The sequence below is a fragment of the Bacillus sp. AFS073361 genome (genome assembly GCF_002567005.1).
Classification (GTDB): Bacteria; Bacillota; Bacilli; order Bacillales; family Cytobacillaceae; genus Neobacillus.
Genome location: NZ_NUZU01000007.1, coordinates 1 through 57671 on the forward strand (window position 1 = coordinate 1; position 57671 = coordinate 57671).

Genomic DNA, 57671 nt, shown 5'->3' on the forward strand with positions numbered 1-57671 from the left:
GATGAGGAGGAAGAATACGATACGGATGATTCCATTAGTTTGCTAAATTTAGCGAAAAGAAGGTTTTCTGAAAGGCTGCTTCAGTGGCACTATCGCTCTAAATATGAAGAGTTAATCAATTATTCCAATCATGCATTTTACAACGGGCATGTACAAATAGCACCCAATGTGATTCCATTTAAAAATCCGCCAGCGATAAAATGGAAAAAAGTCGAAGGAAGATGGGTTAACCAGTCCAATGAAGTGGAAGCGGTTGAAGTTGTCAACATTCTTAAAGAAATATTAATCAATCAGCCTGGAAAAACCGTAGGGATTATCACGTTTAACTCCAAGCAGCAATCCAAAATTCAGGATCAGATTGATCAACTAGTGAGTGAAGATGAGGAATTTAGCTCCGTTTACAATCAAATGTTAACCAGGGATCTCGATGAACGCGTCTTTGTAAAAAATATTGAAAATGTGCAAGGGGATGAAAGGGTTATTATCCTCTTCTCAATCGCTTATGCGAAAAACGAGGAAGGTAAGGTGTATAACCGGTTTGGGATGCTGAATCAAAAGGGTGGAGAAAATCGTATGAACGTTGCGGTCACACGGGCTAAAGAAGGAATCACGGTGGTTTCAAGTATTGAGCCAGAAGAATTGAATGTGGCAAGCACTTCGAAATAGGTCCGAAATTACTGAAGGCCTATCTAAAATATGTACGGGCTGTTTCTAATTCACAAGTGGAGCAGATCAATGCTGTTGTCCAAGAAGTCAATGAAAATGTAAATACCCATGTACAGGAAAAAGAATTACACTTCGACTCACCGTTTGAAGAGCAAGTGTATCATCAACTACGAAGCCTCGGGTATGAGGTTACCACCCAGGTAGGGATGTCAGGTTACCGCATTGACATGGCCATTGTTCACCCGCAGGATTCTTCCCGATATATATTGGGAATCGAGTGCAATGGAGCCATGTATCACAGCTCCGCAAATGCGAAGGAAAGAGACGTTTACCGCCAGCGGTTCCTAGAAAGCAGAGGCTGGACCATCGAACGGATTTGGAGTCGAAACTGGTGGAAGAACTCATCAGCAGAGGTTGAGAGAATTGATCAGAAAGTGAAGGAATTGTTGAAGAAGGAGATTGTTAAAGAGAAAGTTAGCAATTAAATAATATAATTTTTAGGGAGTGCCAGGTAAGTGCCATTAATGGGATTACCTAGCACTCTTTTCATGAATAAGTAGGTATATTTTTGTATTGTGAAGAATTCTATTTAACTATAGGGGCAGATTAGATAAAGATGAAGATCGCTTCGGCGGTCTCTTCTTACGATTAGTTAAGTATATTTCTAAGATTTATAGGAATATTTTTAAGGGGTTTTTGGGCATTCTAAATTTCTTCCATTTTCTTTACTTCACTAAGGAGTAAAGCTTTTTTTATGGTATAATTAGTACCAGATAATAATATCAACTAATAGGCGCTGGCCCTGTTAAACAAACTAAATACGCCTAAACTGGAGATAATACTATGTTTATAGATAACAAATTAAAGTCACAAAGTGTTTCTGCCTATTTTAAGTCACTGGGTATCAAAAACTGCTTTACCAAAGAAGAATTTTGGAGGCATGTAACCGAGGTTGACTCCTTCTTGGCTAAGGAACTCCAACCCATTATGGAGCGCAAACTAAAAGGGAATCTTTATGAAGTGAAAAACCGAACACTGGCCTTCAGTTTGGCGGTAGAATCATGGACGATGAATTTCCATCAGTCCTTGCTCAACTGGATCAGTCAGCAAACTCATTTAAAGCCGAAGCGGATTTTGGAAATTGGGTGTGATAATGGGTTGCTGTCTTGTTGGTACGCCTCGATTTTTCCAGATGCGGAGATCGTTGGCATTGAACAGTGTCGAAATGGAATTCAATGTGCACAGGAGTTGGCCATAAAGCAAGGGCTTACTAACGTGAGTTTTTACCAAATGGATTTTATGGAGGTAACTGAGCACTTTTCCCTGAATTCTTTTGATTTAATCATTTCATCACGGACCTTTCATGAGATTATGGGGCCTATCATGATTTCAAACTATTGGTCACTTCTAGAATACATGAAGGAGAATCCAACCTATGGTGACAGTCGTTATTTAGAAATAGTCTATCGTTTGTTAACGGAGGATGGATTGTTTCTCTCTTGCGAACAATTGAAAAATTCCGCAGATCTCGGAAGGTGGGCAAATGTGCTTCAGGATGCGGATTTACATATTCAGTGGGATGACAGTGGTACCATCGAATACCATGAAATAGGAGTAGATAGGCTGTCTCCTGTGATTGTGGCGACAAAAAGGGGAACCAGTCTTGAAACCTTGAAAGGTATGGAACACCTATATACGAAAGGTTACCCGCTTGTATTTGAGGAGGGTAGGTCCTATAAAGGAGGGACAGCGGAATTTGCTTATCAACAGCTGGGGGAGAAAACATTCTACACAGGGATTCAATTGAAAGTGAGGAACCATTGGCATGTGTTTCGACTTGAGCTTTGGGAGACAGATAGGTTTTTGCTTGTCTATAACTATGGAAATATGGGGTATCATGAATTGGATATTTTACCTGCCTGCGCATATGAAGAGGCACACCGGTTGATGGAGGAGGCGGTTGGGGAGTTCGGTTACCTTGGTCCGTTTGTTCGGTATCACAACCTGGATGAACGACCAGAATAGCAGCTACAATCCCCATGCTATTTTAACTATAACCCGAACAATGGACCTTTTAAAACAAGTCCATTGTTCGGGTTTTTGTATGTAATGGGTCGTCCAACAGTACAATTAAACTAAAAGATGGAAGGAAGAATTAGTCACTATTTGCATAATTTTTGTGCCTTAGGTAATTATACCAATGTTCTTATAAAAATTTGAATAACTTAAGGAGGTTTAAAGTCTGAAAGTGGAAAAATTCATCATCAAAAATCGATGTTTTATTTCATAATGTCAGGAGGGTATTTTCTTGAAGCGATTTTTAAAGTCGTTTGGTTTAGTTTTGTTAGCGAGTATGGTTATAGTTGGCTGTCAGTCGAATAATGACAAGAATAATGCAAAAAACAAAAAAGAGGAAACCAAGGAATCCAACCAGGCAAATCAGGAAGATGTGACAGGGTTCCCAAATTGGGGGTATGACCTTCAACATACCCGACATGTGCCCTATAAAGAGATTACAAAAGATAATGTGAAAAAAATGGGGATTGCATGGCAGCAGGATATCTTAGATTGGAATAAGGATGTTCCAAATTTACAAGAAGATTTCCCTGTCGTCCACGACGGGGTCATGTATGTGACTAGTTCGAAAAATCATGTGTTTGCCATCGATGCCGCAAGTGGAAAGAAGCTTTGGGCATGGACACCGCCCAAGGACATACTTGATCATATTAATGGTTTGCCATGGCAGTCCAATGTGGCAAGCAGGGGTGTCGCAGTGGCCAATGGGAATGTATTTGTCTTGATGATCGATAATCGGCTGGCCAAACTGGATGCGAAGAACGGAAAACTGTTAAAAATGGTTAACTTTTGGGATTATGAACCTACGATCAAATTAGAGAACAGATACTATGAATCTTCAGCTCCGATGTATTATGATGGCAACGTTTACGTTGGAAGCAGCGGCGGTGATAATGGTACACGAGGTTTTGTTTGGGCGTTTAAAGCAGATACCCTGGAACCGCTATGGAAAGAGCCGTTTTGGACCGTTCCTAAAAGAGGAACGGGCTGGGCGAAAGGTAAATATACTGGCGGAGGCTCCGTATGGACACCGATGTCGTTTGACCCAGAAACTGATATGATGTATTTTGCAGTAGGGAATCCAGCTCCGGACTTTTACGATGCAGATAGAAAAGGAAAAAATCCATATACCGATTCTATCACCGCTTTAGATAGTAAAACAGGGAAGTTGAAGTGGTATTCTACTCAAGTTGATCATGATATATGGGATTATGACGCTGCCGCAACACCGATGATTCTCAATGCAAAGGTCGACGGGAAAAAGCAAAAGGTTGTGGTTGAAGGCGGTAAGAATGGAAAGTGGTATGCGTGGGACGCAAAAACAGGGAAGACTATTTATGATGGGGTACCATTTGTAAAAATCCAGCATTCGGACGTACCAAGCGATGAGAGTAAAGCTGTACTTCAATGGCCAGGGACTCCAGGTGGAGAAAGCTATGCTCCACAGACATATGACCCTGACACCAACTATGTGCTTATTCCAGGTATTAATAGTCCTAATTTAATGGTAGCCGCTAAAGATGCAGAAGAGATTGCAAAAGATAATAATACCTTCCCAGGTACAAAGATCCTTCCTTTACCAAAGGATGTGGAAGTTTCTGGTACTATTACAGCAATTGATATGAATACAGGGAAAAAGGTATATCAAAATAAAACAAAGGATCCGATGTATGGCGGATTCACAAGTACGGCTGCCGGTCTTGCCTTCTACGGAGAATTGGATGGAAAGGTAAATGCTCTTGATATTAAAACAGGTAAAGTATTATGGAGCATGCAAAGTGGAGGAAAACAAATCAAAATGGCACCTTCCATATATACTGTTGACGGCAAAGAATATGTTGCAGTCATTACTGGTGGTACGAAAGTTGTTGTTTATGGTCTCGGAGGTAAGTTAAAACCTGGAGCTATAAATAAAAATGCAAAATTACAAGGGGAAGCAGACGTTGTTATCGATCCGGAAAAGGTTTACAAAAAAAGTTGTATTTCCTGTCACGGGGATAATCTTCAAGGCGCAACAGCACCAAATCTTCAACACATAGGTAAAACGATGTCTAAAGAGGACATTTTGAATAAAATTCTTAATGGTGGCGACCGCATGCCAGCAGGTATGGCCAAAGGTGCAGAGGCTGAAGCACTAGCGGAATGGCTATCCAAAAAGAAATGATTTTTACTCCTGAAACAATCCGAGTCTGATTCTCTTATTCGGACTCAGATTGTTTCTTAAAAGGATCATTATAAATTGGCGAAACATCAGATATTCACGAAAAATAAGGATGGTGTTAAAATGAGGAAATTACCGATTTATACCGTGCGATTCATTGGTGCCGCCTTATGCATTTCCTTACTCTTTGGAATTGCCTATCCAACATTGACCAATGCTCAGTCAAGTAATGGCTTAGGTTCATCCGAGTATAACGGAATCAGGTTAACTATCAATGATTATTCGATCATAAACCACGGCCAAGACATTCAGCTGCATTATACGATAACCACAAATTCAAATATTCCAGTTAGTCCGGATACTAAAAGTTTGATTGGGAACCCGTATATTTGGATTGGGAATACGTTAGTTCGTGAGGAATCAGAATCGTTTCAGAAAATAAGTGATAATGAGTATAAAGGAACGATCATAGCACAGCTGCAACATTACAGATCAGATAATTCTGAATTGTCATTTCACACACATGGAATAATGAATCAAAATGGACAATGGACAGTTAATTTTCATTTAAGGAGCAGTCAGTACTGAGATAAAACAACGAGTGTTAGATCATTTAATAAATCATTATATTAGTAAGTAGATAATCATAACGTAAACAACCTGAGTTCAATCATCATCCGGACTCAGGTTGTTTCTTTTTTTGTTCTTGTCCCTTTTTGCAATATATTGCAAAAACCAATGCCATATAAGGACAACTTCATGTCAAAATAAAGGTTATTTTGAGATATTTCTCTACATATGATTATTTTGAAAGGGAAAATCAGACACTCCCGCGCAGGTTTCAATGTGGGTGTCATGAAAGGGGGTAGCAAATATGTGGGTGAAGCCTGAGTATGAAGTGATCAATACATCTCCTGAGGTGACAATGTATGCCTATATTGACTAGCAGCACAGCCTGCTTGCGCATGCATTTAATAGTTTTATAAATCAATGGAGGTAGGGCATATGAAAATAAAGCGTTACCTAAAATCAATAATTGGCGTGATTATTGGTTGTGCAATAGCAGGAGGATGGCTGGTCGTCGATCTCCTGCTCCCAGAACCATTGGGTGACTATCTCCTGTATCCCCTCATGGCTGTAGTGAATATGGCGATTGGGTGGCAAGTTGGAAGGGCATTAGGTAAACGTAGGGATATTGGCAAAGAAGGTATTCAAGTCTCTAGTGAAAGGACTGAAGCCAAATTCGAATTAAAGTCTTAGGAGCAGCGGCTGGTGGCGGCTTTCCGCAGTGGAACTGTGCATGTCCAAATTGCCATAGTGTCCGCGAAGGAAACGATTCGCACCAGCCGTTATTACAATCATCGCTTGCTGTAAGTGCGAATGAAATGGATTGGTATCTCATAAATGCGGGACCGGATGTTCACAAACAGATTGAATCGTTTACTGCCCTGCATCCGGGTCCAGGTATAAGAGAGACTCCGCTGGCTGGTGTTATTTTAACCGATGCCGAGTTCGACCATACGATTGGGTTATTGTCATTACGGGAGGGTTCTTGTTTAACCATCTATGGAACCGAGACTGTACGAAAGAGTTTGCAGTCGTTTTTTCCGGTGTTACCCCTACTGGAAAACTATTGTTCATGGGAATGGCAGTCTCTTCACCCTGATCATCGCAAGCGAATAGGACCTACGGGTGTAGGAAAAGAAGAAACCATCGTCATCGAGACGGTCCCCGTTTCTAAAAAACCACCGCTTTATACCCGGTCAAATAAGGAGGAGAATGACACCGGAGATTGTTGGGAGGTCGGGCTAGTTCTTCATAATGAGAGTACCGGCAGATGCCTTGCTTACTTTCCTACTTTAGAAAGGATCACCCCTGCTATAGAAGCTTGCTTTCAGAAGGCGGATATCTTGATGGTTGACGGAACCTTTTGGTCAGAAACTGAATTGGTTGAGATGGGTGCAACTAAGCGCAATGCAAGAAATATGGGACATTTACCAATTAGCGGGCCATCGGGCATTGCTGAAAAGCTAGCCAAATACTCAGCCAAGCGGAAAATTTTGATTCACATTAACAACAGTAACCCGATTCTAAATAAGGACTCAATAGAAAGGCATACATTGGAACGGCTTGGTTTTGAGATTGCCTATGACGGTATGGAAGTGGAGGTGTGAACATTTTGGATCAAGGTGATTTCGTTAGCCTAGAAAAGGTGTTAAATGAAACAAAGGAAGAATTATGGACGAGGGATGAATTCACAGAGCAATTAAAAGCTGTTGGAAGTTCCTTTTATCATGACAAACATCCATTTCATGTAGCGATGCATGAAGGAAAATTAAGCAGAGAACAGATCCGCGGTTGGGTGGCTAACCGGTACTATTATCAAAAATCAGTTCCGATTAAAGATGCAGCTATTCTTTCTAGGCTGCCATCAAGGGATATGCGCCGTGAATGGATTGGGCGAATTATTGACCATGACGGAACAGAAGGGGAAGAAGGTGGAATTGAAGCATGGCTTCGGCTTGGTGAAGCTGTGGGGTTATCCCGGGAAGAAGTTGCACAGGAAGTCAGAGTCGTTCCGGGTGTTCGATTTGCCGTGGATGCTTATGTAAACTTCGCGAGGACAAAACCATGGATCGAAGCCGTCGCTTCCTCCCTAACCGAATTGTTTTCTCCATATTTAATGTCAAAGAGAATGAAGGTCATTGAGCGGCTTTATCCATGGATTGACCGTGCAGGACTGGAATATTTTCAAAATCGCCTTTCACAGGCGCCGCGTGATGCCGATACAGCCCTTAAACTTGTGTTAACCTATTGCCAAACTCCAAAAGATCAAAGGCGGGCTGTTGCCGCACTGCGTTTCAAGTGTGATGTGTTGTGGGCACAACTTGATGCCATCGAAAACGCATATCCCCTATAAGAGTGAACGATGATTTTATCACTCACCGAAGAATAAATGAAAGGTGGTGGAGTCAATTTTAGCTGACAGTATTCCAAGACTCGCAGCAAAGGCGCGATTAAAATTTGATAAGGTGAGGGAGAAGAATCTTCTTTTGTTACCGGAAAAGGTCGTGGTCTTGAACGAAACGGCTGCATCTATACTTACTTTATGTGACGGAAGACAAACCGTGAACACCATCACTGAAAAAATAAGGGCTTCCCTAAAGGCAGACACAGAAATTGCAGATACAAGTGCTCTGCCTGATTTGAAAACGATGAAAGCAGATATTTCTGAGTTTCTCCGGGAAATGGAGGATCAGGGTTGGGTGGTGATCCATAAACATGGTTCAGTCGATAACAAAGAATAATAAGGGAGCACCCCCTCCATATTCCTTGGTCGCGGAGTTAACTCATCGCTGTCCTTTGCATTGTCCATATTGTTCGAACCCTTTAGAAATGATTTCAAAGGCAATGGAAATATCGACCGGGGAGTGGTGCCGTGTTTTATCTGAGGCGGCTGATCTGGGAGTTGTAGAAGTTCATTTTTCCGGTGGAGAACCTCTTTTACGAGACGATTTGGAAGTTTTTATCCGCCATGCAAATAAATTAGAAATGTATACCAATCTCATAACCAGCGGCATGGGATTAACAACTGAAAAGGCGGCCCGGCTCTGTGATGCCGGACTGGAAAATGTGCAGGTGAGCTTTCAGGCAGGCGATGCAAAGCTTTCAGACATCATCGGCGGTTTTAAAGCTTTTGACAAGAAAAGGGAAGCGTGCAAAGCGGTAAAAGAAGCCGGATTGTATTTATCATTAAATGTCGTGTTGCACCGAATGAATATTGATCATTTGGATGAGATTATTAAACTCGCCGAGGAGGTGGGGGCTGAACGTCTGGAACTGGCGAATACACAGTATTATAACTGGGCTTTGCTCAATCGGGAGCAGCTGTTGCCAAGCCGTGTTCAGATTGAGCGTGCCCGTGAAATCTATGACGCTGCAAAAGCGCGCATTGGGAAAAAAATCGAAATCATTTGGGTTATTCCTGATTATTATGCTCAAGCACCTAAGCCTTGTATGGGGGGATGGGGGACGATTGGCTTAACGGTAGCACCAAATGGGGCAGTCCTTCCTTGCCCGACAGCCGGGATGATTGAGGGTTTTTCCTTTGAAAATGTTCTTGATTCGTCACTAAGTCATATTTGGTATGAATCAGAGTCTTTTAACCATTTCCGCGGTGAAGAATGGATGCCAGAACCCTGCCTTTCGTGTGAACTAAGACACCAAGACGGAGGTGGGTGCCGTTGCCAGGCTTTTGCTTTAACTGGGGACGCTTATGCGACGGATCCAGTCTGCCAATGGGCGCCAAAACATTATCTGATAGAAAAAGTTGTACAGGACGCTAATTGCACCCCCATTATACAGTCATCACCTATCATCTATCGGAGATTTCAGCTTGACAGACCCGTATCAAAAAAAACATAAAACTCTAATAAAAATATGTGATTGCAAATTTGGTGCTAAGGGACTGCATACATAACCTTTGCACCTTTTTTATATGACCCATTTGAAAAGAACCGTTGTGGCGAGACTGATCCAAACGAGGAGAATAACAATCGCTGCGGCCCAATTTTTCCGCAGAATTATAGGCGTTCGGGAGGCCATCACCCTGCATTCTTGCAATACTTGATTCGGTATCAGGGTGAACACTCCTAATATCCCCAAGGGAAGCAGAATAACTTCATCCAAATAACCTAATACGGGAATAAAATCTGGAATAAGGTCTATGGGGCTTAACGCATAGGCAACAATCAATAATGAAAATGCTTTAGCATACCATGGTGTTTTCGGATGACGGTATGCAAGATACACAATATAGATATTTTGTTTAATATTTTGTATGAATTCCTTCCATTTGTTTGGATGCTTAACCATGTCGCTTCCTTCCCTCTCTAATAAACTATCCTCGTTTTTCATCGATCAGCCAGATCCTTTCGGATTATTTTGCTTCGAACATCACCATTTTAAACAACTTATGCTGTATCCGCTATTTGGGTTATTGTTTTCTAAAGACATAATGCACCCATTGTGATGTTTCCTTAATAGGTAAACCGTAATGGATGTGAATAATTGACAGGAGAATTTGGAACTCTTTTAAGTAGAGTAAATCACCAATGGTTTACCGATATCCCCTCGAAAATTATTTAAAATGATGGAAGAAAAATAGAAAAGAAGTGATAAATTTGAAGTTTGTGTTTGGTAAGAACGATGAAGAAGGAGCCGGACAAATTCATCCGGCGGCCAAAAAACTTATGCTGGTCAATGCTATTCGAAGTATTGGACAAGGCATGCTAGTTGTTGATTTGTCTCTATACCTCGCTGCATTGGGTTGGAGCACAGCGGCGATTGGAAGTGTGCTTGCTGCCGGAGGTTTGCTTGGTGTAGGACTAGCCCCAGTCATAGGTATTTATAGCGATCGACTAGGGAGAAAACCCTTTATCCTTTTTTCTGAACTATTAACAGCCGGATGTGCGTTGATTGGGATATTATCTACAAATACTATTTTGTTATTTATGGCCATCACACTTTCAGGTTTTGGGAAAGCTGACGCCGGTTCTCCTAGTCCTTGTGCCCCGGCGGAGCAGGCTTGGCTGGCGGCCTTTATCCCCAAAAAAGAGCGTGGAAAGGTATATAGTCTGAATAATGCTCTTAGCTTTTTCGGAATGGCGGCAGGTGCATTGCTGGCGGGGATTACGGCCTTATGGAATCATAATCTTAATGGAGATACTTCCTATCGCCCTATATTCTTCTTTATCTTCGTTTTATCCTTTGTGACAGCGTCAATCATTTTAACCATTCAGGAAGGAAAAATTGATAAACAACCAGGATATATTAAAGAGGAGTCAGGGAATCAAGAAAAGAGAATCCTGCGCGAAGAAAATTCTGCGGTCTTTAAGCTCGCAGCCATTAACATCCTTAATGGGATTGCCATTGGGCTTACGGGACCCATGATGTCGTATTGGTTTTCGGCTAAATTCGGGGTAAGCAGTATACAGATTGGAGGCACATTGGCTGTCACTTTTTTTGCGACAGGTGTTACCTCGGTCTTACAAGCAAGATTATCCAACAAACACGGGACAATAAGGTCCATTGTGCTGGTTCGTTTCATTGCAAGCCTGCTTTTGATTTTGATGCCCTTACTATCATCCTATGCACTTGTTTCTGTCTTGTATATCATACGAACGGCTTTAAACAGAGGTACACAAGGGGCACAGCAAGCGTTGAGTGTGAGTTTGACTCGTGACATGCGCCGTGGTTTCGCTTCAAGCATCAATATCTTTTCAATCAGGCTACCCATCTCGATTGGACCGTATTTTACCGGCTATCTTTTTGGATTTGGTTCACTGGCCCTGCCTTTCTACATAGCTTCCGGTTTACAATTCAGTTTTGCTTATTTATATGGAAAAGTCTTCAGCTCCTACGAAATTCGAATGAAATCCCATGCTTCATCGGGGTAATCAGAGCGTTGAACTAATTAGTATAAACATAGAACTTATCAGTTTATATTTATAAATTAGAATTATAGAATAAGGGGAGCAGGATCAAACGAATAAATAAAAGGAAGTGCTCGCCTTGGATCAAAAGTTCGCAGGACATACTTTGTTACAATCTGTCCCATTTGGAAATGAAAGGTTAGCTAGCCGGTTAGTGATGGCCCCAATGACAAGAATGTTTTCGCCGGAAGGGATCCCGGGAGAAAATGTTGCACAATATTACCGAAAACGTGCCGAGAATGGGATAGGGCTCATCATAACGGAAGGGACAGCGATTAATCACCCAGCTGCAGTAATGAGCCCCAATATTCCCCGATTTTATGGGGAGAAGGCCTTAAATGGCTGGGCAAATGTAGTGAAGGAAGTTCACCAAGCAGGCGGCAAAATCATTCCACAATTATGGCATGTAGGTGCTGCCCGAAAAGCAGGCAGTGAACCAAATATTGACGCACCTCCAGTCAGTCCGTCTGGATTTACGTTAAAAGGCCAGAGAAATGAGAAAATAAAGGCTTTAACGAAAGAAGAAGTGGCTGAAATGATTGATGCATACGCCGAAGCGGCCGCAAATGCGAAGCGTATCGGCTTTGATGGAATTGAGTTGCATGGTGCACACGGATACTTAATTGATCAATTTTTTTGGGAACTAACAAACAAACGTACAGATGAGTATGGCGGGGATATAGGAGAGCGATCAAAATTCGCAGCAGATATCGTTCGGGCTTGTCGGAGAAAAGTCGGGCCTGATTTTCCCATTATCTTTCGTTATTCACAATGGAAAGGAACCGATTATCAAGCTAAATTAGCAAAGAACTCTAGTGAACTGGAACAATTACTTACCCCATTGGTTGAAGCTGGTGTAGATATTTTCCACTGCTCTACAAGACGTATATGGGAACCTGAATTTAAAGAGGAAGATCCATCATTAACCTTAGCCGGCTGGACGAAAAGAATAACCAATAAACCAACAATTGCGGTCGGTTCTATCGGAATTAACCGTGCCTTTCTGAGTAATCAGGATAATGATCATGTATCAATAGAAGACAATCTCAAAATTGTCGATGAAAAAATCAAAGCAGGCGAATTTGACTATGTAGCCATTGGCCGTGCCATACTAGCGGATCCAGAATGGGCAGTAAAACTCAAAAATGGCCATCTTAATCAAGTCGTGCATTATACGAAGGAATCTGAGAAATATCTGATTTAATTACATATAGTTTTGATAGAATAGTGTCCCTCATAGAAAGGGAAGTCCTGTTCCGATCTTTTTGCTTGAGGAAATGTTCCTCTATTGTAAACAGCACCATCCACACTAATTGGAATGGTGCTGTTTCTATTTAAAGAGATTACCTCACTTGATTTTGTCACGGTTCACCGTAATGCATTATATGTGGTTTTAACTAGCGCAAATTATGGGGAATATAGGAATAATCTCTCTTTTATACCATCCAAGACTTCTTCCGGCATTTCCCTGACCTTAATATCCCCACCTAGGAAAAGCAGCCAATTGGTTATTTCGGCCATTTCTTCTGTGTTATTAACATTGATAAACGTCTTTAGAACCGCCGTGGTTTGGTAAGGATCCATATAGGAAATGGAAACTTTTAAAGGATGGTATTTTTTGAACTGGGCAATCGCCCTTGGACCCAATTCAAGGACCAGATTGATTATTTTTTCCTGCTTGTTGAGTCTTTCCAAAATCCTTTTCTCACTTAGTCTTTGCTTCGTAGTGTAAAGTTCTACATTGGTGAGATTGTCGACAGGAAAAATTCGTTGCTTCTCTTCCATTAAGTCAAAGCCTTCAATTAGCCAAAAGCTTTTTTCACGGTACAGGTGTAAGAGATAAATGGGGTAAGACTTAATTATTTTCTCTTCTTCAATCGTAATTAATAAATAACGATCCACCAGCAGGAGTTGGATTAGTTTTTCTAACATCGGATGGGGAAGGTCTGATAGATCAAGCAGGTCGGGATTATGGGGGTTCGTCCCTTCAAAAAGCAAGATTTGATTTAACAGTACAAGGTCTTCTTGCTGGTTTTCTGAGATGAGGCCAAGTAATTTTTCAGCTAACGACTGTCGACTCTTTAAATAGGGGAGTTGTTGATTTCTTGTGGCCATAAAGGCGATAAATAGAGCTCTAATTTCATTATCCGTAAAGCGAACAGTGGGCAGGACAGAGTTGTTCATGACAAAATAACCCCCATCCCTTCCAACTTCAGCGACTAACGGCATCCCCATGGCTTCAATTTCTCTGATATCCCGAATAGCAGTTGAACGAGAGATGTTAAATTCCTGCATAATTTCAGTAATGGTAAAGTGGGCACGGTTGTTGATATACCGCATGATGGTATTAATCCGTTCAACTTTTTTCATCGTGGCCTCCAAAACAGTATCATTTTTTGACATGATTTATCGTTATTATAAACTCATCAAGTGAAAAGAGAAATCATTTGATTCCATTTTAAAAAAAGGAAGGTTTTGAATATGACAAATTATACTATTGAAGAAAAAGACAGCTTTACGGTGTTAGGTTTTGGAACGGAGCTTAAGAGTAATTACACGGACTATGCGGGTATAACCAAAGAAAAATCAGACTTTTGGCAGGCCGTCAAACAAGATGGCACGCTTGATACGTTAAAATCGGTTGCGACAAATGACTACGTTTTTGCTGTGAACGAAGCGGTGAATAACAAGATGATGCATTATGCGGGCGTTATGACAGAGACTTCGCTGCCAGAGGCAACTCGAATGATCCAATTTCCTAAAGGTGAATACCTAGTTGTTAAAGGGGAAGGGAACAGTGCGGAAGAGTTGAGCAATATGCTTACTGGTATGGCTTTCGGTCAAGCTTTGCCAGAAGCACAGGAATTTGCCTATGTTGGCGGGCCCAATACGTCGGTTGTGATGGGGCAGCGAAACGGTTTAGTATATGGTGAAATGTGGATTCCTGTTGTCAGGAAATAAGGAGGGATGGAAATGTCCTATCGTGTTGATTTTAAAAATGTATCTACGGTGGGTTTAGAGTCTTCACCAGTCGCAGAAGCGCTTGCTGGTTTACGTGCGAATGAAGCCCGTTACTTTATGAATAAATACAAGCATGAATTTACGGTAGAACCAGCTAGTGAAAGCCAAGAAACCCTTGATTATGTGAACCAAATTTTAAAAGAACGTGCTATTGAGTTTGCAGCCAAACCTTTGGAAACGTCGCTTTTTCAAGTGGAAAATATCAAAATGGCCTACGTTTTTTATGAGGATGGGCTTAGTGTCAATGCCATGTATACGATTGATAACCCAAAGAAGCGGGCCGTTGGTTTTAAGCTTTCTGAGGGGATGGAGGTACCAAAGGAGTTGGAGGGGAAGTTCAAGTTTGCCAGGCAGAAGTCGAAACTAGCTGGAACGATTCGGGGTTCGTTTTTTGTCATTAAAGGAGAATATTAACGTAAACAAATACTACAATTCATTCATATAGCAGCATTCTCTATCAAATAGAGGGTGGTTCAAATAGTTCCTCTGACATGGAGTTAAACATTGTATGGGGAGTAGATAGACCTGTTCGTTTCTCTTATATCATTGTTTTTGATTTATAAACTAAAAAATTATGAGTTCCAGATTCCTTATTTATGGGTTTGGAACTTATTTTTTATCGTCCACTGACGGAAGACTCCTTCATCAATTTTGTAAAGGACGTAGCAATAAGAAGGTGTGTCTAAATTCAATATATTGACAAATTTTGAAATAATTTAAGGCTATATCCATCATATAATTAAAGTAAAGAAGGAGGGCAAAGATTCAATTATTTCTCAAAACTATGAAAGAAGGTGCTGGAAATGTCACTCGCTCACTTTGATGATATCATTGAAATCTGTTGTGGAATGATGGAAGAGGAAGAAATGTTAATCAAGTCAAAGCATGTGAATGAAAGGTTAGATCTTTTGAAAAATCGTATTCCAGAGGACCATCGCTGGTGGGAAGAGGCAATTAGAGAGAATTTAAATAAAAAAGAAAGAGAGGTATTTTATGTCTAAAAAGAATATAAGATAATGATCCCTCGTTTGTTCCGAATCAAGGAAGACGGGGGATTATTTTTTTATTGTACCTAGTAAGCTGAACGGAACTGAATGGCAATCCTATTACCAAACACGTTCAATGTTACGATGAGGTTTTTACCGGTAAGGGGGCATCCTAATATTATAACTACAGATATCGGAAGAGTTGCTGCCATTCCAAGTAATTTTTGAGGAATCAGTATAAAATAAACTTTAATATCATCAAATCCGTTATACTGGGGGGAAATAAAGATGAATATCATTCAAAAAGCAATAAATTTTGCAGCAGTAGCCCATCGAAATCAGACGAGAAAAGCAACAGATATCCCATATGTCTCTCATCCTTTTGCCGTGGGGATGCTTTTACAAAAGGAGAACTGTTCGGATTCGGTTATTGCTGCAGGTATTCTTCATGATACCCTTGAAGATACCGATACAAATTATGAAACATTAGTAGAGCAATTTGGTGAGCATGTTGCGAATTTGGTCAGAGCAGCTTCGGAACCTGATAAAACCCTCCCTTGGCGTGTAAGAAAACAACATACCATTGATATGTTAAAAAATCTATCTATAGAAGAAATACAAGTCATTACTGCGGATAAATTACATAATCTACAATCCATTAAGGAAGACCGTAAAATGATTGGCGAGATGGTATGGGAGCGTTTTAACCATGGCATGAAAGATCAGCATTGGTATTATGCAAGTATTGTAAAAGAATTAGCACCTAGAAAAGAAGAATTTACACTGATACGGGAATTGGAGTTGGAAGTAATCCATTTGTTTGGGTCTCTATAGTTCCCATCAAATGATAAAAATACGCTTATTCTATTAAGTGGACAGAAGATTATTCTATATTTAACCGAAAGAAGTCTCTTTCGGTTATTTTTTTGTTTCAATATGCTGAACATTTGTAATAAAAGTTACATCCTTACCTTACTAACCCGACATCCTTATTTTTTCGGTTCTTTACTTCATCCATTTTTGAATAAAAGCTCTCTTCTAATTTAATAATATAGGCTAAGCAATCAGCAAATTCTTTACCTAAATCCTCTTTGATTGATTCTTTAGCTAAATCAAATGCCTCTTTTTCATCCCTGCCTTTTGCTATGTGACTATTGGTCAAATTAAAAGCTTTTCGAAGTTCTTCAGCAACTTCCGCCACTTCTGTTGTTAGCAGCATATAGTTATTTAAAAGAGAAGCACGAGTTCTTTCATAATTATCTTTATTAATTTCCCAATTCATTTCTTCGTGATAGACTTTTGCGAATTTCTGTAATTCTTTCACTACTCCACCTCATAAAAAGTTAATTTTCGTAAGCTTTCCTAAGTCCTAAGATATATTATTAATTCAGAGTTGGTCAAATTAGAAATCTCTCGATGACATACAGGAAGGTTATTATTTAAGAACCCGGTTAAATCCTAAATGTTGATGGAGTTATTTAGATACAAAAAGTAAACACATATAATATAATTAATGGATGTAAGATCAACTCTATAGCAGGAGAAACCCAATAAATGAAAAAATACGAAAATCAATTACCGACAACTATGACAATGGGATGGAAGTCGATGATCAGCATGCTGAGAGATTCTGTCACACCAGCTGCGAATCGGAGACCCATGGCTGTCATCGATGCGGAAACATTCCTGCCATCAGAGACCCCTTCAATCTCTGATGCTCCTCGGGTCACTTGGTTTGGCCACTCGGCTTTTTTTCTCGAAATAGAAGGCAAGAGGCTTTTATTTGATCCCATGTTCGGTCCTCGTCCTTCACCTGTTTCATGGGCAGGTACTAAGAGATACAAAAATAATCTTTCTATGCAACTGGAGGATTTTCCGACACTTGATGCAATCATTATTTCCCACGATGATTATGATCATTTAGATTACCAATCCATTCGTAAATTAAAGGATAAAGCATCGCGTTTTTTTGTACCGCTCGGTGTTCGTCAACGTTTGATTAAATGGGGCGTTCCTTCAGAAAAAATTACCGAACATGCTTGGTGGGATGAGTTAGAATTCAAAGGACTCACGCTGGCTTGTACACCGGCAAGACATTTCTCAGGAAGGGGATTATCTGACCGTGATTCTACCCTGTGGTGCTCTTGGGTCATTGCAGGCCGGGAGAGGAAGATTTACTTCAGTGGAGACAGCGGATATGGTCCTCACTTTAAAGAAATTGGCGGAAAATATGGTCCGTTTGATTTAACTTTGTTAGAATGCGGGCAATACGACGAGCGATGGTCCAGCATTCATATGATGCCGGAAGAGACAGTACAAGCTCATTTGGATCTTGGAGGACAGTTGTTAATTCCAGTTCATTGGGGTGCGTTTACACTTGCCTTTCATGCGTGGACAGACCCGGTAGAAAGAGTAACAAAAGAGGCATTAAAACACCAGGTCAATATTTCAACACCTAAAATAGGGGAAACGGTTGTGATTACTTCAAAAGATTTTCCGACCAAGCGGTGGTGGAGGAATTAAGGAGCTTACCGCGGCAATTATACTAAGACTTTATAATAATCTGAATTTAGATAGAGAAGGAAACCAATTACTTGTTCATCTGAGGGTTCCTTTCTAGATGATACGGCTGTCTTAAAGAGTCAGCTTTTTTTGTTGTGAAGAAAAATACGTTAAAATGGAAAAAGATCTAATTTAAATAAATATTCCTTTAGCCCCGATATTATATGGATGGACTTTACTTCACCAGGGGACTGACCCCTATGTCCTATTAATTGGAAATAATAAAGAAGAAAAACATAAAAAAATTTAATATTAAGAATATTGACAATAGTTTTTAATCAATGTATATTATGGATATGTACAAACTTACTATGATACATAGCAAACGTAAATAGAGGTGAAAGGATGAAGCTGCAGCTCTCCGCTAACCAACTGAAACTTGAAATTATCAAAATCTACAACACGGTGAATCAAGAGCTGTTTGGAATCGGGATCAAATCACAGCGGATTGAATTAGTGGGGGACAAGGTATTTATTTATGCACAGCATAAACGGATCCCCGCTTTAAAAGTATTGGATGAAACACAGCGCTTATTGACAAGAGTCGTCGATTCTTCGATCATCGAGGCTTACAAAGAAATCCTAGCTTCTAAGATCGAAGAAACTCTAAGTCTTCCAATTCAGGTTATCTTTAAGGACTATGATCCACGTACCGAGCAGGCGTTGACGGTTATTATCTTTAAGGAACCGATCGAATAAAACAGAACGATGAGCAGGTTTAGGGCCCATTTTTTAAGAGGCTTTCAAACCGCTTATCATGAAACGAACTAAAGCTTATTGCTTTGGTGTGTTTTCATGGTAAGCGGTTTTTATTTTTTTATAAATGTTTTAGGAGGGAAGAAAATGATAAATATGCAGAATGAGTGTACCATCCATGATGTGTTGCAAGCCTTGAATGTCATTACCAAAGGGCGAATGGTAATGGATTGGAATGAAATTGCCAAAGGAAGCAATCCATTTGTATTGATGAAGACGTCCAATATTCCAGGAAAAAGCGTTGTAGAAATCCCAGGACTTGTGTATGGCGATATGAATGCTCCAGTAAAAAAAATTGGAGTGGCCATGACCATGACGGAGTGTGGAATTGAATTAGCGTCCGGGATGGGGCTTGATTTACTTGTGGTCCATCATCCGGTTGCGGATGCGGCCAACTCTGGCGGAGTTCCCTTCGCCCAGTACTTACCCCTTTACAATCTATCCGTCATTGAACTGCATGAAGCCTTTCATGGACTGCATCCCGGATTAGCCTATCTGCATGGACATCAGAAGCTCAAAACGGATACTAGCTTTGGAGGACTTCATGGGAATGTCTTGCACAAAGGAATTGCCTTGGAAGGAATCCAAACAGCAGGAGATATCCTGAGGAGGCTGGATGGATACATCGGACGCCAGTTTGATTCCACTTTATTAAAATCCGAACAAGAAATCCGCTCCACCGATTTTCTGGAAGAGGCGACATTAGCCAATCCAGCGGGGATTCTGAATGGAAAGGAGGACACTCCTGTCAAGCATATCCTTCACTTTTTCCCACATACCGGGTTTAACGTCGAACATCTTCAGCAAGCACTTGACCTGTATCCGGAAACCGATACGATCATCGCAAGCATCAGTCGAGTACGGGAAGATCATCCGTTGGTCTTGGAAGCGAAACGCCTGGGGTTGACCTTTATAATCGGAAATCCACACTCCGTGGAAATCTTAGAAAATGGCCTACCTCTTGCATATGCCCTGGAATATTTGTTGCCTGAAATCGAGATTTATGTTCTGCGAGAGCGGGTTACTGCGATGCCACTTGCTTGTGCAGGACATCAGGAGATTCAGAATTATGGAAAGGATATGGCATTAAATTATTTGGTTTCTAAGAAATCAATCAAAATTTAAGGGGGAATTAACCGATGAACAAAAAGAAAAAAATCACAGGAGTCATGATGGCCTGTTTTACCGCACTCTCGTTGATGTTAACGGGCTGTGGGAATCCCGCACAAACCACAAGCTCAAAAGAGGGTACTGTCCCTAAACAAAATGGGGATAAACTTACACAGGTTCGTTTTTCAGAGGTCATCCGTTCCATCTTTTATGCCCCCCATTATATTGCCATGGAGAAAGGGTTTTTCCGTGACGAGGGTCTAGAAGTTGATATGACGACTTCCCAAGGCTCAGACAAAGGGGCTGCAGCCTTACTGTCCGGAACGGCAGATGTTTCGCTGGTGGGTCCTGAGTCGGCTGTGTTCATCTTTAATCAGCACGGGAAACAGTCCTTAAAAGTGTTTTATCAGCTGACGTCAACGGACGGTTCCTTCTTATTGGCACGAAACCCTAAGAGCCCGTTTCAATGGAGCGATTTAAATGGCCAAGCTGTGGTGAGCTGGAGGCCGGGAAGTTCGCCGGAAATGGTGATGTCTCAAGTACTTAAGAAGAATCAAGTCGGGAAGTCAAAACTAATCACCAATATTGCTTCCCCGGCCATGGTCGGTGCCTTCGAAAGCGGTAAAGGGGAATACATTCAAGTATTCGAGCCCCTCGCCTCCATGCTCGAGCAATCAGGCAAGGCTAAACTAGTCGCATCCATGGGGGAAGCATACGGGTCCTATCCGGAAACATCGTATGTAGCAACAAATGAATTTATGAAGAAGAATCCTGAAACTTTACAAAAGTGGTCGAATGCCGTTTACAAGGCTACCCTATGGCTGAATGAACATTCTGCTGAGGAAGCAGCTGCCGCACTTGAGCCATATTTCGAAGGAACATCCAAAGAGTTAATCCAAAAATCAGTGGAACGATATGCCAAGCAAAATTCATGGGCAAAGAACCCTGTTTTGGACCAGGCACAATTGGATAAACTCCAGGACACACTGGTTGAAAGCGGGGTACTGCCATCAGATCAACAGGTCAAGCATGGAGATATAGTTGAGACAACCTTTGCAGAGAAAGCCGTACAAGAAGGAAATTAAGGGGAAGGAGCTGAAAGTAATGACGCAAATCGAATTGCAGGATGTATCCTTGCATTACTTTACACCAAAAGAGGAGACGAAGGCTCTTCAACATATCAATCTCTCGATCCAGGAGGGAGAGTTCATCAGCATTGTTGGTCCAAGCGGCTGTGGGAAAAGCACTTTGCTTTCCCTCATCTCGGGGATGATTATACCGACAGAAGGAGAGGTCCGGCTTTTCGGTGAAAAAGTGAAGGAGCCGTCCAAGCGAATCGGGTATATGTTGCAGCATGACCACTTATTTGAATGGAGAGATATTTTGAACAATGTCCTTGTTGGGGCTGAAATCCGCGGAATGGATCGAAAAGAAGCGAAGGAACGTGCCTTGGATCTCTTGCACCGTTATGGTTTAGGAGAATTTGTCCATCACAGTCCAAAGCAGCTTTCTGGGGGAATGCGGCAACGAGTTGCCTTAATACGAACCTTAGTTGTAATGCCGGAGATCCTGTTATTGGACGAACCATTTTCTGCGTTAGACTATCAAACTCGTTTGAATTTATCGGATGAAATTTCCTCCATCCTGCGCGAGCAAGGGAAAACAGCTATCTTAGTCACCCATGATATCTCTGAGGCTATCTCGATGGCCGACCGAGTCATTGTGATGTCCAGAAGACCAAGTACCATTCAATCCGACTATCGAATTGAATTTGCCAATGAACACGGAAGGCCTTCTCCATTTCATACGAGGGAGACCCCGGAATACCATACGTACTTTAATACCATTTGGAGGGAGTTGGAAGAAAATGTCCGTACCTAATCCTAAAATAATGACTGCCTCAAGCGATGTCGCAGCGGAACCTTTCATTCAGAGGGCACCAAACGAAAAATTGCCCAGCGTTCAATATTCATCCTATTTACGCAAGCAGCGGAATCGCAACCTATCGATTCGCTTGGCACAATGGCTAGTACTCTTCGTGTTTTTAGGAGTTTGGGAATTAGCGGCAAACATGAGTTGGATTGATACTATGTTAACAAGTAAACCTTCCCAAATTTTTGCTTCGTTTAATGAATTGTTAATCAAAGGCGAAATCTTGCATCACACGTGGATTACCACGAAAGAAACCATCTTAGGTTTCATCGTATCTATGGTGATAGGTACGCTACTTGCCATCCTGCTTTGGAGTTCCCGTTTTCTTTCCGAAGTGGTCGAGCCTTATATTGTCGTGCTAAATGCTTTACCGAAAGTGGCGCTTGGTCCTATTTTCTACATCTGGCTCGGGGACCAGCTATCCATCTATGGAATGGCGATTGCTATCTCCATTATCGTTACCGTTATTATGGTCCACTCCGGTTTCCAGGAGATCTCGAAAGGCAAAACGAAGCTGATGGAGTCATTCGGTGCTACGCGCTGGCAAATGCTGAAGATGGTCGTTCTTCCAGCCAGCATCCCCAATTTTGTGGCGACGATGAAAGTGAATGTCGGGCTAACTCTTGTAGGTGTAATTATGGGTGAATTCCTTTCCTCCAAAGCGGGCTTAGGCTTCCTCATTACTTACGGAGGTCAAGTATTCCAAATGAATCTAGTGATGACCAGTATCACCATCTTGGCTATTCTTTCCGTCGTGATGTATTGGTTAGTAAATATGGCCGGCAAAAAATTGCAGAAAATCTACCATTTTGATTAAGCAAAGATAAAAAGTGGTAGATGTATACTTATCTTCAATGAGAATTTTCTGAGTAAACCTACACCTTTTACCTGTTGCTACCATAATAACGCGTTGACAATGAATAATAAGCCACCTTATAATTAGGTGGCTTACTATTATGTAGGGGTGATCGATTGAACAAGAATATCAATCCAAATCTAACAAGGAACCCTTTTAATGGGGATCGTCACTTTGAAGTATTGATTCAACTATTGGGAGTGGCAAGAGAGTTGGAATATGAGGTGACTTCCAAGTTATCGTATTTCGGATTGTCTAATGGAAAATTAAAAGTTCTACTATCAGTTCTAAACCATGAACGTCCTCTTAACCCTTCAGAGTTAGCGGATGAAATAGGAGTTACCAGGTCCACGATGACGGGTTTACTAGATGGTCTGGAAAAGGATGGTTTTATTAGAAGGGATATTCTCGATGACCGGAGAAAAACAGCCATTTATTTAACTGAAAAAGGAAGCAGTGTTTTGAACACATTATCGCCCTTATATAGTAACCATGTGACAAAGATTTTCTCAAAGACAACTGAAGAAGAACAACAACTCTTGGTGAATTTGCTAGTAAAAATTAAAGATGGTTTACATGAGGCAAAAAAACACAATATTTTCCCGACATAAGGAATCTCTTGGATACGGGCTGCATGGTAAAAAGTTTTATGGGGCCGTCTATTCTGATAGTTAGGTGCCGTAATAATTCTACGGTTCAAACTAATCTCTTTCGGTAGTTTTTTAATATAGGGTATTCTAAAGGAATGAAGGTAATAAATCCACGTTAATGAAAGGCCAACTATTTACGGGTTAATGTGAAATCATTCACTAAACTTTGCATAGGAGAATAAATAATGAAAGCATATGAGATCATGATTCAACAAGTCTATAAAGTAAAGGAAAACGATTCAGTGCGATCGGTCATCGAGAAATTCATTACGTATGGTATCAGCGGACTTCCTGTGGTCAATGACAGAAACGAAATTGTTGGGTATGTAAGTGATGGTGATATCCTGCGATATATTGGAAAGCATGAAGATCGATTTTTTGATCCTTTTTCCTATAGCTTTACGATCCAGGGGGATGATGAGGAATTCTTTGAAAGAGTAAAAAGAGTGCTAAAAAAGAATGTTCTTGAAATTGCTAAAAGAAAAGTTCTCAAAGTTTCATGGAATGAAGAAATAGAAAATATTGCAGCCCTCTTAGGAAAAAGGCAAATTAAAAAGCTGCCGGTAGAACGAAACGGGGTATTAGTTGGAATCATTAGCCGAGGGGATGTCATTCGGCATTCATTTAAAGCTATTATTTAGGATCGTTTTGGCAAAATAAAACAAAGGGTCTAAGATAAGATTGGATCCGAAAATCTATTTACTAATTTATCAGCTTTGCTAAAAGGAGACATATATAAATGGAAGAGTTGGCCCAGCAGCAAATGATTAAGTTAAGGAATATGAAAAACGAATTAATACGGTTTTCATTAATGTATAAATTTGGATTGGATGAAATGAATACAAAAATAAATATTTTAAAAGAAGAATTTATTCACATTCATGAATATAACCCAATTGAACATACAAATTCGAGGCTAAAATCACCGGAGAGTATTCTAAAGAAGATGCATGCGAAAAACCTTAGTTTTTCTTTGGAATCCATTAAAGAGAATATTAAAGACATTGCAGGGATTCGGATTGTTTGCCCCTTTATCACGGATGTCTATAAAATAAGTCAGATCATTGAAAATCAAAAGGATGTAGAGTTAGTTAAAAGGAAGGATTATATAAAGAATCCGAAACCGAACGGTTATCAAAGTCTCCATCTAATTATTAAAATCCCTGTTTTTATGTCAGACAAAGTAGAAATGGTGTTCGTGGAGCTGCAAATACGTACAATTGCCATGGATTTTTGGGCAAGTCTGGAACATAAAATATACTATAAATATGACAAGGAAATACCAGAGAGGATAAAAAATGATTTAAAAGAGGCAGCACTTTCAGCTTCTGAGTTGGATTTCAAAATGGAGAAGATAAATAATGAAGTAACTACCCTCAAAAAGAGGGGAGATGGAGAAGATGTTCCAATTTTTTTCGATGAAACACTGAATATCCCTCAAACTTTAATAAAGTCTATCTTTAAAGAGGAAGAAAACTAAGCGGGCTGCCAGATATGGCAGCCCTTTTCAAGCGAATTAGGTAATTTAAATAAATGAAACAAATTTAATAAACCTTTATGGAAAATTAATTTTAGTAGCCACCTGGAAAGTAATCAAAAAGAGACAAAACGAGACAGTTGTTTCGTTTTGTCTCTTTTTTTATACCTGAATTTTCGTTAAAGCATTGAAAATATGGCTTCCGTTTTTTGGCACGGTTCTTGCTTTAATAAAGTTGTAATGAATTTTTCCAGGGAGGCTGAAAAAATGAGAACGATGGATAGTAAAGATGTAGCTTTAACAAAGGAAAAAGCACAATGGATGTATCAAAAAATGCTAGAAATCCGAAACTTTGAGGACAGTGTGCATGAGTTATTTGCACAGGGAATCTTGCCAGGATTTGTTCATTTATACGCAGGAGAAGAAGCCGTTGCTGTGGGCGTTTGTGCCCATTTAACTGATAAAGATAGTATAACAAGTACCCATCGCGGACACGGTCATTGTATTGCCAAAGGCTGTGATTTAAATGGGATGATGGCGGAAATTTACGGGAAAGTAACTGGTTTATGCAAAGGAAAGGGCGGATCTATGCATATTGCCGACCTTGATAAAGGGATGCTGGGTGCGAATGGAATTGTCGGCGGTGGCTTTCCTCTCGCATGCGGTTCTGCTTTAACAGCTAAGTATAAGAAAACTAAGGATGTAAGCGTTTGTTTCTTTGGAGATGGCGCCCAAAACCACGGGACTTTCCATGAAGGAATTAATCTTGCTGCTATTTGGAATCTTCCAGTCGTTTTTGTTGCCGAAAATAACGGCTATGCTGAGGCTACTCCATTTACCTATGCGTCAAGCTGTAAATCCATTGTTGATCGGGCGATTGGATATAATATCCCAGGTATTAAGGTAGATGGAAAAGATGTTCTCGCAGTCTACCAAGCAGCAGAAGAAGCTGTTGCGAGGGCACGCCGCGGCGAAGGTCCAACACTAATTGAATGTGTGACATATCGAAATTATGGCCATTTCGAAGGAGATGCCCAAAAATACAAAACGGACCAAGAAAAGGTCGAGCATAAAACGGATAAAGATGCCATTCTACTTTTTAGAAATCACTTGCTAAGCCAGGAGCTGTTAGCTGAAAACGAATTAACCAAATTAGAAAACTCGGTTGAAGAAGCGGTAAATCAAGCTGTGAAGTTCAGTGAAGAGAGCCCGTACCCAAGTCCTTCTGAGTTGTTAACCGATGTTTATGTGTCTTATTAAAATGGAAAACCCAGAAATTGGTGATTCAAAATGGACGGCTTATAGGAGCAGCCCCGATTAATAAGTTTAGAATTTAGTAATTTTATTGATCGACTAATTAAAAGGAGGAATTTGATTATGGCAAGGAAATTGAGTATGTCAGCAGCGATTAATGAGGCTATGAAACTTGCAATGCGTAAGGACGAAAATGTCATTTTATTAGGTGAGGACGTGGCCGGCGGGGCTGAAGTGGATCACTTGCAGGACGAAGATGCATGGGGAGGAGTTCTAGGGGTTACGAAAGGACTTGTTCAGGAGTTTGGACGGGAAAGAATTTTGGATACCCCAATTACAGAAGCAGGTTATATGGGAGCAGCGATGGCGGCGGCCTCAACCGGTTTAAGGCCAATTGCTGAATTAATGTTTAACGACTTTATTGGAAGCTGTTTAGATGAAGTATTAAATCAAGGGGCTAAGTTTCGCTATATGTTTGGGGGCAAGGCCCAGGTTCCAGTTACCATTCGAACCATGCATGGTGCCGGATTTAGAGCGGCTGCCCAGCACTCCCAAAGTTTATATGCTCTGTTTACTGCGATTCCAGGTGTAAAAGTGGTTGTCCCTTCCACACCTTATGAAGCAAAGGGATTATTACTCGCAGCGATCGAAGATAACGATCCTGTCATCTTTTTTGAGGATAAAACACTCTATAATATGACAGGCGATGTTCCAGAAGGTTATTATACGATTCCGATTGGTAAAGCAGATATCAAGCGGGAAGGGTCAGATGTAACCATTGTAGCGGTTGGCAAAATGGTACATACTGCATTGGAAGCTGCTGAGCAACTTTCAGCGAAGGGAATTGAAGTGGAAGTCGTTGATCCACGCAGCCTGTCGCCGATGGATGAAGAAACGATTCTTTCGTCTGTAGCAAAAACCAACCGTTTAATCGTTATTGATGAAGCCAATCCAAGATGCAGTATTGCTACGGATATTGCAGCACTAGTTGCCGATAAAGGGTTCGATACACTTGATGCACCAATTAAACGAATCACGGCACCGCACACGCCTGTACCTTTCTCACCGGTGCTCGAGGATATTTATCTGCCTAAAGCAGAAACAGTAGGTAAAGTGGCAACAGAACTAGTAGGAGCACCCTTAGAAGTATAAATCAGAGAGCGGGAAGGAGAGATCAACATGGCGGTAGAAGTTGTGATGCCGAAATTGGGAATGGCGATGAAAGAAGGCACTGTATCGATATGGAATAAAGGAGTCGGAGACCCTGTCGAAAAGGGTGAACCGATAGCAAGCGTCAGTTCAGAAAAAATTGAAATTGATGTGGAATCTCCTTCGGAGGGAACAGTATTGAAAATTGCTGTTCCCGAAGGAGAAGGGGTTCCTCCTGGGACTGTGATTTGTTACATCGGAATCCCGGGTGAAGAAGTAGCTGCTGCGTTGGCAGTCGAAGAAGCCCAAAAAACTGAAGTGGAAAATGCCACATCTGTAAATGAAAAACAAGAGTCTATCACTTCAGTAAAAGCGGCGCGGAATCGCGTGAAAATTTCCCCAGTCGCAAGGAAAATCGCGGAAGCAGCCAACCTTACTATTGAAAATATCAAAGGAACGGGACCTGGAGGAAGAATAACAAAGGAAGATGTAGAGACAGCCATAAAAAATTCAGCTTCGCCTCAGGCAGAGGAGAAAAAGGAAACAGTCGAAACTCCGGTGAACCCAATAGAGGAGACCCAGCAAATCCCTCTCAGTGGAATCCGAAAAGTGATTGCTGGACGAATGTTTGACAGCCTGCAAAAAACTGCACAACTAACGATTAACATGAAGGCCTATGTGACGGATTTATTGGCTTTACAAAAGCAAATAGCCCAAACTGTTCAAAATCATTATGATCAAAAAATAACGGTGACCGACTTTATTGCTCGTGCCGTTGTGCTCTCACTGCAGAAGCACGGAGAAATGAATAGTGCGTATATGGACGATAAAATTCATTTGTTCAAGAACGTTCATCTTGGCATGGCAGTTGCGCTTGAAAAAGGGTTAGTGGTTCCAGTCATCCGCAATGCTGAAAGTTGTTCACTTATTGATTTATCTCGAAGTATTAAAACCCTGGCACAAAAAGCAAGACAAACTCAGCTTACTCACGAGGAAATGCAAGGTTCCACGTTTACGATTAGTAATCTCGGAGCCTATGGTGTTGAGCATTTCACACCAGTCTTAAATCCACCTGAAACAGGGATTCTTGGTGTCGGTGCTGTTTATGATACCCCAACCTATATTGGTGAAAATTTAGAAAGAAGAAGCATTCTTCCGCTCAGTTTGACATTTGATCACCGTGTACTTGATGGAGCTCCTGCTGCAGCATTTTTACAAACGGTCAAGCAGTATTTAGAAGAGCCGATAACTATGCTTTTATAGAAAGAAGGGAACTCTTATGACTCTGATCGCAATTATAGGTGGTGGTCCTGCTGGATACGTGGCTGCAATTACTGCAGCCCAGCAGGGTCATGAAGTGACAATAATAGACCAGGGACCACTTGGAGGTACATGTTTAAATGAAGGGTGCATGCCTACGAAAGCCCTCTTAGAAAGTGCTGGAGTGTACAATAAACTTCAACACGCGAGTGAGTTTGGGATTCGTCTGCCCACCGGCAGCATTGAAATTGATTGGAATACCGTCCAGGGTCGTAAAAACAAGATTGTTACGACGCTTGTTCAAGGAATTCAATATTTAATGAGGAAAAATAAAATAAAGGTAGTCAAGGGATCGGCGTCTTTCCAAACGAGCCAGGTTTTACGGATTGAGCATAATGGGAACCAAGAAGAGATAACTGCAGACAAAATAATTATTTCTGCTGGCTCTGAACCGATCCAGCTGCCATTTGCACCGTTTGACGGAGATTGGATCATTCATAGTGGTCAGGCGATGTCGCTACAGTCCATTCCTTCCTCGTTGCTAATTATCGGCGGAGGTGTAATCGGCTGTGAGTTTGCTAGTATTTATAGCAGATTGGGAACAAAAGTCACCATTGTGGAGATGGCGGATCAGCTGCTGCCGGGAGAAGATAAAGATGTAGCTGCGATCTTACATAAGGAGCTTGAAAACGACGGTGTTACTATCTTTGCTTCTACTAGACTAAAAGATTTAAACAAGGATCAGAAGAAGGCGTTTATAGAAAACGATAAAGGTCTCCATGAGGTTGAGCCAGATTTGGTCCTCGTTTCGATTGGCCGCAAGCCAAGGGTAAATAGCTTGGGTCTTGAGAACATCGGCATTGATTTTTCAAGACAAGGAATTGTAGTAAATGAGCAAATGCAAACAAACATTCCAAATATCTATGCCTGTGGAGACGTTATTGGCGGAATTCAATTGGCCCATGTGGCATTCCATGAAGGAACAGTTGCCGCTTTAAACGCATGCGGGATGGATACACAGGTAAATTATCGTGCTGTTCCCCGCTGCATTTATACCTCACCTGAGATTGCCAGTGTAGGTATAACGGAAAAGCTGGCCATCGACCAATATGGTGACATAAGAGTTGGGGAGTTTCCATTCTCCGCAAACGGGAAGGCGTTAATTTCTAATGAACTATCTGGAAAGGTAAAGGTGTTGGTTGAACCAGAGTACGGGGAAATTGTTGGTGTTTCGATTGTCGGACCCCACGCCACCGAACTGATTGGGCAAGGTACCGTCATGCTTCATGCTGAGTTGACAACGGATAGTTTGGAACAATTTATTGCTGCCCATCCAAGTCTTTCTGAGGCAATCCATGAGGCATTACTTAGTGCCGTTGGACATGCGGTTCATGTTTAAGAAAAGGAGAAATGTTTATGCTCTTTTGTATAACCAAAAAGATATAAGAGTAGATCCTTCGTTATAATTATTCTATAAATTATCAAGCTATGCGTTTATTGCGCGTAGCTTTTTTGAATTTTCTATATAATGCAATCGACTGATTGAAAGCGCATTCTTAGTTTTGTATAATAAGAACTGTACGTTTACCCACCACGTTTTGACTTTTTTCTTCTAATACTTCTTTTTTCTTCGCAAGATTTACAACAAGTAATCTATCACAAATTACTGTAGAAAATATTTCCTATGATTACAGGAGGGATTATGAATACTACTTTTTATTTTGATGCTTGGAAGCGATTTGTAAAAGAAGGAATTCTGGATCCGGCACGGTTAAACAAACGAATATCGGAATCCTGGCACCGTTGTAAAAAAGAAAGGGTAAACCCTTATTTAAATAAAGGTCTTGATTTATTATCAAAAGAAGAATTGAATGTCAAAAAAGAAAAGAATTCTCTGCTGATCGAAATAGCCTCCCCTTATATAAAAAAGATGGATCAGGCAATAAAAGATTCTGGAATGATGGCACTTTTGGTCGATCCGGATGGATATGTTTTATCATTAACTGGAAATGAACAAACGTTGTCGGATGCAAGAAAAATCAATTTTGTTGAAGGGGTGCGCTGGACTGAGGCTGAGGTCGGTACAAATGCAATAGGGACAGCGTTACAGACAAAAGAAGCGGTAACTATTAATGGGGCTGAGCATTATTCCGTCGCTTCCCATCAATGGAGCTGTTCCGCCACACCTATTTTTCACGATAATGGAAATCTAATGGGCGTCATTGATGTTTCATGCCCAGTTAATAATTCTCACCCCTTTATGCTTGGAATGGTCACTTCGATTTCTTATGGCATTGAAAAAGAAATCAGCAAGCGGGCCTATTTAGAAGAAATAACACTTTTCCAGCAAGCAAGCCATCTTGCAGAGAACTATCAAAACCAGTTCTTTCTGGTATGTAATCAAAAACAAATAATCATATCCGCGAGTAAACCGCTTCGCGAAAGGTTCCCTCAATCGATCGGAATGAACTTGTATGAACTATTACATAACGGATACCAAATTGATGCTGAAATGCCTTTTCATTTGAAGGAAAACAACAGGATCATCGGAAGCTGCTATTTTATTTCAGAAGTGCTTACACATCGTAAAAACGTATCAATTCAAGTACAAAGTCATTCAAAACCCTTTATCTTTAAAGGAGAGTGTGGAACGAGTGAGGTTTTTCAACATACGTTAGCCAAGGTTAAGCTTGTAGCTCCAACAGATACCGCCGTGTTTATTTCAGGTGAAACCGGTTCTGGAAAAGAGCTGATTGCTCGGGCAATTCATGACAACAGCCCCCGAAAGGATGGCCCATTTATTTCATTAAACTGCGGAGCGATTCCGAAAGAACTTATGGAAAGTGAGCTTTTTGGCTATGTCGAAGGGGCCTTTACCGGGGCAAGGAGGCAAGGATATAAAGGGAAATTTGAACAGGCTCAGAAGGGGACGATCTTTCTTGATGAGATAGGTGAAATTCCGCATTCCATGCAAGTGGTCTTATTGCGTGTACTTCAGGAAAAGATAGTTTCCCCGATTGGGAGTACGAAGGAAATCCCATTGGATGTTCGTGTTATTACAGCAACCCACCGTGATATTATGAAACTTGTAGAAGACGGAATTTTTCGGGAAGACCTCTATTATCGTTTGAACGTTTTTCCAATTGAAGTTCCTTCTCTTAGAAAAAGAAAAGAAGATATCCCGCACCTTATCAGGTATTTCTGTAAAAGAAATGGATGGAACATCCCTAATATGGATGAGCTATCTTATAGATTGAAAGACTATGAATGGGCCGGAAACATAAGAGAATTAATAAACGTTTTAGAGCGGCTGTACATTATGTCTCTTGATGAACAGTCAAGTCAGAATATTTTTGTTAATAGCTTTGATTCTTTAATAATAAGACATCCATCCAGTTCTTCGTCAAATTCTCAAGTAAATAAAGAAGATGCTGAAAAGAAGTTAAATGCCCGAGAAAAAATACAAAAGGACCTAATGGTGGATGCATTAATAAAGACAAAAGGAAATGTAACCGCAGCCGCGAAATTACTAGAAATACCAAGGAGTACTTTTTATAAAAGGCTCCAAAAGTTTGGAATGTAAGGATGACATTTGTTCAAAGAATATATGGATATTCAAGTATTAATCAATAAAATTAATTAATTGTTCTCAGACTCCACACGTGTGGAGTGCTGTTCACTACTAGTATTGAAAGAATAAAAAGTATTATGTGGCCGTGTAAAAAAACTATCTAGACCCCCGAATAGATTATCGGGGGTTCTTTTTGTGTATATCCCAATTTATTAAACAATTGAAATAAAATTTCATATTTTTATAATAAATTTTAAAAAATAATTCCAATGGCGTAATCCTTTTGACCTGTAGAAACGTCTGTTACGGGACTTATGTGGTATAGACTACTGTACACCATTACCTATATGCTTTTACTATAAATTGTAAGCGTCACCATTATCTCGGTATACATAGGGAGACCCGCCTACAATTCATTCAATTGTATAAAGGAGGACGTATGAAAAGAAAAAAATTTATGATTACAGCAGTTTGTACCATGCTACTAGGCACCTCAACAGTATTTGCCAACAATGACCTTCCTAGTGATCCAACGATTGAAAAGCAAGGGAAACACACATTCCCATCAAAGCAACCACACCCTGCCTTTACATGGAATTCGACTGTCATCCCTGTTTCGAGCGTACTTCACCCAAGCTCTGCACAAGGAGCCGGAATGGTGGAAGCTCCACTCCAGCAAATCTATCAAATTATGAACCAAGCAATTTCACAAAAATTAATGCCAGGCGCTGTCACATTTGTAGCGAGAGCTGGGAAAATTGTGAAACATGACGCTTATGGCTATTCAGCTCAATACACCGATGGTAAGTTTACCGAAATGGAAAATCCAATTCCAATGGAAAACGACACGATTTTTGACTTAGCGTCTATTAGCAAGATTTTTACTGCTACGGCCGTGATGATTCTTTTTGAAAAAGGATTATTCAATCTTGATGATCCGGTGGCAAAACATATTCCAGAATTTGCTGCAAACGGGAAAGAAAACGTAACGATTCAACAGTTGTTAACCCACACATCCGGTTTTGTCTCCTGGATTCCTCTATATTCAAAAGGGAATTCAAGAGAAGATAGGCTGAAGTTGGTATTAAACCAACCTTTGAAAAATGCACCCGGTACGACTTACGAATACAGTGATTTAAATATGATCACGTTAGGAATGTTAGTTGAGCACCTGTCCGGCCAGCGCCAGGATGAATTTGTCCGGGAGCACATCACAGAACCTTTAGGGATGAAGGATACGATGTACAATCCGCCGGCTTCTTTGAAAAATCGCATTGCTGCGACCGAATACCAGTCAACACCAAATCGTGGTCTCGTCTGGGGAGAAGTTCATGATGAGAATGCTTGGTCATTGGATGGGGTTGCCGGACATGCGGGTGTGTTCTCAACAGCAAATGATCTTGCAAAGCTTGCCCATATTTTTATTAATGAAGGCATGTATGGTGGCAAAAGAATCCTGAAGCCGGAAACGGTACAGTTGCTGCTGCAAAATCAGAACGCCGCATTCCCTGGGAATGACCATGGCCTTGGCTGGGAGCTAGGCCAGGGCTGGTATATGGATGCTTTATCAGAAGGTACCTACTCTTTTGGCCATACGGGGTATACAGGAACTTCGATTGTAGTAAGCCCGAACAATAAAACCGTAGCGATCTTACTGACCAACCGTGTCCATCCGTCAAGAAATATGGGGTCAATGAATCAAACCCGTCGCTTATTTGCTAGAAATGTAGCTGATTCGATTCCTGTCTCGATTCCTGGTAAGAGTGATGCTTGGTTTGCAGGGTACGGCGACAAGTTAAACCGAGTAATGGAAACTGATCTTCAATTATCCAAGGATACCACACTCACGTTCTCCACATGGCACATGATTGAGAATGTATGGGATATCGGATCCGTAGAGATTTATAGAGATGGCAGTTGGCACCAGCTTGCTCAGTTAACAGGCACAAGCAATGGCTGGGAAAAGAAAGAATTGGATATACCTAGTGATTCGACGAAATTACGGTTTTTATATCAAACCGATGGTTCTACAAATTCCCGCGGCTGGTATATTCAGAATCCAAAACTTGATTCAGGAGCTCCTCTTTCTTTTGCAAAAAATGAATGGGAGCTAAGGGACTATTAAAAAAAGAATAACTTGAGGAGGAGAAACATGCGAAAATTTTTAAAGACATTTATGACCTCGTTTCTAGCATTTGCACTCGTGTTGACAGGGATTCCGTTTTCAGGAGCAACAGCAGCTTCAGAAATCGCGGATTTAGTGATTGATCTCAATGTTCCACAGGTTACAAGGGAAGTAAAGAATAATAAACTTGATTTAAACGCACTTCATGTTTATGAGGATGGCCACTTTATGCTGGTCTCTGAGAACTTAAAATGGAAGTCTTCAAATAAGAATGTTGCCTCTATATCTGAAGATGGAGAAGTAACTTTATCCGGTCACAATGGTACAACGTTTATCTCTGTCAGCGATGGCAGCAATACCGACAGAATTTCAATTCAATTTAAGGGAAATCAAGACAATATCCTTGTTGAAAAAGAAAAAGGCGCACGTTATGACCTTATCGGCAATGCCATCGATCACATGACAATGGAAGAAAAAGTCGGACAAATGCTAATGCCTGACTTTAGAAATTGGAATGGCAAAAATGTCACGGTAATGAACGACGAAATTGCAAAGCTTGTAAAGGATTATCATCTTGGTGGTGTGATTTTATTCCGTGAAAATACGGTGACAGCTGAACAGACGACCAAACTAGTGGATGCTTATCAAGAAGCAGCGGAAAAGTATGGACTGTTGATTTCCATTGACCAGGAAGGTGGAATCGTTACACGTCTGCAAACTGGTACCGATATGCCAGGCAATATGGCATTGGGTGCGACTAAATCTGAAGAGCTAGCTGAAAAAGTCGGCAGGACAATAGGTGAAGAGCTAAACGCACTTGGGATTAACATGAATTTTGGACCAGTGTTGGATGTAAACAATAATCCTGATAATCCTGTTATCGGTGTGCGTTCTTTTGGTGAAGACCCTGAGTTAGTTTCAAAGTTGGGAAATGCTTATATTAAAGGACTTCATGAAACGGGCACTTCGGCCACTGCTAAGCATTTTCCAGGTCATGGAGATACTGCGGTTGATTCACATGTAGGACTTCCATCGGTACCTCATGATCTTAATCGATTAAAGAAAGTAGAATTATATCCTTTCCAGCAGGCAATGGATGCTGGTATTGATGCGATTATGTCAGCGCACGTAACGTTCCCAAAAATTGATGATACAAAAGCAATTTCTAAAAAGGACGGAACAGAAGTCTCTGTACCAGGTACGCTTTCCCACAAGATATTAACAGGTCTAATGCGCGAAGAAATGGGCTTTAAAGGTGTTATCGTAACTGATGCGATGAATATGGGTGCGATTGCCGATCATTTTGGATCCGTTGATGCAGCTATCCGTGCTGTAAAAGCAGGTGCAGATGTCCTATTAATGCCAGTGGGAATCCAAGCAGTGGCAAATGGACTTTATGATTCAGTCAACGCTGGCGATATCTCAGAAGATAGACTTGAGCAGTCAGTAGAGCGGATATTAACCCTGAAATTAAATAGAAGCATTGTTAAGGCGGAAATGGAAAGGAGTCTTGATGAAAAGGTTGCGAAGGCTATTCAAGTAGTAGGTTCACCTGAACATAAAGCAGTTGAAAAAGAAGCAGCAGAAAAATCAATTACGCTTGTAAAAAATAATGATATACTTCCACTTAATGTTTCTCCTGAAGATAAGATTGTTGTGGTTGGTGGGGCGGCTTTCTCTATGAATCTCCTTGCAGCTGAGGTCCAAAAATACCATCCTGGCGCAATTTATATCAATGCTTCAGAATCACTTGATGCTACACAATTAGCACAAGTGAAGGATGCAAAATACATCATTGCTGGAACCTACACCTCAAGTGTTGGAGGCAGAGCCAACGACGCTAGTCAAATGGTGATGATAAGACAACTCATCGAGACTGGTGTACCTGTCATTGCTGTTGGGGCTAGAAATCCATATGACGTTATGTCCTATACGAATGTAGATGCCTATCTTGTTCAATTTGGCTTTAGACCAAAGAGCTTTGAAGCAACAGCAAGTACAATTTTTGGTAAAAATAATCCGACAGGAAAGCTGCCTGTTACGATTTACAACCATGATGGCAGTGTTTTATATGGATTTGATCACGGGTTAGGATACTAAGTAGGGGAGAGATAGAGGGGAATTTAGTTGTGACTGCTTCAAATAGGGGTAGGGCTATATTCCTTAAACTTTGATAGATCAAAAGAGGAGGGGTACTTTTGAAAAAGGGGATTATAGGTTTATTGGCTCTCGTTCTACTACTTTCGACCGTTTCAGCAGCTGTTGCAAAGAACGCAAAAGAGAAGAAGAATGAAAAATTCCGTTTGGGCGTAGAGGTTTTGTTGCAGGATAAGATTGATTTGATAAAGGATAAGCGCGTCGGCTTAATCACCAATCCGACGGCGGTTGATCAAAGCGTTACTAGTATCGTAGATTTACTATACAATAACAACAATGTAAATTTAACTGCTCTTTATGGTCCTGAGCATGGTGTCCGTGGAAGTGCACAAGCTGGTCAATATGTTGAACAATATACGGATGAAAAAACAGGACTTCCAGTTTACAGCCTTTATGGGAAGACAAAAAAGCCAACACCTGAAATGCTAAGCAATGTCGATGTATTGTTATTTGATATCCAAGATGTGGGGACACGTTATTACACCTATATTTACACCATGGCACTAGCGATGGAAGCAGCAAAAGAGAACAATATTCCAATTATCGTTCTTGACCGTCCGAATCCAATCAGCGGGACAAAAGTCGAAGGACCTGTGCTCGAGGATAAGTACTCTTCGTTCATCGGTGAATATCCGATTCCTGTTCGCCACGGGATGACAGTCGGGGAATTAGCCAAGCTTTTCAATAGCGAATTTGGTATTGGAGCCGATTTAACGGTAGTGGAAATGGAGGGTTGGAAACGAAACATATATTACGATGAGACACCATTAGAATGGATCCTTCCATCGCCAAACATGCCAACCCTGGAAACTGCGGTTGTCTACCCAGGGGCTGCCCTCATTGAAGGAACCAATGTTTCCGAGGGAAGAGGAACAACAAAGCCATTTGAATTGATTGGAGCACCGTTCATTAATAGCGACAATTTGGCTGCCAAGTTAAACTCTTACAAATTACCTGGTGTCACATTCCGAGCGTCTTCATTTATACCGACCTTCTCGAAGCATGCGAATGTTTTAAGCCATGGAATTCAAATTCATGTCACAGACCGAAATGCCTATAAGCCGTTTGAAACAGGATTGTATATCGTAAAAACAATTCATGATATGTATCCAAACGATTTCCAATTTAGAGCACCGAATGCAGCAGGAATCTCCTTCTTTGATAACCTTGTCGGTAATGGTTCGATCCGTGCTGATATTGAAGCTGGCAAATCTATTGAAGAAATAAAAGCTGCATGGCAGGCGGGTTTAGATGAATTTAACGGGGTTCGTGAGAAGTATTTATTATATTAATAGGTGTGAGGGCCTTCTTTATAGGAGGCCTCTTTTTAGTACGATTTATCCTTTAAGAAAAAATCAAATTATATTATGGGCTAAACTAGTAAAAAAAACTATTACGATCTTCAAGTGATTGACGAAACCATTTTATTATTCTGCCTAGTGGGGGAATTACTGACAAAAACCTAAATTATATCGCAAGTACATTAATTATAAGAGAAGTTCACGTGACAAAAATAGTAAATTACTCCTTGAAACTTTCTTTTAAAAAATGGACAATAGATATTAGTAGTTGGATTCAACACTTTATTACAATATTCGCTATATATCTATTACGTAAGGGGTAGGGTTATGGAAACAGCAAAAAGAATTGGTGTAGAAAATGAACAAGTACGTACCTCGCGTCAGAAGAAATGGATTTTACTTGGGATCCTTGTTCTTTTATTCATTTCTGTTATGTTAAGCATAGCTGTTATAGAAGTTAAAAAAAGTAAATCTAAGCCGTTAGTGTTAATAAAACCAACAGAAAAAATATTTACTAAAACAAAAACAGTGTCAGGTCGTGTTGTACAAAGTCATGCTGAAACGATTTATTTAAATGTAACAAAAGGATCTATACAGGAAATTTTTGTGAAAGAAGGGGAAACTGTTACAAAAGGACAAAAGCTCTTTTCTTATGAAGGATCAACAGTCGCGGCTGAGCTAGGACAAGCAGAAGTAAATAAAAAGCTAGCAGAAACAAGTGTTACTCAGATGAAAGAGCAAATCACTTCATTAGAGCAGGATATACAAGAAGCTGAGTCAACCTCTATAACCTCTACCACTGATACAACAGATACAACTGATACAACCAATACAACTAATGCAGTTGATACAGCTAACATAGCTACTAAAGCTATCACGATCCAGTCAATTCAAGCTGAACTAAATAAAGTAAAAGCTGAGCTCCGTGCAGCAGATCTAAAAGTAGAAAAATATACGTTGCAGGCTGAAAAGCTAAAATCTGAGCTCGAAACATTAACTGTCATCAGCAACACTGCTGGTTTAATATCAAACCTGAACCAAAATGTAGGTCAAGGTTTTCGAGCAAAAGAAAATCAGCAACTAGCAATCATGCAAATCGCTTCAAATGATCCGTTTCAAATTGAAGGAAAGCTAACAGAAGCAGAAAAAGCAAAAATTACATCAGGCCAATCTATTACAGTAACTTCTAATGTAGTAGCCAATAAGAAATGGAAAGGAAAAATTTCGGAGGTTAGTGATTATCCTACATATAAAACAAATGCAAATAAGAATAAAGATATACAACAAGAAACTAATCCATACTATTCCTTTAAAGCAAGTCTAGATTCACAAAAGGGCCTATATCCTGGCTACAATACCATGCTAGACGTAGTAGTGCAGTCAAAGCAGTTGCTAGCAGTTCCTGAAACGAGCATCATGGGCTTTGGAAAATCCACCTATGTATATGTACAAAAAAAAGGAAAGATTCAGAAACAAAAGGTAGAAACTGGTCAAAAAGGAGGCAAATGGGTTGCCATACTTAAGGGTTTAAAGGAAGAAGACAAAATAGAAGAAAACCCATCCTGGATTGTTCGCCTTGGTACATCTCTTTTTGATTAGTATTTTACAGGTAAATTATGGTTCATCCTAAACATAATATCGAAACACGACTATATTACTATAATTAATATTATGTATTTCATTTTAACCGATACTCATATATAATGTAGCTTAATTGAATATAAATAACTAGGGGTGTCCAATAAGTTGGGCTGAGAAAGAAACACGCTGAAGTTTCTTGACTCTTGGGACCTGATCTGGATCATACCAGCGTGGGGAAGTTAGAATGAAAATCTTCAATGCAACTATACTTCTGCATACATTTTAGCCGGGTCCAACCATTTATGGTCCCGGCTTTTTGATGTACTTTTATACGCTTATTTACTTGTTATGTTCTGTATCTCGTCCTTTATATTCAAAAAAAAAAAGGAGAGATTTATTATGTCAACGACTGCATTAAACGAACAAAATATTTCCATCATGTCTAGTTTTCCAGGAAGTAAAAAAGTATATGTAACAGGCTCGAGATCCGACATTAAAGTACCAATGCGTGAAATTGAGTTAAGCCCTACTACGGGAACGTTTGGTGAAGAGGAAAACCTTCCTATTCGCGTGTATGATACAAGCGGTCCTTATACGGATCAGAATTATTCTGTTGATATTTCAAAAGGCCTTCCTGCCATTCGAAGCACATGGATCCATGAACGAGCAGATGTTGAAGAATATGAAGGTCGAGAAATTAAGCCTGTAGATAATGGGTATAAGGATGAAAAAGATCCTCGTGCCAATCATAACGTGTTTCCGGGTTTGAAGCGCAAACCATTACGTGCAAAAAAAGGAAAAAATGTTACACAGCTTCATTATGCAAAAAAGGGAATTATTACTCCTGAAATGGAATTCATCGCAATAAGGGAAAATATGAAACCTGAATTTGTGCGTGATGAAGTTGCAAAGGGTCGAGCGATTATTCCTTCTAATATCAATCATCCAGAGTCAGAACCTATGATAATAGGACGTAATTTTCATGTTAAAATTAACGCGAATATCGGTAACTCTGCTGTTTCATCATCCATCGAACAAGAGGTTGAGAAAATGACATGGGCCTCGCGTTGGGGTGCTGATAATATTATGGATCTATCAACAGGTAAAAACATTCATAAAACAAGAGAATGGATTATTCGAAACTCAGCCGTTCCTGTCGGCACCGTCCCTATTTATCAAGCACTTGAAAAAGTAAATGGTGTTGCTGAAGATCTTACATGGGAGGTTTACCGTGATACCTTGATTGAACAAGCGGAGCAAGGTGTTGATTACTTCACAATTCATGCTGGTGTTCTTTTACGATATGTTCCACTAACGGCAAAACGGTTAACAGGTATTGTATCCCGCGGTGGTTCAATCATGGCACAATGGTGTTTACACCACCATAAAGAAAGCTTTTTATATACTCACTTTGAAGAAATCTGCGAAATAATGAAATCTTATGATGTTGCATTCTCTTTAGGGGATGGTTTACGTCCTGGGTCTATTGCAGATGCGAATGATGAAGCGCAGTTTGCAGAATTAGAGACTCTTGGAGAGCTAACAAAAATTGCTTGGGAGCATGATGTACAGGTGATGATTGAAGGACCAGGGCACGTACCAATGCACCTAATTAAAGAAAATATGGATAAACAACTAGAAGTGTGTCAGGAAGCGCCATTCTACACACTTGGACCTCTTACGACTGATATTGCTCCTGGTTATGATCACATTACATCTGCTATTGGGGCTGCCATGATTGGTTGGTATGGGACAGCTATGCTTTGTTATGTAACGCCTAAAGAACATTTAGGTTTACCGAATAGAGAGGATGTTCGTGTAGGGGTTATCACTTATAAAATTGCCGCCCATGCTGCTGATTTGGCAAAAGGGCATCCAGGAGCACAAAAAAGAGATGATGCCTTATCAAAAGCTCGTTTTGAATTCCGTTGGAGAGATCAGTTTAATTTATCTTTAGATCCTGAACGAGCGATAGAATATCATGATGAAACTTTACCTGCGGAAGGTGCAAAAACAGCTCATTTCTGTTCAATGTGTGGACCAAAATTTTGTAGCATGAGAATCTCTCAAGATATTCGTAATTATGCGAAAGAAAATAAACTTGATACGAACGAAGCTATAGAAACAGGTATGAAGGAAAAAGCTAAAGAGTTTAAGGAATCTGGGGGCAGCATATATCAGTAACTTTCTTAGGAGGTTATACGGATGAATGTTCAAAAGATTAAAGAGGAAATTACCCAAATGAAAACTAGCCTTGCTTTTTTAGAGGGGTATTAAAAAGACAGCCATGTAACCTTACCTTGATTAATAATCGGGTAAGGTTTTTTATTTTTCTCTAAAATTCCATAGTAAAAACTATTAATCACTTTTTATTATTACAAATGTTAGAGAAGGTAATTCGCCATAACATGAAAAAAGTATCTTTTTTTTTAAGTTTCACAGCTTTTCTACATGTTGAATAGACTAGTTTAAAAGAAGTTTATTAAAAAACATGGTGGAGGGAAAGAGCTTGAAGATATACCAAGTGAAAGGGTCGCCTGATAATGCAATGGAATTGTTGGAAATCACAACGAATAGGAAAGTAAAGCTTAGGAATATCAAAAATGATGTGGTCATTGAAACAACAGTGGAGGCCTTTGAAATGGCATTTGAACCATCATCAGAGTATTCCTTTATCGCGAAACAACAAGAAAAGCCACAAAGGATAAATCAAAGCGAACCAGGGGATATCAATGATTTGATCGAAAAATCTCAGGTAAAAGTTGATAAGGTTTTTGATCGATGCACAATTGTTGCGGTCAAGCTGCCCAATGGGTTTATCATCACCGAGTCGATATCCAGTGTAGATGAGGCATCCTATAACGAAGAAACAAACACTCAGATTTGTTTGGAACGGATTAAATATAAAATTAGTGAGCTTGAAGCTTACAAAACTCAAAGTTCAGAGATATAGTCAAGTATTAAGAATTATCGAAAATAAAATTGCTGGATGGAAGCAGTGACAAGTTACCTAAATAAAAAAAACCCTAGAAACTGCGTGATATCAACGCTTCTAGGGTTTTTGCATTGCAGCTTGATAAGGATTGGGATATTTCATTTTAAAATAAAAATTAGGCAACATGAAGGAAAGTTATAAATAAGTTAATAGTAGTGAAAAAAATAACCGCGCAATATTAAAACTGCAGATCTTGTCTCAATATTCGTTAGAAAAGGAGAGATAGTTTGATGGTATGGACTATTTTTATCTTTCTTCTGATTGTGTTTATTATTGGACCGATTGCCTTACTCATATGGTTACATATTTTAGCAAAGAAACCACAGCATTCGATTATAAGAGCACATCCTTATTTGGGTTGGATGCGCTACTTATTAGAAAAGATTGGTCCGGAATTCAGGCAATATTGGTTTGATGATGACAATAGCGGCAAACCATTTTCACGAACCGATTTTTTAGGGATCGTTTTTTCTGCCAAATATCGAAGTGACCTTTTAAGCTTTGGTTCCAAACGTGACTTTGATAATCCTGGGTATTATATTGCGAATGGTTTGTTTCCCTTATTAAATGAAGAATTAAGGGTCGACAATCAAGAAAAAGTCCACTCCATGAAATATAAAATTGATCATGAAGGGTTGTTTACTCGTCACGAACAGCTTGAAAAGGACCAAACCACACGTTGGCTTTACCATGAGGAAGAGACAATCATCGTTGGTGGTGATCGGAAATTTCCATGGAGACTTAGCGGTCCATTTGGTGTTTCGGCCACATCTTATGGAGCCGTCGGTGAAAACTATATCCTTTCAACAGGTCGTGGCAGCTATTTGGCAGGTGGTTCATGGATTAATACGGGAGAAGGCGGAGTTGCACCAGAGCATTTAGAAAGTGGTGTCGATGTGGTTGCTCAAATTGGCCCTGGTATATTTGGTTTTCGCGATGATGAGGGAAATTTTTCGCTGGATGAATTTAAATGTAAAGCCAAGGAACCGAATATCAAGGCCTTTGAACTTAAATTCGGTCAAGGAGCAAAAATCCGTGGTGGACATCTGGAAGGGTCGAAGGTTTCAACGAAGGTAGCAACTATTCGGAAGGTTCCTGTTGGAAAGACCATTAATTCCCCCAATCGCTTTCCATTTTTGCATAATGCCCTTGAAACGTTGGAGTTTATCAAAATGCTGCAAGAGGAAGGCGGAAAACCTATCGGAATCAAAATCGTCGTTGGACATCCTTCCAGCTTGAATGAATTGTTCGAATCCATGAATCATCTAAAAATTTATCCGGATTTTATTACGGTTGATGGCGGTGAGGGTGGAACAGGTGCCACTTACAAATCAATGGCAGATACGATGGGGCTTCCTCTATATCCTGCTTTAATCGCGGTTGTTGATAAAGCCCATCAGTTTGGGGTACGAAAGAAGCTGAAAATATTTGCTTCAGGAAAGTTAATTTCAGCTGATAAAATTGCCATTGCCCTTGCAATTGGTGCAGATGCCGTGAACTCTGCCCGAGGTTTTATGATTGCTAACGGCTGTATTATGGCTCTTCAATGCCATACTGGTAAATGTCCTACGGGCGTAACAACCACCGATCCCAAGTATCAAGAAGCACTTGTGCCAGAGGAAAAGAAATGGCGAGTCATGAACTATATTATTAATGTACGTCAAGGTTTGTTTGCTTTAGCTGCGGCTTGTGGCATTGATAGCCCATGTAAATTCACTCGTGAGCACATTGTATTTAAAGATGTCGATGGAAGAATAAAAAAGTTATCTGAACTGTTTCCAATGATTGATTCTTAGACAAGTAAAAAAAATAACTCCTCCACAGAACGCATCAACCAAAATTTATGTCAGTTCCCTGGTGCGTTAAAGCATTAATTCACGCGGGGACTGACCCCATCTTTAGTGGAAAGTTCCTTTCATTAACTATTGTGCTAAAGTATTATCGTGGTAAAATCTGGTATTTTCCTGTTGACTATTAGAATTAACATCACCTATAATTAACATGGTAATAGAATAATAGACTATGAAGAAGGGAAGGAAACGTATGAGGCAGCGCATAAAAATGGTTACACATTCAAAAATGGGAATAAAAGAGGCTGGACTCCAATTCTAATCGGAATCGGAATCCAGCCTCTTTCTTTATTATACTAAAGTGATAGAGGAGTAGAAGTAATGATCACATTGACAGGTCAAAATTTAACATTGAAACAAATGAAGGAAATTTTATTCGGTAATCAAAAGGTAAGCGCTTCAGAACTGAGTATGGAGGCGGCTAGAAAGAGTCGGGAAGCCGTAGAAAGAATTGTTTCAGAATCAAAAGTAGTCTATGGGATTACCACAGGGTTTGGAAAATTTAGTGACGTCCTTATTGATAAAGATCATGTTCAAGATCTTCAGCTTAATTTAATTCGTTCACATGCTTGCGGCGTAGGTGAGCCGTTTCCAGAGGTGGTCGCAAAAGCAATGGTCCTTCTTCGCGCAAACGCACTATTAAAGGGCTATTCTGGAATTAGACCGCTCGTTATTGAAAGGTTACTAGATTTAGTAAACAAGGATATTATCCCTGTGATTCCTCAGCAAGGTTCCCTTGGAGCAAGCGGAGATTTGGCACCGCTTTCACATTTGGCGTTAGTGTTAATCGGGGAAGGTGAAGTATTTTATAAAGGAAATCGAATGGATTCACTTGAAGCCTTACAGCTAGAAGGAATTTTCCCAGTCACACTTGAGGCAAAAGAAGGACTTGCACTTATCAATGGAACCCAAGCCATGACTGCAATGGGAGTTGTCGGTTATCTTGAAGCAGAACAACTCGCATTCCAAAGTGAGTTAATTTCCTCGATGACGATTGAGGGATTACAAGGGATTATTGATGCCTTTGCTGAAGAAGTTCATATTGCAAGAGGTTATCAACAGCAAATTGATACCGCAGCTAGAATCCGAGGTTACCTAAGCGATAGTTTACTGACGACCACACAAGGGGAGTTGCGAGTGCAGGATGCGTATTCGCTCCGCTGTATCCCACAAGTTCATGGTGCCACGTGGCAAGCACTTGATTATGTGAAAGAAAAATTAGAAATTGAAATGAATGCCGCAACAGATAATCCACTCATTTTTGATGATGGTGAAAAGGTCATTTCCGGTGGGAACTTCCATGGACAGCCCATTGCTTTTGCCATGGATTTTATGAAAATTGCTGTTGCGGAAATGGCCAATATATCTGAAAGACGAATTGAACGGTTAATCAATCCGCAGTTAAATGATTTACCGCCATTTTTAAGCCCTGAACCAGGATTACAATCTGGTGCGATGATCATGCAATATGTTGCCGCATCTCTTGTATCAGAAAACAAAACGCTGGCACATCCAGCCAGTGTAGATTCGATTCCTTCTTCTGCGAATCAAGAGGATCATGTAAGCATGGGAACGATTGCTTCAAGACATGCTCATCAAATTATTCAGAATACAAGAAAAGTCCTGGCGATTGAGCTTATTTGTGCGATGCAGGCGGTCGAATACCGTGGAGTTGAAAAACTGGCAAGCCAAACAAAACGGCTTTATGAGAAAGGAAGAGAACTCGTTCCTTCTATTAAAAAAGACCGGATTTTCTCAAAAGATATTGAAAAATCTGCTGAGGGTCTGAAAACAATGAATCTGACAAAACTATTTGAGCAGGTCGACAGTGTAAGGTAAATTTCACCATCTAAACTTAATAGAAAAGAAGAAGAGCTTTAACCAACCTACTATTATAAAAAGAGGTGTTATATGCAAAATACGGCACTTAAAGCCCAAGAAACAGTACATGAACATGAGTTTGCCGAACATTTAGAAAGAAAGCTTAAAACGCGACATCTTACCATGATTGCTATCGGGGGAACAATTGGAACAGGGTTATTTTTAGCCAGTGGAACCACGATACATGATGCTGGGCCAGGTGGAGCTTTAGCTGCCTATATCATTGCAGGAATCATGGTTTATTTTATCATGGGCAGCTTAGGCGAAATGGCGGCTTTTATTCCGATTTCAGGTTCTTTTAGTACGTATACCTCAAGGTTTGTCGACCCTGCATTGGGTTTTGCCGTTGGCTGGAACTATTGGTACAATAATGCGATTATTTTTGCTTTGGAATTATCAGCCTCGGCATTGATCATGAAATATTGGTTTCCAGATGTCCCAGGAATCATTTGGAGCGCAACTTTCCTTGTCCTAATTTTTGGTCTTAACTTTTTATCCGTAAAGGGGTATGGTGAATCAGAATTTTGGTTTTCATTGATTAAAGTTGCAACCATTTTATTATTTATTGTTGTTGGGTTACTCATGATCTTTGGAATTATGAAAGGCCATAGTGGCGGATTTGATAACTTCACCAAAGGAGAAGCCCCATTTAAAGGCGGCCTGTTATCCATATTTAGTGTATTTATGGTGGTGGGATTTGCCTTTCAAGGCACGGAGCTTGTCGGGATTACAGCTGGTGAAAGTGAAAATCCTGCAAAAAATTTACCTAAGGCAGTGAAACAGATCTTCTGGAGAATTTTATTGTTTTATGTTTTAGCGATTTTTATTATTGGATGTTTGATCAGCTATTCCGATCCAAAATTATTAAGCTCTGATTTAGAGAATATTGCAGTAAGTCCGTTTACGTTAGTATTTGAAAATGCAGGACTTGCCTTTGCGGCGGCTGCCATGAATGCAGTAATCCTTACTTCCGTACTGTCAGCAGGAAATTCCACATTATACGCCGCATCGCGTGTCCTTTGGGTATTGGCAGAAGAGGGAAAAGCCCCGTCATTCTTGAAAAAAGTAAATAAAGGTGGAGTTCCGATTAACGCATTATACATATCAACTCTTGTTGGCATGCTGTGCTTTCTTACCTCCCTTTTTGGTGATGGAACGGTTTATTCTTGGCTATTAAACGCTGCTGGCTTAGCTGGTTATATCTCTTGGTTAAGTATTTCGGTTACACATTATCGATTCCGTAAAGCATATGTTGCACAAGGAAGAGATTTCAAAGACATGCCCTATAAAGCAAAATGGTTCCCATTAGGTCCGATCTTGGCAACAGTATTATGTTTAATCGCCATGCTTGGGACAAATTACGGGGCATTTATTGGTTCAAAGGTTGACTGGTATGGTGTATTGGTTTCTTATATTGGACTACCTCTATTCTTAATAGGTTATTTAGGCTATAAAAGTATCAACAAAACAAAAATCGTGCCATTAAAAAAGGCCGATTTCAGCAGAGATTAATGGTATATTATTCAGCTATTGCAGGAACGCTATAGAAGGATTTCTAGTTTGGGGTCAGTTCCCCGGTGCGTTAAAACTTTACCCCACCGGGAATAAAATATTTAATTTCTAGGATACTGTTAATTTAGTATCCTTTTTTTTGTCCAACTATTCTTATGTAGTCTACCAATTCGGGTGGAGTTCATTAGGAAGGAAATGCTAGAGTGAACGTTTAAAAAAATTACTTCGTCGGAAGGATCAAACAAAATTTTATAATATTTTCCAAAAAGGGTAAACTACCGAAAACCGTTGTTTGAACGGAACTTTACCGCTGAATTAAAAGAGAGGAGGATTGGATTGATCCAAAAGGTGATTCATTCTACACATATTTATATTCTGCTCATCATGTCCACCGGATTTATAGTCCATGTCTTGCTGCTTCCTATGATATTAACCGCATCCAATCGGGACTCATGGCTCTCTGTAATCGGCAGCGTTGCTCCTTTAATCCTTTGGACGGTCATGATTTATTATCTCAATAAAAAGTTTGAGCAAAAAAATATGTTCTCTTTGTTATTTTCATTGCCTTCCTTCATTTCCTATTCGATTCGTATTTTGTTGGGTCTTTATTTTTTTCTTACTGCATTTATCACGTTCAAGTATACAGGCTTTTGGGCTAAATTAAATTACACGGCTGACATACCTGATTTCTTGGCTGTCGTTACCTTTGCCTCTCTTTGCTATTATGCGTCACTGAAAGGAATTAGAACCATCGGCTCGTTAGCGATTTTCTTTTTGCCTTTTGTTGTGATGTTAGGGTTTTTAGTGGGAATTGGAAATATAAAATATAAGGATTACAGCATGCTGTTCCCTGTTTTTGAGCGTGGATATAAAGATTTCTTTTTAGGAATCATGTATGCATGCTCCAGTTCATTTGAAATCATTTACTTTCTGTTTATCACACCCTTTATAAAAGACCGGATCAAAATCAAGCCGCTGATGATTGTTAGCATCGTCATCTTCTTCCTAGCATTAGGGCCTTTGATGGGAGGAATCGCTTTATTTGGTGCGGAGGAGGCAGAAAAGATGAAGGTTCCTGCCTATGAACAATGGAAAATGCTAACAATTGGCATCAATATCGAACGCGTGGATTTTTTGTCAATCTTTCAATGGCGCTCTGGAGCATTCATACGGATCAGTTTAAGTATGTTTATCGTAAATCAATTATTGAATCGCGACCAAAAAAAGAGCTGGATTCTTCCCTTGCTTTATACGCTGCTCATCACCAGTGTGTTAATTCCATGGGATTTCAGTTCCTTTTTTTCCATCTTATATTCCGTTTATTTTCCTGCAAGCTTAGTCTTTTTGCTTTTTATATTTGGGTTGATGTTCTTTCTTAGTCGAATTAAGGGGGAATCTCCGTGAAAAGAAATAACCTGACCGTACTCAAATGGAAAGAGTGGTTTAAAGATTCTTCTGATATTGTCGTGCAAACCAAATCCTATCAAAGCAGTACCCATTGTCTCGCCTTTTTATATTGCCCAAATTTAGTGGACACAAAGGTAATAAACGAAACCATTCTCCCTAACATCAAGGAAGCGATGGAAAAAGAGCGAACACTGAGAATTGAACACTTACACTTTCTCTTGGGAGTCACCAAGCTTTCAGATGATGCTAATATCAAGTATGAAATAGAGCAAAGGCTTTTTTCTGGAGAATTAGTCATTTTGAATGAGGAAACAAACGATGTATTTTTTATTCCCGTCTCTAATGCACCTAAGAGGAGCCCGGAAGAAACCAATTTGGAATCTTCGGTTCGGGGGCCAAGAGATGGCTTTATCGAAAATATATCCGATAATATGGCGCTGATCCGTCAACGATTGAAAACATCTACTTTAAAAAGCGTCGATTATACGATTGGAGAAAGAAGTAAAACGAAAATTTCTCTGCTCTATATAGAGGATATCATCAATCCCTCTATTTTGGATGACGTGCAAAGTCGATTAAAATCTTTTACGATTGATATCTTAAGCAGCAGCAACCAATTGGAAGAAATGCTCTATGACCGCCTCTTTTCCATTTTTCCCTTAATGGACTACTCCGGCAGACCCGATTATATTGTGGACTCCTTGAATCAAGGGAGATTTGCCATTTTGGTGGATGGAAGTCCTAGTTGTTTGATTGGTCCGACAGCTCTTACGCAATTAGCGATTTCGCCAGAAGATGTGCACACTAGTTTTTTTTACACTAGTTTCGTTCGTTTACTAAGGTTATCGGCTATAATCACGACCGTTTTATTGCCTGGCTTTTTCATTGCCTTAATCACACATCAAACCGAGCAGATCCCTTATAATCTGCTTGCTACCATCGCTGTGTCAAGATCAGGGCTTCCTTTATCAGGCTCAATGGAAGCGTTTATCATGCTTACTTTATTTGAATTGTTTAAGGAAGCAGGGCTCAGGCTTCCAAAAGCGGTAGGACAAACCGTCGCCGTTTTAGGCGGGTTAATAATCGGAGATGCGGCAATCCGAGCCGGGTTAACGTCTCCTGCCATGCTGGTGGTGATTTCGATTACCGTCATTTCAGGGTATACATTGATCAACCAAAACTTATCGGGGAATGTGCTTATTCTTCGCTATTTCGTTCTTACCCTGTCATCCCTGTTCGGGATGTATGGATTTTTTCTTTCCTTTTTTTTCATTATCACCCTTGTTGTTTCGCTTGAAAGTTTCGGGCAGCCCTATGTATCCGTATTTGCATTTCCAAATATGTCTAATATCCCAAAAATGCTTATCAAATTACCCTATAAGCTATTAAAAAAACGCAATTCTACTTTTCAACCAAAGGACACTACCAGACAGAAGGAGTAGTTTTCCATGAGGAACCTGATTTCTTTCATCATCATAACGAGCCTTATGTTTCTTTTGACAGGTTGTTTTGGGGCAAAAGAAATCGAAGGCGAGACGTATATTACCGCTATGGGAATGGACTATAAAGAGGGAGCATTTAAACTCTATATTCAGGGTCTAAATTTTGGGAATATCGCTAAACAAGAAGGAGGTCCTTTAGAACAACAGCCTATTTTAATCGGGGAGGCGAAAGGAGAAAGTCTCGCGGCAGCACTTGGGGAATTGGAACAACTGACCGCATTGCCATTAAATTATGGACATATTAAAACCATCATACTTAGCGACAGTATCTTGAAAGAAAAAATAGAGGTTGTGATGGATCTTATTAGTCGGTCTCCATTTTTGAGGTACAACATCTTCATTTTTGGTACAGGAGAGAATCTAAAATCGTTAATGGAAACGCAAAGCTTTTTTAATTATCCACAATTGTATACGGTCATCCATAGACCAGAAGAGGTCATCCATTATGATTATTCACTCCCGATCATTAAATACCATCAATTTACTTCCCGTTATAACCGATCGGTTGGAACGACTTTAATCCCGTCGTTAAACATCGATAATAACCATTTTACGGAAGGAAAGAAAAAATCAATCGCCCATATCAATGGAGAATATGTGTTTTCCAAGCAGCACTTTAAAGGTTGGTTGAGCAAAAAGGAGTTTAGTGGACTCCGTTGGCTCACAGGACAAAACCAAGATGTCTTTATCCGGCCTGGGAACGAAAACCTATCAGTACGAGTGAGAAACCTTAAAACAAAAATCTTAGTTTCAAAAGAAAAGGACCCTACATATAAGATTGTGGTTAAAGGAAAGGGAATTATGACTCAAAATAGCAAAAATAAAACACTAAAAGAAGTGGAAAAGGAGATCAATAAAATAATAAAAAATGAAATTTTATCGACTGTAAAAAAAGGTGACCAGCTGAATACAGATGTCTTGAACATTAGTGAGAAATCGTATAAATATTATTTGAACCATTGGAGTATCGACACAATAAGAAAATTTAACGTTCATTCGGTAAAACAGATACAGGTCAAGATCAAATTGGAACCGGGGAATTACAAATATGGAAATGCAAAAAAAGACGCGGCATAATGCTGTGTCTTTTGTTATTAAAATATATCACTTTTGAAAAGAAAGGGTAGGCAATAATCAAAGTTTTTTAAAATATTTTTACTATTACAATATTTGAAATATTTACAACGATTGTTATATGTGATACCTTATAAATATAAAGTGTAACAAAAATCACACTGATAACAAAAATAACGTTACATGTTTTTCCTGCAATGAGATTTTTTGTAAGCGTTTAAAAGGGATTGAATCAAACAAAGGGGATGAAGTAATGATTATTCATGACGTTGAAACGTATTCACAAGAGGAAATGAAAGCGCTACAGTTGAAGCGGTTAAAGGAAACGGTAAAAAGAGTGACGGCTAAAGTACCTTTTTATCAAGAAAAGTTTAATGAACTTAATATAACAGCAGAGGACATCCAAACTGTAGAAGACGTTAGGAAACTGCCATTTACAAAAAAAGAAGCTTTACGTGACAATTACCCTTTCAACTTATTTGCGGCTGACATGAAAGACATCATTCGCATTCATGCTTCTTCTGGTACAAGCGGAAAGCCAACAGTAGTGGGCTATACAAAGAACGATATTGATAATTGGGCAGATATGGTTGCCCGCGCCATTGCAATAGCGGGTGGAGAACCAGATGGAGTATTTCAAAATGCGTACGGATATGGATTATTTACAGGTGGATTAGGAATTCATTATGGAGCAGAAAGACTTGGCATGGCGACAGTTCCGATATCCGGGGGGAATACAGACCGCCAAATTACTGTCATTGAAGACTTTAAGCCAACTGTAATTGCTGGAACACCTTCCTATATTCTGAAAGTTGCAGAAGAAATGGAATATTTGGGGAAAGATCCAAAAAACAGCTCTTTAAAATTTGGTATTTTTGGGGCAGAGCCATGGTCGGAAGAAATGCGTAGAGTTTTAGAAGAAAAGTTTGGTATTAAAGCCTGTGATATTTATGGTTTGAGTGAAGTAATGGGACCGGGAGTAGCGATGGAATGTCATGAATCGCAAGATGGATTACATATTGCGGAGGATCATTTTATCGTGGAAGTCATCAATCCGGATACCCTTGAACCTGTAGCCGATGGTGAAGAAGGCGAATTGGTTTTCACTAGCTTAACGAAAGAGGCATTTCCAGTTATACGTTATCGTACAGGAGATATCGCTTCTATTACGAGGGAAAAATGCAAATGCGGCAGAACAACCACAAGAATGTCACGTGTGAAGGGCCGTATCGATGATATGCTCATTATCCGTGGAGTAAATGTCTTTCCGTCTGAGATTGAACATTTTTTAATCCAAATTGAGGATCTCGCGCCGCATTACCAGGTCCGTCTGCGTCGGGAAGGAACGTTGGATGTAGTGGAATTACATGTGGAAGTTACTGAAGAGGTATACCAACAAGTAAATAACGACATTCAGAATGAGCGTATTCAACTTGTTATGAAAAAAGTACAGCATTCGATGAAGAATAACTGTTTGGTGAGCATGAAGGTAAAAGTGCTTGCTCCAAGAAGTATTCCTAGATCTGAAGGCAAAGCAGTCCGCATTGTGGATGAGCGGAAAGTTGCTGTTACTGTATAAAATATTAAATTTTTATAAAAATTATTTGATTTTTAATATAACCATAATTTATAATATCGTTATATAAGTGTTATACGAAAGGGAGGGAATAGACGATGTCTAATCTCACAGAAACATTAACTGAGGCGGAAAAGTTAGAACAATTTATGATGCGCATCGAAGCGGGGGAGAAGATCGAAGTAGACGATTGGATGCCTGATGAATATAGAACAGCACTTATTAAATTAATTTCGATGCATGGAATGAGCGAAATTATGGGAGCGCTGCCGGAAAAAGAATGGGTACCGAAAGCACCTTCTCTTCGTCGGAAACTCGGTATCATGGCAAAAGTTCAGGATGAAATGGGACACGGCCAATTATTGCTGCGTGTAGCAGAAGACTTGTTAAAGCCTTACGGAAAAACAAGAGGCGACTTAATGGAAGACTTATTTCAAGGGAAGCTTAAGTTTCACAATGTGTTTCATATGCCAGCACCAACTTGGGGAGATGCAGGATTAATCGGCTGGCTTGTAGACGGAGCGGCAATCATCACTCAAACGGATATGTTAGGCGCTTCCTACGGCCCATATGCAAGAGCACTCCATCGCATTTGTGCAGAAGAAGTGTTCCATGCTCAGCATGGTGAATCCATCATCATTGCTCTGGCGGAAGGAACAGAAGAGCAAAAAGCCATGATTCAAGAGGCGCTAAACCGTTGGTGGGAGGCTTTGCTCATATTCTTTGGACCTGCCAGCAGCACTACGATGGGCAGCTCGAAACAAGATGTAACCATTAAATACAAGATTCGTACAAAAAACAATGAAGAACTACGTCAAGCCTTTTTTACGAAATATATTCCGCGAATTTTATCATTAGGTTTAACGATTCCGGACCCGACACTCCATTATGATGAGGAAAAGCAACAGTGGGTATATGAACAGCCGAATTGGGATGAGTTAAAGAAAATCAGCAAAAACCAAGGTCCGCGATCTCAAGCTCGTCTGAACCTTCGCCGGAAATCCTACGAAAGTAACGCTTGGGTACGAGAAGCATTAAGTGCAGCGATTCGCTGAGAAGCAGAAGGGGGTAGATGGAAAAATGGAAAATAACAAGAAAACATTTTATCAAGAATATGAAGTGTTTAGTAAACGTACACCTAGCTCTGCGTTCCAGCATCAGTTCAGCTTGCTTGCACCAAACGCAGAAATGGCTTTGATTATGGCTCAAGAAAATTTTATGCGCCGTGAACCGGTTGCTGACATTTGGGTGGTTAACAGATCAGACATTCGAGCGTTAGCTCCAGAAGAAAAGCAAATATTAAAACGTTTAGATAATAAAGACTACCGTACAACTAAAGGATACGGATATTTAAAGAAAAAATGGCGTCATTACGAACAGAAGATGTTTGATGAAAAAGAGATTTTGTCGTGGGCAGGGGGAAAAGACAAATGAGTGAAGCAGCAAAAACATTAAGCCCAGAATATAAAGAGGCTTTGGTTGAATTATTATTTCAGCTGGCAGATGATGATTTCTTTTTTGCTTACCGTGGTTCTGAATGGCTTGGATTAGCTCCGCATATTGAAGAGGATGTGGCATCTTCCTCCATCAGCCAGGACAGCATGGGGCATGCGGCAATGTTCTATACTTTGTTGGAAGAATTAGGATTAGGGAAAGCAGACGATCTAGCGCATGCTCGTCCTGCGCATGAAAGAAAGAATAGTATTTTAGTAGAACGCTTAAACGGCCCGGGTAATTATATGGAAGATGCACAATATGATTGGGCTTACGCGGTAGTAAGAAACTGTTTCTACACACTAGCGAAGAAAGTGAAAATAGACTCGCTAAAACAAAGCACATACGGTCCGCTGGCAGAAGTAGCGGTGAAAGTAAATATGGAACTTTACTATCACTTGCTTCATTGGAAAACTTGGTTTGTTCAGCTTTTAAGTACAACAGAAGATGCGAAAGAGCGAATGATCCAAGCAATGGACAAAGTAATGAGTGACTTTGATGATGTATTTTCATTAGGAAGTCATGCTGAACAAATGAAACAGTTTGGCTTGATTGAAGAAGAAAGCGTTTTAAAAGAAAAATGGACTGTTGCCCTTGCTAATATATTTGAATCGCTAGATTTAGAAATTCCTAGAAAAGTAAATCCTCAAAGCCAAAATGGACGCAACGGAGAACACACAAAAGAATTAGATGACGCGTTATCAACACTCGGTGAAGTATACAAACTCGATCCTGTTGCGCCTTGGTAATCACTCAGAAAAGAGGTGTAAATAATGATAGCACCCTTGCAGATAACACAGGAAGACGTGTTAAGCATATTGGAAAATGTAAAAGATCCTGAGATTGATACAGTAAGTATAATTGATTTAGGAATGGTGGAAGAAGTTTCTATCCAAAACAGTGCTATATCGATTAAAATATTGCCGACCTTTTTAGGCTGTCCGGCTTTAGAGTTTATTAAAAACAATATTGTTTCTGCGGTGAAAGGGCTTCCGGCTGTTGAAGAAGTTTCGGTGGAGTTTGTTCAATCCCCGCCATGGACATCAGACCGTATCACGGAAAAAGGACAACAGGGGCTAAAGGCGTTCGGAATAGCCCCTCCTCCAAAACGGATGGAGGAAGACGGCTCCTGGCACGTAGACTGTCCGTACTGTGGATCTACTTATGTAACATTGGAAAATATCTTTGGCCCAACAGCATGTAGAAGCATTTTGTATTGCAAAAGCTGCAAAAACCCATTTGAGGCAATGAAGCCGATTTCAAATTTAATGTAAAGCGAGGATACAACCATGGTGAAAATGATTGCATTATATAAACATCCTGAAAACAAAGAAGCATTTGACGAGCATTACTTTAATGTTCACGGTCCTATTACAGAGAAGATTCCCGGCCTTCGTAAAATGGAAGTAACCAAAATCACCGGCTCTCCTATGGGGGGAGAAGGAGAGTATTACTTAATGTGTGAAATGTACTACGACGATTATGAAGCCCTTAAGCAAGGCATGCGTTCTGTAGAGGGCAAGGCTTCTGGGAAAGATTTAATGGGCTTTGCTGGAGAACTTGTAACATTAATGATAGGTGAAGAAGTGAAATGATTAGTTTCCAATTTATCGAAACTTCCATTATAGACGGGGTAGGGTTAATTGAACTAAACCGCCCTAAGCAATACAATGCATTAAACCGCAGAATGGTAAGAGAAATTGTCGAAGCGATGGAATCATTTGATCAGCAGGATGAAGTGGTCACGATATTAATTACCGGAAAAGGACGTGCTTTTTCAGCCGGTGCTGATATTGATGAAATGGCAAATGATGATTCAATTCGTTTAGAGCTGTTAAATCAGTTTGCAGATTGGGATCGTTTAGGTCTTATCAAAAAACCGATAATTGGCGCGGTGAAAGGATTTGTGTTGGGTGGGGGTTTTGAGCTAGCGCTTTGCTGCGACCTGTTAATTGCAGCAAGCGGTACTGAATTTTCATTTCCAGAAGTCAATATTGGTGTAATGCCAGGAGCCGGAGGCACCCAGCGTTTAACGAAGCTGGTTGGAAGAACAAAAGCACTGGAATGGCTTTTGACGGGGGATAGAATTTCGGTAGAACAAGCGCAGGAGCACGGAATCGTTAATCGGATTGTGGCTGAAGAACTATTGATGGAAGAAGCAATGAAGTTTGCCAATAAGCTAGCAAAACAACCTCCTTTATCATTGCGACTTATTAAAGATTCGGTAAATAAAGCGGTGGACCATTCCTTATACGAAGGGATGCAGTATGAACGAAAGAATTTTTACTTATTGTTCTCTTCACAAGATCAAAAAGAAGGAATGCAGGCTTTCATAGAAAGAAGAAAACCGCACTTCAATGGAAGATAAGGAGGCGGAAGAGATATGTTTGAAACGATTCGCTACAATGTGCAAGATGGCGTAGCTTGGCTGCGATTGAATAGACCGGATAAGCTGAATGCTTTTATCGCTCAAATGAATCGCGAAATAAAAGAGGCGGTAAGAGAAGCATCCTTAGATGAAACCGTGCGATGTATTGTCATAACTGGTGAAGGGCGTGCGTTTTGCTCCGGACAAGACTTAGCGGAAGTTAATGAAGAAATGGACCATGGCCAAGTTCTCAGAGATCATTACGGCCCGATGGTGAAGCAAATTGTGAAATGTGAGAAGCCTATTATTGCCGCTGTAAATGGTGTAGCAGCAGGGGCTGGATTTAGTTTAGCACTTGCTTGCGATTTTAGAATAGCTTCAGAAAAGGCAAGCTTTCTTAATGCCTTCATCCATGTCGGATTAATTCCAGATTCAGGTAATATTTACTTCCTTTCTAAATTAATCGGAAGCGCAAAAGCGGCAGAGCTATCTATCTTGGGAGAAAAGGTTAGTGCTGAGAAGGCTTTTGACCTCGGGCTAGTGACAAAAGTGATTCCGATGGATACATGGGAACAAGAAGTCGAGGAGTTTGCTGTGAAACTTGCACAAATGCCGACGAAAGCAATCGGCTTAATCAAACGTTATTTAACCTTGGCTAACAACCTTTCTTTTGACTCTTTTTTAGAGAAAGAAGCGGAAGGTCAACGTATTGCAGGATTAACACAAGATTCTCGTGAAGGTGTTAACGCATTTTTAGAAAAACGCAAACCTGTTTTTACAGGAAAATAAAAGGAGTGGGATAATATGACAACAGTTCAAGAAATCAAAACAGAAAAACCTACTATGAAACGTGAATTCTACCATTTA

At 40.2% G+C, this 57671-nt stretch carries 55 protein-coding genes and 1 riboswitch (1 of these 56 running past the window's edge); of the genes, 52 read left to right on the plus strand and 3 right to left on the minus strand.

What is annotated here, in order from left to right:
- The 10 genes from COJ96_RS29130 to pqqE all read left to right on the plus strand — a co-directional run.
- A partial coding sequence (locus tag COJ96_RS29130) for a DEAD/DEAH box helicase (RefSeq protein ID WP_257148422.1) occupies positions 1 to 666 on the plus strand: 666 nt, incomplete at its 5' end.
- Between the two features lie 56 nt (positions 667 to 722).
- Positions 723 to 1151 (plus strand): DUF559 domain-containing protein, encoded by a 429-nt coding sequence (locus COJ96_RS29135; RefSeq protein WP_142332957.1) that lies wholly within the window; start codon positions 723 to 725, stop codon positions 1149 to 1151.
- A 358-nt stretch (positions 1152 to 1509) separates the two neighbouring features.
- Positions 1510 to 2691, plus strand: a complete 1182-nt coding sequence (locus COJ96_RS04420) for a class I SAM-dependent methyltransferase (RefSeq protein WP_098571768.1) — start codon at positions 1510 to 1512, stop codon at positions 2689 to 2691.
- Positions 2692 to 2974: 283 nt separating this feature from the next.
- Positions 2975 to 4906, plus strand: coding sequence for an outer membrane protein assembly factor BamB family protein (locus COJ96_RS04425; protein WP_098571769.1), 1932 nt, complete (start codon positions 2975 to 2977; stop codon positions 4904 to 4906).
- 120 nt (positions 4907 to 5026) lie between these two features.
- Positions 5027 to 5491 carry a hypothetical protein gene (locus tag COJ96_RS04430; RefSeq protein ID WP_098571770.1) on the plus strand — a complete coding sequence of 155 codons (465 nt, stop codon included), beginning with the start codon at positions 5027 to 5029 and terminating at the stop codon, positions 5489 to 5491.
- Positions 5492 to 5908: 417 nt separating this feature from the next.
- Positions 5909 to 6163 (plus strand): hypothetical protein, encoded by a 255-nt coding sequence (locus COJ96_RS04435; protein WP_180229977.1) that lies wholly within the window; start codon positions 5909 to 5911, stop codon positions 6161 to 6163.
- Positions 6151 to 7077 carry a pyrroloquinoline quinone biosynthesis protein PqqB gene (gene pqqB / locus COJ96_RS04440; RefSeq protein ID WP_257148439.1) on the plus strand — a complete coding sequence of 309 codons (927 nt, stop codon included), beginning with the start codon at positions 6151 to 6153 and terminating at the stop codon, positions 7075 to 7077. Before COJ96_RS04435 ends, pqqB begins: the two co-directional genes overlap by 13 nt.
- A gap of 5 nt (positions 7078 to 7082) precedes the next feature.
- Positions 7083 to 7823 (plus strand): pyrroloquinoline-quinone synthase PqqC, encoded by a 741-nt coding sequence (gene pqqC / locus COJ96_RS04445; RefSeq protein WP_218936496.1) that lies wholly within the window; start codon positions 7083 to 7085, stop codon positions 7821 to 7823.
- Positions 7824 to 7866: 43 nt separating this feature from the next.
- The gene (gene pqqD, locus COJ96_RS04450) at positions 7867 to 8211 is read left to right on the plus strand and encodes a pyrroloquinoline quinone biosynthesis peptide chaperone PqqD (RefSeq protein ID WP_098571772.1); all 345 of its coding nucleotides are present in this window, start codon (positions 7867 to 7869) and stop codon (positions 8209 to 8211) included.
- The gene (gene pqqE / locus COJ96_RS04455; protein ID WP_098571773.1) at positions 8186 to 9328 is read left to right on the plus strand and encodes a pyrroloquinoline quinone biosynthesis protein PqqE; all 1143 of its coding nucleotides are present in this window, start codon (positions 8186 to 8188) and stop codon (positions 9326 to 9328) included. Before pqqD ends, pqqE begins: the two co-directional genes overlap by 26 nt.
- Positions 9329 to 9397: 69 nt before the next feature.
- Here the strand turns inward: pqqE and COJ96_RS04460 are convergent, their stop codons facing one another.
- Positions 9398 to 9820 carry a YkvA family protein gene (locus COJ96_RS04460; RefSeq protein WP_257148424.1) on the minus strand — a complete coding sequence of 141 codons (423 nt, stop codon included), beginning with the start codon at positions 9818 to 9820 and terminating at the stop codon, positions 9398 to 9400.
- Positions 9821 to 10095: 275 nt separating this feature from the next.
- Here COJ96_RS04460 and COJ96_RS04465 point away from each other — a divergent pair, with 275 nt between their 5' ends.
- Together COJ96_RS04465 and COJ96_RS04470 are read left to right on the plus strand one after the other, a co-directional pair.
- Complete coding sequence (locus COJ96_RS04465) at positions 10096 to 11361, plus strand: MFS transporter (RefSeq protein WP_257148440.1); 1266 nt, start codon at positions 10096 to 10098, stop codon at positions 11359 to 11361.
- Positions 11362 to 11476: 115 nt separating this feature from the next.
- A complete protein-coding gene (locus COJ96_RS04470) occupies positions 11477 to 12601 on the plus strand; it encodes an NADH:flavin oxidoreductase (RefSeq protein WP_098571776.1) in 1125 nt (374 codons plus the stop codon).
- Between the two features lie 203 nt (positions 12602 to 12804).
- Here the strand turns inward: COJ96_RS04470 and COJ96_RS04475 are convergent, their stop codons facing one another.
- On the minus strand, positions 12805 to 13767 hold the full coding sequence (locus tag COJ96_RS04475; protein ID WP_098571777.1) for a helix-turn-helix transcriptional regulator: 963 nt from the start codon (positions 13765 to 13767) through the stop codon (positions 12805 to 12807).
- 111 nt (positions 13768 to 13878) lie between these two features.
- Here COJ96_RS04475 and COJ96_RS04480 point away from each other — a divergent pair, with 111 nt between their 5' ends.
- The 5 genes from COJ96_RS04480 (at position 13879) to COJ96_RS04495 (ending at position 16238) form a co-directional block, all read left to right on the plus strand.
- Positions 13879 to 14358 (plus strand): GyrI-like domain-containing protein, encoded by a 480-nt coding sequence (locus COJ96_RS04480; RefSeq protein ID WP_098571778.1) that lies wholly within the window; start codon positions 13879 to 13881, stop codon positions 14356 to 14358.
- 12 nt (positions 14359 to 14370) lie between these two features.
- Positions 14371 to 14832 (plus strand): phage tail protein, encoded by a 462-nt coding sequence (locus COJ96_RS04485; RefSeq protein ID WP_098571779.1) that lies wholly within the window; start codon positions 14371 to 14373, stop codon positions 14830 to 14832.
- A gap of 324 nt (positions 14833 to 15156) precedes the next feature.
- Entirely contained in the window at positions 15157 to 15270 is a 114-nt protein-coding gene (locus COJ96_RS29555; protein ID WP_373561654.1) for a hypothetical protein, read from the plus strand.
- The gene (locus tag COJ96_RS04490; RefSeq protein WP_098571780.1) at positions 15222 to 15419 is read left to right on the plus strand and encodes a hypothetical protein; all 198 of its coding nucleotides are present in this window, start codon (positions 15222 to 15224) and stop codon (positions 15417 to 15419) included. Before COJ96_RS29555 ends, COJ96_RS04490 begins: the two co-directional genes overlap by 49 nt.
- A 273-nt stretch (positions 15420 to 15692) precedes the next feature.
- The gene (locus COJ96_RS04495; RefSeq protein WP_098571781.1) at positions 15693 to 16238 is read left to right on the plus strand and encodes an HD domain-containing protein; all 546 of its coding nucleotides are present in this window, start codon (positions 15693 to 15695) and stop codon (positions 16236 to 16238) included.
- Between the two features lie 133 nt (positions 16239 to 16371).
- On the opposite strand, the gene COJ96_RS04500 is transcribed toward COJ96_RS04495, so the two are convergent.
- Positions 16372 to 16728, minus strand: coding sequence for a MazG-like family protein (locus tag COJ96_RS04500; RefSeq protein WP_098571782.1), 357 nt, complete (start codon positions 16726 to 16728; stop codon positions 16372 to 16374).
- Positions 16729 to 16958: 230 nt separating this feature from the next.
- Between COJ96_RS04500 and COJ96_RS04505 the strand changes: the two genes are divergently transcribed.
- The 35 genes from COJ96_RS04505 to COJ96_RS04675 form a co-directional block, all read left to right on the plus strand.
- Positions 16959 to 17927, plus strand: coding sequence for an MBL fold metallo-hydrolase (locus COJ96_RS04505; protein WP_098571783.1), 969 nt, complete (start codon positions 16959 to 16961; stop codon positions 17925 to 17927).
- 384 nt (positions 17928 to 18311) lie between these two features.
- On the plus strand, positions 18312 to 18665 hold the full coding sequence (locus COJ96_RS04510) for a Na-translocating system protein MpsC family protein (RefSeq protein WP_098571784.1): 354 nt from the start codon (positions 18312 to 18314) through the stop codon (positions 18663 to 18665).
- Positions 18666 to 18809: 144 nt separating this feature from the next.
- Entirely contained in the window at positions 18810 to 19847 is a 1038-nt protein-coding gene (locus tag COJ96_RS04515; RefSeq protein WP_098571785.1) for a Nif3-like dinuclear metal center hexameric protein, read from the plus strand.
- A 14-nt stretch (positions 19848 to 19861) separates the two neighbouring features.
- Positions 19862 to 20917, plus strand: a complete 1056-nt coding sequence (locus tag COJ96_RS04520) for an ABC transporter substrate-binding protein (protein ID WP_257148425.1) — start codon at positions 19862 to 19864, stop codon at positions 20915 to 20917.
- A 19-nt stretch (positions 20918 to 20936) separates the two neighbouring features.
- Positions 20937 to 21713, plus strand: coding sequence for an ABC transporter ATP-binding protein (locus COJ96_RS04525; protein WP_098571786.1), 777 nt, complete (start codon positions 20937 to 20939; stop codon positions 21711 to 21713).
- Positions 21700 to 22581, plus strand: a complete 882-nt coding sequence (locus COJ96_RS04530; RefSeq protein WP_098571787.1) for an ABC transporter permease — start codon at positions 21700 to 21702, stop codon at positions 22579 to 22581. The genes COJ96_RS04525 and COJ96_RS04530 overlap by 14 nt, the downstream gene beginning before the upstream one ends.
- 155 nt (positions 22582 to 22736) lie before the next feature.
- Entirely contained in the window at positions 22737 to 23231 is a 495-nt protein-coding gene (locus COJ96_RS04535) for a MarR family winged helix-turn-helix transcriptional regulator (RefSeq protein WP_098571788.1), read from the plus strand.
- Between the two features lie 224 nt (positions 23232 to 23455).
- The gene (locus tag COJ96_RS04540; protein WP_098571789.1) at positions 23456 to 23911 is read left to right on the plus strand and encodes a CBS domain-containing protein; all 456 of its coding nucleotides are present in this window, start codon (positions 23456 to 23458) and stop codon (positions 23909 to 23911) included.
- 98 nt (positions 23912 to 24009) lie between these two features.
- Complete coding sequence (locus tag COJ96_RS04545) at positions 24010 to 24750, plus strand: GTP pyrophosphokinase (protein ID WP_098571790.1); 741 nt, start codon at positions 24010 to 24012, stop codon at positions 24748 to 24750.
- A gap of 264 nt (positions 24751 to 25014) precedes the next feature.
- Complete coding sequence (locus COJ96_RS04550; protein ID WP_098571791.1) at positions 25015 to 26007, plus strand: thiamine pyrophosphate-dependent dehydrogenase E1 component subunit alpha; 993 nt, start codon at positions 25015 to 25017, stop codon at positions 26005 to 26007.
- A gap of 117 nt (positions 26008 to 26124) precedes the next feature.
- Positions 26125 to 27153 (plus strand): alpha-ketoacid dehydrogenase subunit beta, encoded by a 1029-nt coding sequence (locus COJ96_RS04555; protein WP_098571792.1) that lies wholly within the window; start codon positions 26125 to 26127, stop codon positions 27151 to 27153.
- Between the two features lie 27 nt (positions 27154 to 27180).
- On the plus strand, positions 27181 to 28413 hold the full coding sequence (locus tag COJ96_RS04560) for a dihydrolipoamide acetyltransferase family protein (protein WP_098571793.1): 1233 nt from the start codon (positions 27181 to 27183) through the stop codon (positions 28411 to 28413).
- A gap of 16 nt (positions 28414 to 28429) precedes the next feature.
- Entirely contained in the window at positions 28430 to 29809 is a 1380-nt protein-coding gene (lpdA, locus tag COJ96_RS04565; RefSeq protein ID WP_098571794.1) for a dihydrolipoyl dehydrogenase, read from the plus strand.
- A 300-nt stretch (positions 29810 to 30109) separates the two neighbouring features.
- Complete coding sequence (locus tag COJ96_RS04570) at positions 30110 to 31993, plus strand: sigma-54-dependent Fis family transcriptional regulator (protein ID WP_180229988.1); 1884 nt, start codon at positions 30110 to 30112, stop codon at positions 31991 to 31993.
- A gap of 427 nt (positions 31994 to 32420) precedes the next feature.
- A complete protein-coding gene (locus tag COJ96_RS04575) occupies positions 32421 to 34106 on the plus strand; it encodes a serine hydrolase domain-containing protein (RefSeq protein WP_098571796.1) in 1686 nt (561 codons plus the stop codon).
- Positions 34107 to 34133: 27 nt separating this feature from the next.
- Positions 34134 to 36206, plus strand: a complete 2073-nt coding sequence (nagZ, locus tag COJ96_RS04580; RefSeq protein WP_098571797.1) for a beta-N-acetylhexosaminidase — start codon at positions 34134 to 34136, stop codon at positions 36204 to 36206.
- 98 nt (positions 36207 to 36304) lie between these two features.
- A complete protein-coding gene (locus COJ96_RS04585; RefSeq protein WP_098571798.1) occupies positions 36305 to 37555 on the plus strand; it encodes an exo-beta-N-acetylmuramidase NamZ family protein in 1251 nt (416 codons plus the stop codon).
- Between the two features lie 336 nt (positions 37556 to 37891).
- Positions 37892 to 39163 carry an efflux RND transporter periplasmic adaptor subunit gene (locus COJ96_RS04590; protein ID WP_098571799.1) on the plus strand — a complete coding sequence of 424 codons (1272 nt, stop codon included), beginning with the start codon at positions 37892 to 37894 and terminating at the stop codon, positions 39161 to 39163.
- A gap of 121 nt (positions 39164 to 39284) precedes the next feature.
- A riboswitch (TPP riboswitch) is annotated at positions 39285 to 39399 on the plus strand.
- 145 nt (positions 39400 to 39544) lie between these two features.
- On the plus strand, positions 39545 to 41329 hold the full coding sequence (gene thiC, locus COJ96_RS04595) for a phosphomethylpyrimidine synthase ThiC (RefSeq protein ID WP_098571800.1): 1785 nt from the start codon (positions 39545 to 39547) through the stop codon (positions 41327 to 41329).
- A 325-nt stretch (positions 41330 to 41654) separates the two neighbouring features.
- A complete protein-coding gene (locus COJ96_RS04600; RefSeq protein ID WP_257148427.1) occupies positions 41655 to 42098 on the plus strand; it encodes a Gp49 family protein in 444 nt (147 codons plus the stop codon).
- 272 nt (positions 42099 to 42370) lie between these two features.
- Entirely contained in the window at positions 42371 to 43936 is a 1566-nt protein-coding gene (locus COJ96_RS04605; protein WP_098571801.1) for an FMN-binding glutamate synthase family protein, read from the plus strand.
- Between the two features lie 375 nt (positions 43937 to 44311).
- The gene (gene hutH, locus COJ96_RS04610) at positions 44312 to 45829 is read left to right on the plus strand and encodes a histidine ammonia-lyase (protein ID WP_098571802.1); all 1518 of its coding nucleotides are present in this window, start codon (positions 44312 to 44314) and stop codon (positions 45827 to 45829) included.
- Between the two features lie 72 nt (positions 45830 to 45901).
- Positions 45902 to 47383 carry an amino acid permease gene (locus COJ96_RS04615; protein ID WP_098571803.1) on the plus strand — a complete coding sequence of 494 codons (1482 nt, stop codon included), beginning with the start codon at positions 45902 to 45904 and terminating at the stop codon, positions 47381 to 47383.
- 336 nt (positions 47384 to 47719) lie between these two features.
- Positions 47720 to 48787, plus strand: a complete 1068-nt coding sequence (locus COJ96_RS04620) for an endospore germination permease (RefSeq protein ID WP_098571804.1) — start codon at positions 47720 to 47722, stop codon at positions 48785 to 48787.
- Positions 48784 to 50232: a spore germination protein gene (locus COJ96_RS04625; protein ID WP_180229978.1), complete on the plus strand. Its 1449-nt coding sequence runs from the start codon at positions 48784 to 48786 to the stop codon at positions 50230 to 50232. The genes COJ96_RS04620 and COJ96_RS04625 overlap by 4 nt, the downstream gene beginning before the upstream one ends.
- Before the next feature lie 6 nt (positions 50233 to 50238).
- Entirely contained in the window at positions 50239 to 51369 is a 1131-nt protein-coding gene (locus COJ96_RS04630; RefSeq protein WP_098571806.1) for a Ger(x)C family spore germination protein, read from the plus strand.
- Positions 51370 to 51619: 250 nt separating this feature from the next.
- On the plus strand, positions 51620 to 52945 hold the full coding sequence (locus COJ96_RS04635; RefSeq protein ID WP_098571807.1) for a phenylacetate--CoA ligase family protein: 1326 nt from the start codon (positions 51620 to 51622) through the stop codon (positions 52943 to 52945).
- A 95-nt stretch (positions 52946 to 53040) separates the two neighbouring features.
- Positions 53041 to 53997 (plus strand): 1,2-phenylacetyl-CoA epoxidase subunit PaaA, encoded by a 957-nt coding sequence (paaA, locus tag COJ96_RS04640; protein ID WP_098571808.1) that lies wholly within the window; start codon positions 53041 to 53043, stop codon positions 53995 to 53997.
- 25 nt (positions 53998 to 54022) lie between these two features.
- A complete protein-coding gene (paaB, locus tag COJ96_RS04645) occupies positions 54023 to 54376 on the plus strand; it encodes a 1,2-phenylacetyl-CoA epoxidase subunit PaaB (RefSeq protein ID WP_098571809.1) in 354 nt (117 codons plus the stop codon).
- Positions 54373 to 55185, plus strand: coding sequence for a 1,2-phenylacetyl-CoA epoxidase subunit PaaC (gene paaC, locus COJ96_RS04650; protein ID WP_098571810.1), 813 nt, complete (start codon positions 54373 to 54375; stop codon positions 55183 to 55185). The genes paaB and paaC overlap by 4 nt, the downstream gene beginning before the upstream one ends.
- A gap of 24 nt (positions 55186 to 55209) precedes the next feature.
- Positions 55210 to 55710 (plus strand): 1,2-phenylacetyl-CoA epoxidase subunit PaaD, encoded by a 501-nt coding sequence (gene paaD / locus COJ96_RS04655; protein WP_098571811.1) that lies wholly within the window; start codon positions 55210 to 55212, stop codon positions 55708 to 55710.
- A gap of 15 nt (positions 55711 to 55725) precedes the next feature.
- Entirely contained in the window at positions 55726 to 56031 is a 306-nt protein-coding gene (locus COJ96_RS04660; protein WP_098571812.1) for an EthD family reductase, read from the plus strand.
- A complete protein-coding gene (locus tag COJ96_RS04665) occupies positions 56028 to 56804 on the plus strand; it encodes an enoyl-CoA hydratase/isomerase family protein (RefSeq protein ID WP_098571813.1) in 777 nt (258 codons plus the stop codon). The genes COJ96_RS04660 and COJ96_RS04665 overlap by 4 nt, the downstream gene beginning before the upstream one ends.
- 15 nt (positions 56805 to 56819) lie before the next feature.
- On the plus strand, positions 56820 to 57593 hold the full coding sequence (locus tag COJ96_RS04670) for an enoyl-CoA hydratase-related protein (protein ID WP_098571814.1): 774 nt from the start codon (positions 56820 to 56822) through the stop codon (positions 57591 to 57593).
- 15 nt (positions 57594 to 57608) lie between these two features.
- Positions 57609 to 57671: the 5' portion of an aldehyde dehydrogenase family protein gene (locus COJ96_RS04675; protein ID WP_098571815.1), read on the plus strand. 1455 nt of this gene lie beyond the right edge of the window; only the first 63 of its 1518 coding nucleotides appear in the window; the start codon lies at positions 57609 to 57611; its stop codon lies beyond the right edge, outside the window.

What these genes read in the sequence shown, in the direction of transcription:
- COJ96_RS04420 (WP_098571768.1), top strand. Translation starts at nt 1,510, where the DNA reads ATGTTTATAGATAACAAATTAAAGTCACAAAGTGTTTCTGCCTATTTT.
- COJ96_RS04430 (WP_098571770.1), top strand. Translation starts at nt 5,027, where the DNA reads ATGAGGAAATTACCGATTTATACCGTGCGATTCATTGGTGCCGCCTTA.
- COJ96_RS04435 (WP_180229977.1), top strand. Translation starts at nt 5,909, where the DNA reads ATGAAAATAAAGCGTTACCTAAAATCAATAATTGGCGTGATTATTGGT.
- pqqE (WP_098571773.1), top strand. Translation starts at nt 8,186, where the DNA reads ATGGTTCAGTCGATAACAAAGAATAATAAGGGAGCACCCCCTCCATAT.
- COJ96_RS04460 (WP_257148424.1), bottom strand. Translation starts at nt 9,820, where the DNA reads ATGAAAAACGAGGATAGTTTATTAGAGAGGGAAGGAAGCGACATGGTT.
- COJ96_RS04475 (WP_098571777.1), bottom strand. Translation starts at nt 13,767, where the DNA reads ATGAAAAAAGTTGAACGGATTAATACCATCATGCGGTATATCAACAAC.
- COJ96_RS04480 (WP_098571778.1), top strand. Translation starts at nt 13,879, where the DNA reads ATGACAAATTATACTATTGAAGAAAAAGACAGCTTTACGGTGTTAGGT.
- COJ96_RS04485 (WP_098571779.1), top strand. Translation starts at nt 14,371, where the DNA reads ATGTCCTATCGTGTTGATTTTAAAAATGTATCTACGGTGGGTTTAGAG.
- COJ96_RS04490 (WP_098571780.1), top strand. Translation starts at nt 15,222, where the DNA reads ATGTCACTCGCTCACTTTGATGATATCATTGAAATCTGTTGTGGAATG.
- COJ96_RS04495 (WP_098571781.1), top strand. Translation starts at nt 15,693, where the DNA reads ATGAATATCATTCAAAAAGCAATAAATTTTGCAGCAGTAGCCCATCGA.
- COJ96_RS04505 (WP_098571783.1), top strand. Translation starts at nt 16,959, where the DNA reads ATGAAAAAATACGAAAATCAATTACCGACAACTATGACAATGGGATGG.
- COJ96_RS04510 (WP_098571784.1), top strand. Translation starts at nt 18,312, where the DNA reads ATGAAGCTGCAGCTCTCCGCTAACCAACTGAAACTTGAAATTATCAAA.
- COJ96_RS04515 (WP_098571785.1), top strand. Translation starts at nt 18,810, where the DNA reads ATGATAAATATGCAGAATGAGTGTACCATCCATGATGTGTTGCAAGCC.
- COJ96_RS04520 (WP_257148425.1), top strand. Translation starts at nt 19,862, where the DNA reads ATGAACAAAAAGAAAAAAATCACAGGAGTCATGATGGCCTGTTTTACC.
- COJ96_RS04525 (WP_098571786.1), top strand. Translation starts at nt 20,937, where the DNA reads ATGACGCAAATCGAATTGCAGGATGTATCCTTGCATTACTTTACACCA.
- COJ96_RS04530 (WP_098571787.1), top strand. Translation starts at nt 21,700, where the DNA reads ATGTCCGTACCTAATCCTAAAATAATGACTGCCTCAAGCGATGTCGCA.
- COJ96_RS04540 (WP_098571789.1), top strand. Translation starts at nt 23,456, where the DNA reads ATGAAAGCATATGAGATCATGATTCAACAAGTCTATAAAGTAAAGGAA.
- COJ96_RS04545 (WP_098571790.1), top strand. Translation starts at nt 24,010, where the DNA reads ATGGAAGAGTTGGCCCAGCAGCAAATGATTAAGTTAAGGAATATGAAA.
- COJ96_RS04550 (WP_098571791.1), top strand. Translation starts at nt 25,015, where the DNA reads ATGAGAACGATGGATAGTAAAGATGTAGCTTTAACAAAGGAAAAAGCA.
- COJ96_RS04555 (WP_098571792.1), top strand. Translation starts at nt 26,125, where the DNA reads ATGGCAAGGAAATTGAGTATGTCAGCAGCGATTAATGAGGCTATGAAA.
- COJ96_RS04560 (WP_098571793.1), top strand. Translation starts at nt 27,181, where the DNA reads ATGGCGGTAGAAGTTGTGATGCCGAAATTGGGAATGGCGATGAAAGAA.
- lpdA (WP_098571794.1), top strand. Translation starts at nt 28,430, where the DNA reads ATGACTCTGATCGCAATTATAGGTGGTGGTCCTGCTGGATACGTGGCT.
- COJ96_RS04575 (WP_098571796.1), top strand. Translation starts at nt 32,421, where the DNA reads ATGAAAAGAAAAAAATTTATGATTACAGCAGTTTGTACCATGCTACTA.
- nagZ (WP_098571797.1), top strand. Translation starts at nt 34,134, where the DNA reads ATGCGAAAATTTTTAAAGACATTTATGACCTCGTTTCTAGCATTTGCA.
- COJ96_RS04590 (WP_098571799.1), top strand. Translation starts at nt 37,892, where the DNA reads ATGGAAACAGCAAAAAGAATTGGTGTAGAAAATGAACAAGTACGTACC.
- thiC (WP_098571800.1), top strand. Translation starts at nt 39,545, where the DNA reads ATGTCAACGACTGCATTAAACGAACAAAATATTTCCATCATGTCTAGT.
- COJ96_RS04605 (WP_098571801.1), top strand. Translation starts at nt 42,371, where the DNA reads ATGGTATGGACTATTTTTATCTTTCTTCTGATTGTGTTTATTATTGGA.
- hutH (WP_098571802.1), top strand. Translation starts at nt 44,312, where the DNA reads ATGATCACATTGACAGGTCAAAATTTAACATTGAAACAAATGAAGGAA.
- COJ96_RS04615 (WP_098571803.1), top strand. Translation starts at nt 45,902, where the DNA reads ATGCAAAATACGGCACTTAAAGCCCAAGAAACAGTACATGAACATGAG.
- COJ96_RS04630 (WP_098571806.1), top strand. Translation starts at nt 50,239, where the DNA reads ATGAGGAACCTGATTTCTTTCATCATCATAACGAGCCTTATGTTTCTT.
- COJ96_RS04635 (WP_098571807.1), top strand. Translation starts at nt 51,620, where the DNA reads ATGATTATTCATGACGTTGAAACGTATTCACAAGAGGAAATGAAAGCG.
- paaA (WP_098571808.1), top strand. Translation starts at nt 53,041, where the DNA reads ATGTCTAATCTCACAGAAACATTAACTGAGGCGGAAAAGTTAGAACAA.
- paaB (WP_098571809.1), top strand. Translation starts at nt 54,023, where the DNA reads ATGGAAAATAACAAGAAAACATTTTATCAAGAATATGAAGTGTTTAGT.
- paaC (WP_098571810.1), top strand. Translation starts at nt 54,373, where the DNA reads ATGAGTGAAGCAGCAAAAACATTAAGCCCAGAATATAAAGAGGCTTTG.
- paaD (WP_098571811.1), top strand. Translation starts at nt 55,210, where the DNA reads ATGATAGCACCCTTGCAGATAACACAGGAAGACGTGTTAAGCATATTG.
- COJ96_RS04660 (WP_098571812.1), top strand. Translation starts at nt 55,726, where the DNA reads ATGGTGAAAATGATTGCATTATATAAACATCCTGAAAACAAAGAAGCA.
- COJ96_RS04665 (WP_098571813.1), top strand. Translation starts at nt 56,028, where the DNA reads ATGATTAGTTTCCAATTTATCGAAACTTCCATTATAGACGGGGTAGGG.
- COJ96_RS04670 (WP_098571814.1), top strand. Translation starts at nt 56,820, where the DNA reads ATGTTTGAAACGATTCGCTACAATGTGCAAGATGGCGTAGCTTGGCTG.